The 56837-nt window shown below is 62.9% G+C and carries 57 protein-coding genes and 1 tRNA gene (1 of these 58 running past the window's edge); 28 read left to right on the top strand and 30 right to left on the bottom strand.

The window, feature by feature from the left end; all coding sequences use genetic code 11:
* The 9 genes from D6201_RS00005 to tsaD all read right to left on the bottom strand — a co-directional run.
* A partial coding sequence (locus D6201_RS00005) for a P44/Msp2 family outer membrane protein (protein ID WP_133303910.1) occupies nt 1-910 on the bottom strand: 910 nt, incomplete at its 3' end.
* Between the two features lie 153 nt (nt 911-1063).
* Nucleotides 1064-2239 (bottom strand): acyl-CoA dehydrogenase, encoded by a 1176-nt coding sequence (locus D6201_RS00010; protein ID WP_120046843.1) that lies wholly within the window; start codon nt 2237-2239, stop codon nt 1064-1066.
* A gap of 93 nt (nt 2240-2332) precedes the next feature.
* Nucleotides 2333-2713, bottom strand: coding sequence for a response regulator (locus D6201_RS00015; protein ID WP_120046844.1), 381 nt, complete (start codon nt 2711-2713; stop codon nt 2333-2335).
* Nucleotides 2714-2805: 92 nt separating this feature from the next.
* Nucleotides 2806-3474 carry a helix-hairpin-helix domain-containing protein gene (locus D6201_RS00020; protein ID WP_120046845.1) on the bottom strand — a complete coding sequence of 223 codons (669 nt, stop codon included), beginning with the start codon at nt 3472-3474 and terminating at the stop codon, nt 2806-2808.
* Between the two features lie 167 nt (nt 3475-3641).
* Nucleotides 3642-4394, bottom strand: coding sequence for an OmpA family protein (locus tag D6201_RS00025; RefSeq protein ID WP_242447369.1), 753 nt, complete (start codon nt 4392-4394; stop codon nt 3642-3644).
* Nucleotides 4395-4416: 22 nt separating this feature from the next.
* Entirely contained in the window at nt 4417-5904 is a 1488-nt protein-coding gene (locus D6201_RS00030) for a vWA domain-containing protein (RefSeq protein WP_242447370.1), read from the bottom strand.
* 275 nt (nt 5905-6179) lie between these two features.
* The gene (locus D6201_RS00035; RefSeq protein ID WP_340137513.1) at nt 6180-7754 is read right to left on the bottom strand and encodes a lipopolysaccharide biosynthesis protein; all 1575 of its coding nucleotides are present in this window, start codon (nt 7752-7754) and stop codon (nt 6180-6182) included.
* Complete coding sequence (locus D6201_RS00040; protein WP_120046847.1) at nt 7755-8735, bottom strand: NAD(P)H-dependent glycerol-3-phosphate dehydrogenase; 981 nt, start codon at nt 8733-8735, stop codon at nt 7755-7757.
* On the bottom strand, nt 8732-9769 hold the full coding sequence (tsaD, locus tag D6201_RS00045) for a tRNA (adenosine(37)-N6)-threonylcarbamoyltransferase complex transferase subunit TsaD (protein ID WP_120046848.1): 1038 nt from the start codon (nt 9767-9769) through the stop codon (nt 8732-8734). The genes D6201_RS00040 and tsaD overlap by 4 nt, the downstream gene beginning before the upstream one ends.
* Before the next feature lie 45 nt (nt 9770-9814).
* Between tsaD and hemC the strand changes: the two genes are divergently transcribed.
* From hemC to D6201_RS00060, 3 genes are read left to right on the top strand one after another with little or no spacing between them, the layout of a single operon-like run.
* Nucleotides 9815-10744: a hydroxymethylbilane synthase gene (hemC, locus tag D6201_RS00050; protein ID WP_120046849.1), complete on the top strand. Its 930-nt coding sequence runs from the start codon at nt 9815-9817 to the stop codon at nt 10742-10744.
* Nucleotides 10741-11412: a uroporphyrinogen-III synthase gene (locus D6201_RS00055; RefSeq protein ID WP_120046850.1), complete on the top strand. Its 672-nt coding sequence runs from the start codon at nt 10741-10743 to the stop codon at nt 11410-11412. Before hemC ends, D6201_RS00055 begins: the two co-directional genes overlap by 4 nt.
* A gap of 59 nt (nt 11413-11471) precedes the next feature.
* Nucleotides 11472-12416: a hypothetical protein gene (locus D6201_RS00060; protein WP_120046851.1), complete on the top strand. Its 945-nt coding sequence runs from the start codon at nt 11472-11474 to the stop codon at nt 12414-12416.
* 8 nt (nt 12417-12424) lie between these two features.
* Here D6201_RS00060 and D6201_RS00065 read toward each other — a convergent pair whose 3' ends face one another.
* A complete protein-coding gene (locus D6201_RS00065; protein WP_120046852.1) occupies nt 12425-13639 on the bottom strand; it encodes an FAD-dependent monooxygenase in 1215 nt (404 codons plus the stop codon).
* A 27-nt stretch (nt 13640-13666) separates the two neighbouring features.
* Between D6201_RS00065 and D6201_RS00070 the strand changes: the two genes are divergently transcribed.
* Nucleotides 13667-15655 carry a protein-disulfide reductase DsbD family protein gene (locus tag D6201_RS00070; RefSeq protein ID WP_120046853.1) on the top strand — a complete coding sequence of 663 codons (1989 nt, stop codon included), beginning with the start codon at nt 13667-13669 and terminating at the stop codon, nt 15653-15655.
* Here the strand turns inward: D6201_RS00070 and D6201_RS00075 are convergent.
* The 3 genes from D6201_RS00075 to uvrB all read right to left on the bottom strand — a co-directional run bounded on the left by D6201_RS00075 (nt 15652) and on the right by uvrB (nt 20014).
* On the bottom strand, nt 15652-16218 hold the full coding sequence (locus D6201_RS00075; protein ID WP_206781622.1) for a hypothetical protein: 567 nt from the start codon (nt 16216-16218) through the stop codon (nt 15652-15654). The two genes, D6201_RS00070 and D6201_RS00075, sit on opposite strands and share 4 nt — an antisense overlap.
* An 80-nt stretch (nt 16219-16298) precedes the next feature.
* Entirely contained in the window at nt 16299-17699 is a 1401-nt protein-coding gene (locus D6201_RS00080; RefSeq protein ID WP_165853454.1) for a cadherin repeat domain-containing protein, read from the bottom strand.
* Nucleotides 17700-17827: 128 nt separating this feature from the next.
* Nucleotides 17828-20014, bottom strand: coding sequence for an excinuclease ABC subunit UvrB (gene uvrB / locus D6201_RS00085; protein WP_120046856.1), 2187 nt, complete (start codon nt 20012-20014; stop codon nt 17828-17830).
* 88 nt (nt 20015-20102) lie between these two features.
* Between uvrB and D6201_RS00090 the strand changes: the two genes are divergently transcribed.
* The 9 genes from D6201_RS00090 (at nt 20103) to D6201_RS00130 (ending at nt 27670) form a co-directional block, all read left to right on the top strand.
* Nucleotides 20103-20651 carry a DUF3617 domain-containing protein gene (locus D6201_RS00090; protein WP_120046857.1) on the top strand — a complete coding sequence of 183 codons (549 nt, stop codon included), beginning with the start codon at nt 20103-20105 and terminating at the stop codon, nt 20649-20651.
* Between the two features lie 136 nt (nt 20652-20787).
* Nucleotides 20788-21321: a DUF3617 domain-containing protein gene (locus D6201_RS00095; RefSeq protein WP_120046858.1), complete on the top strand. Its 534-nt coding sequence runs from the start codon at nt 20788-20790 to the stop codon at nt 21319-21321.
* On the top strand, nt 21312-21857 hold the full coding sequence (locus D6201_RS00100; RefSeq protein WP_120046859.1) for a DUF3617 domain-containing protein: 546 nt from the start codon (nt 21312-21314) through the stop codon (nt 21855-21857). Before D6201_RS00095 ends, D6201_RS00100 begins: the two co-directional genes overlap by 10 nt.
* Before the next feature lie 230 nt (nt 21858-22087).
* A complete protein-coding gene (locus D6201_RS00105) occupies nt 22088-22714 on the top strand; it encodes an esterase/lipase family protein (protein ID WP_277949469.1) in 627 nt (208 codons plus the stop codon).
* Between the two features lie 56 nt (nt 22715-22770).
* Nucleotides 22771-24201 carry a circularly permuted type 2 ATP-grasp protein gene (locus D6201_RS00110; RefSeq protein WP_120046860.1) on the top strand — a complete coding sequence of 477 codons (1431 nt, stop codon included), beginning with the start codon at nt 22771-22773 and terminating at the stop codon, nt 24199-24201.
* Nucleotides 24202-24217: 16 nt separating this feature from the next.
* The gene (locus tag D6201_RS00115; protein ID WP_120046861.1) at nt 24218-25162 is read left to right on the top strand and encodes an alpha-E domain-containing protein; all 945 of its coding nucleotides are present in this window, start codon (nt 24218-24220) and stop codon (nt 25160-25162) included.
* Between the two features lie 16 nt (nt 25163-25178).
* Nucleotides 25179-26003, top strand: coding sequence for a transglutaminase family protein (locus tag D6201_RS00120; RefSeq protein ID WP_120046862.1), 825 nt, complete (start codon nt 25179-25181; stop codon nt 26001-26003).
* 30 nt (nt 26004-26033) lie between these two features.
* The gene (locus D6201_RS00125) at nt 26034-26789 is read left to right on the top strand and encodes a proteasome-type protease (RefSeq protein WP_120046863.1); all 756 of its coding nucleotides are present in this window, start codon (nt 26034-26036) and stop codon (nt 26787-26789) included.
* A 182-nt stretch (nt 26790-26971) separates the two neighbouring features.
* A complete protein-coding gene (locus D6201_RS00130; RefSeq protein WP_120046864.1) occupies nt 26972-27670 on the top strand; it encodes a response regulator transcription factor in 699 nt (232 codons plus the stop codon).
* A gap of 12 nt (nt 27671-27682) precedes the next feature.
* Here D6201_RS00130 and D6201_RS00135 read toward each other — a convergent pair whose 3' ends face one another.
* Nucleotides 27683-28387, bottom strand: a complete 705-nt coding sequence (locus D6201_RS00135; protein WP_120049092.1) for an extensin-like domain-containing protein — start codon at nt 28385-28387, stop codon at nt 27683-27685.
* Nucleotides 28388-28626: 239 nt separating this feature from the next.
* Between D6201_RS00135 and D6201_RS00140 the strand changes: the two genes are divergently transcribed.
* From D6201_RS00140 to D6201_RS00150, 3 genes are all read left to right on the top strand, one after another.
* Nucleotides 28627-29787: a phosphoserine transaminase gene (locus D6201_RS00140; RefSeq protein WP_120046865.1), complete on the top strand. Its 1161-nt coding sequence runs from the start codon at nt 28627-28629 to the stop codon at nt 29785-29787.
* Between the two features lie 108 nt (nt 29788-29895).
* Nucleotides 29896-31494: a phosphoglycerate dehydrogenase gene (serA, locus tag D6201_RS00145; protein ID WP_120046866.1), complete on the top strand. Its 1599-nt coding sequence runs from the start codon at nt 29896-29898 to the stop codon at nt 31492-31494.
* Nucleotides 31495-31519: 25 nt separating this feature from the next.
* Nucleotides 31520-32632 carry an ATP phosphoribosyltransferase regulatory subunit gene (locus D6201_RS00150; protein ID WP_120046867.1) on the top strand — a complete coding sequence of 371 codons (1113 nt, stop codon included), beginning with the start codon at nt 31520-31522 and terminating at the stop codon, nt 32630-32632.
* On the opposite strand, the gene D6201_RS00155 is transcribed toward D6201_RS00150, so the two are convergent.
* The 4 genes from D6201_RS00155 to D6201_RS00170 form a co-directional block, all read right to left on the bottom strand.
* Nucleotides 32629-33444, bottom strand: coding sequence for an aldo/keto reductase (locus D6201_RS00155; RefSeq protein ID WP_120046868.1), 816 nt, complete (start codon nt 33442-33444; stop codon nt 32629-32631). The two genes, D6201_RS00150 and D6201_RS00155, sit on opposite strands and share 4 nt — an antisense overlap.
* Before the next feature lie 77 nt (nt 33445-33521).
* Nucleotides 33522-34385, bottom strand: coding sequence for an alpha/beta hydrolase (locus tag D6201_RS00160; protein ID WP_120049093.1), 864 nt, complete (start codon nt 34383-34385; stop codon nt 33522-33524).
* 74 nt (nt 34386-34459) lie between these two features.
* Entirely contained in the window at nt 34460-35878 is a 1419-nt protein-coding gene (locus D6201_RS00165) for a DUF1501 domain-containing protein (RefSeq protein ID WP_120046869.1), read from the bottom strand.
* Between the two features lie 10 nt (nt 35879-35888).
* The gene (locus D6201_RS00170) at nt 35889-37754 is read right to left on the bottom strand and encodes a DUF1800 domain-containing protein (RefSeq protein ID WP_120046870.1); all 1866 of its coding nucleotides are present in this window, start codon (nt 37752-37754) and stop codon (nt 35889-35891) included.
* 200 nt (nt 37755-37954) lie between these two features.
* On the opposite strand from D6201_RS00170, the gene D6201_RS00175 reads away from it, so the two are divergent.
* Complete coding sequence (locus tag D6201_RS00175; RefSeq protein WP_120046871.1) at nt 37955-39244, top strand: adenylosuccinate synthase; 1290 nt, start codon at nt 37955-37957, stop codon at nt 39242-39244.
* Here D6201_RS00175 and D6201_RS00180 read toward each other — a convergent pair whose 3' ends face one another.
* The gene (locus D6201_RS00180) at nt 39245-39619 is read right to left on the bottom strand and encodes a DUF6768 family protein (RefSeq protein WP_120046872.1); all 375 of its coding nucleotides are present in this window, start codon (nt 39617-39619) and stop codon (nt 39245-39247) included.
* On the bottom strand, nt 39616-40164 hold the full coding sequence (locus D6201_RS00185) for an RNA polymerase sigma factor (RefSeq protein ID WP_120046873.1): 549 nt from the start codon (nt 40162-40164) through the stop codon (nt 39616-39618). The genes D6201_RS00180 and D6201_RS00185 overlap by 4 nt, the downstream gene beginning before the upstream one ends.
* A gap of 124 nt (nt 40165-40288) precedes the next feature.
* Between D6201_RS00185 and D6201_RS00190 the strand changes: the two genes are divergently transcribed.
* On the top strand, nt 40289-41263 hold the full coding sequence (locus D6201_RS00190) for a helix-turn-helix domain-containing protein (protein WP_120049094.1): 975 nt from the start codon (nt 40289-40291) through the stop codon (nt 41261-41263).
* Here D6201_RS00190 and D6201_RS00195 read toward each other — a convergent pair.
* Nucleotides 41260-42240 (bottom strand): asparaginase, encoded by a 981-nt coding sequence (locus tag D6201_RS00195; protein WP_120049095.1) that lies wholly within the window; start codon nt 42238-42240, stop codon nt 41260-41262. The two genes, D6201_RS00190 and D6201_RS00195, sit on opposite strands and share 4 nt — an antisense overlap.
* Before the next feature lie 109 nt (nt 42241-42349).
* On the opposite strand from D6201_RS00195, the gene D6201_RS00200 reads away from it, so the two are divergent.
* Nucleotides 42350-42425: transfer RNA gene (locus tag D6201_RS00200), tRNA-Val, on the top strand.
* 19 nt (nt 42426-42444) lie between these two features.
* Entirely contained in the window at nt 42445-43725 is a 1281-nt protein-coding gene (locus D6201_RS00205) for an FAD-dependent oxidoreductase (protein WP_120046874.1), read from the top strand.
* Here the strand turns inward: D6201_RS00205 and D6201_RS00210 are convergent.
* Complete coding sequence (locus D6201_RS00210; protein WP_242447372.1) at nt 43629-44309, bottom strand: TlpA family protein disulfide reductase; 681 nt, start codon at nt 44307-44309, stop codon at nt 43629-43631. The two genes, D6201_RS00205 and D6201_RS00210, sit on opposite strands and share 97 nt — an antisense overlap.
* Between D6201_RS00210 and argH the strand changes: the two genes are divergently transcribed.
* The 7 genes from argH (at nt 44272) to D6201_RS00245 (ending at nt 50076) form a co-directional block, all read left to right on the top strand.
* The gene (argH, locus tag D6201_RS00215) at nt 44272-45645 is read left to right on the top strand and encodes an argininosuccinate lyase (protein WP_120049096.1); all 1374 of its coding nucleotides are present in this window, start codon (nt 44272-44274) and stop codon (nt 45643-45645) included. The genes D6201_RS00210 and argH overlap by 38 nt on opposite strands.
* 2 nt (nt 45646-45647) lie before the next feature.
* Entirely contained in the window at nt 45648-45890 is a 243-nt protein-coding gene (gene lptM / locus D6201_RS00220; protein WP_120049097.1) for an LPS translocon maturation chaperone LptM, read from the top strand.
* Nucleotides 45891-47153 carry a diaminopimelate decarboxylase gene (lysA, locus tag D6201_RS00225; RefSeq protein ID WP_120046876.1) on the top strand — a complete coding sequence of 421 codons (1263 nt, stop codon included), beginning with the start codon at nt 45891-45893 and terminating at the stop codon, nt 47151-47153. It abuts the gene before it with no gap.
* 3 nt (nt 47154-47156) lie between these two features.
* Nucleotides 47157-47936, top strand: coding sequence for a precorrin-2 dehydrogenase/sirohydrochlorin ferrochelatase family protein (locus tag D6201_RS00230; RefSeq protein ID WP_120046877.1), 780 nt, complete (start codon nt 47157-47159; stop codon nt 47934-47936).
* A gap of 98 nt (nt 47937-48034) precedes the next feature.
* Nucleotides 48035-48205, top strand: a complete 171-nt coding sequence (locus tag D6201_RS12865) for a hypothetical protein (RefSeq protein WP_165853460.1) — start codon at nt 48035-48037, stop codon at nt 48203-48205.
* 15 nt (nt 48206-48220) lie between these two features.
* Complete coding sequence (locus D6201_RS00240) at nt 48221-49189, top strand: hypothetical protein (RefSeq protein ID WP_120046879.1); 969 nt, start codon at nt 48221-48223, stop codon at nt 49187-49189.
* Entirely contained in the window at nt 49177-50076 is a 900-nt protein-coding gene (locus D6201_RS00245) for a transposase (RefSeq protein WP_120046880.1), read from the top strand. Before D6201_RS00240 ends, D6201_RS00245 begins: the two co-directional genes overlap by 13 nt.
* On the opposite strand, the gene ruvX is transcribed toward D6201_RS00245, so the two are convergent.
* Genes ruvX through pyrE form a run of 8 tightly spaced genes read right to left on the bottom strand, consistent with a single transcriptional unit; the run spans nt 50073 to nt 56520 of the window.
* Nucleotides 50073-50555, bottom strand: coding sequence for a Holliday junction resolvase RuvX (gene ruvX, locus D6201_RS00250; RefSeq protein WP_120046881.1), 483 nt, complete (start codon nt 50553-50555; stop codon nt 50073-50075). The genes D6201_RS00245 and ruvX overlap by 4 nt on opposite strands.
* Nucleotides 50534-51709, bottom strand: a complete 1176-nt coding sequence (locus tag D6201_RS00255; RefSeq protein ID WP_120046882.1) for a DUF3089 domain-containing protein — start codon at nt 51707-51709, stop codon at nt 50534-50536. The genes ruvX and D6201_RS00255 overlap by 22 nt, the downstream gene beginning before the upstream one ends.
* Complete coding sequence (locus D6201_RS00260; RefSeq protein ID WP_120046883.1) at nt 51702-52820, bottom strand: AI-2E family transporter; 1119 nt, start codon at nt 52818-52820, stop codon at nt 51702-51704. The genes D6201_RS00255 and D6201_RS00260 overlap by 8 nt, the downstream gene beginning before the upstream one ends.
* A complete protein-coding gene (lepB, locus tag D6201_RS00265) occupies nt 52817-53704 on the bottom strand; it encodes a signal peptidase I (RefSeq protein ID WP_120046884.1) in 888 nt (295 codons plus the stop codon). Before lepB ends, D6201_RS00260 begins: the two co-directional genes overlap by 4 nt.
* Nucleotides 53704-54108, bottom strand: coding sequence for a holo-ACP synthase (gene acpS, locus D6201_RS00270; protein ID WP_120046885.1), 405 nt, complete (start codon nt 54106-54108; stop codon nt 53704-53706). Before acpS ends, lepB begins: the two co-directional genes overlap by 1 nt.
* On the bottom strand, nt 54105-54860 hold the full coding sequence (locus tag D6201_RS00275; protein WP_120046886.1) for a pyridoxine 5'-phosphate synthase: 756 nt from the start codon (nt 54858-54860) through the stop codon (nt 54105-54107). The genes acpS and D6201_RS00275 overlap by 4 nt, the downstream gene beginning before the upstream one ends.
* A gap of 26 nt (nt 54861-54886) precedes the next feature.
* The gene (locus D6201_RS00280; protein ID WP_120046887.1) at nt 54887-55945 is read right to left on the bottom strand and encodes a serine hydrolase domain-containing protein; all 1059 of its coding nucleotides are present in this window, start codon (nt 55943-55945) and stop codon (nt 54887-54889) included.
* A complete protein-coding gene (pyrE, locus tag D6201_RS00285) occupies nt 55942-56520 on the bottom strand; it encodes an orotate phosphoribosyltransferase (protein ID WP_120046888.1) in 579 nt (192 codons plus the stop codon). The genes D6201_RS00280 and pyrE overlap by 4 nt, the downstream gene beginning before the upstream one ends.
* 172 nt (nt 56521-56692) lie before the next feature.
* On the opposite strand from pyrE, the gene coxB reads away from it, so the two are divergent.
* Nucleotides 56693-56837 carry the 5' end (the start) of a cytochrome c oxidase subunit II gene (gene coxB, locus D6201_RS00290; RefSeq protein ID WP_242447373.1) on the top strand. The gene runs 1007 nt beyond the window's last position, so 145 of the gene's 1152 nt are visible here — the first part of the coding sequence; the start codon lies at nt 56693-56695; its stop codon lies beyond the right edge, outside the window.

The following is a 56837-nucleotide window of genomic DNA, read 5'->3' on the forward strand; positions in this document are numbered from 1 at the left end:
TGTCGCTCTGATCCCAATCGAAGAACACGATGTAGGGGCCCGTGTTGCACTCAGCCTGCGGCGGCGGAGGCGGCGGGGGCGGAGGCGGCGGCGGGGGAGGCGGTGCCGGCGGGGGCGGCGGAGGCGGCGGGGGAAGCATTACTTCCTCTTCGCCACCAAGCATGAACCGCAGACCCAGCGACGCAATGTGCTGCGTCGCGTCGATTTCGATCGTGCCCGGAAGCAGGAGGTCGGTCACCGAAGCTTCGTCGAAGAGGCGACGATAATTGTACTCGGCGAAGAGCTGCACATTGCGCGACAGGTCACCCGAAATACCGGCGATGCCCTGATAGGCGAAGGTCGTATCGGCGTCGTTGGCGATGTCTACGCCGCCTGGCAGATAGTCTACGTCAATGACATAAATGCCAGCGCCTGCCCCGATGTAAGGCTCGATCGCACCGAGATCGAAGTCATAAAGAATGTTGAGAAAACCACCGTAGCTTTCGACGTCGCCACGACCGTCGTTAAGCAGAGTGACCACCGGGGTTGTGCCGCTCGTGCGAGTCAGAAAATACGCCGGCTGATCCTGCACCAGCGTGTTGCCCACAAAAAGATCGGCATGATAGTCAATATCATGGGTGACATACTCACCTTCGATTTCGACACGAAGGCCGCTGTCGAACTTGTAGCCGATCGCACCGCCCGCGTTCCAACCAATGTCGACATTCGTTTCGAAGTCATAATTGGTGCCAGCTGGTACGGAATCGTAGACGCCCTGCGGATCTTCATCGAGATCTCCGACCAGTGTGCCACTGTTCTCATAGTTTTCGGCGGTGTTAATACCGCCACTGATGGCGATATACGGGTCGGCATGCGCCGCTCCCGGAATTGCCAGCGCCGCAACGGACGCCGAAAGCAGTAGTTTCCTCATATTTTTATCCTTCAATCCACGCGGGACCAGTCCCTCCCGCAATACAAACCGCAATTCCTCTAATGCCTTATCGTTCCGCTACTGCGAAGCGAAAAATTGCGCTGTCCACAACAGTGTTGCGCAATTGCACCATATTCAGCAAGGATTTCGTCGTCAAAAGGCCGGAATACCGGTAATCGCACGTCCCAGAATGAGGGCATGCACATCGTGCGTACCCTCATAGGTGTTTACGGTTTCCAAGTTCAGCATGTGCCGCATGACCTGATATTCTTCCGAGATACCGTTGCCGCCATGCATGTCACGTGCGGTGCGCGCGATGTCGAGCGCTTTGCCGACATTGTTGCGTTTCACCACGCTGATCATTTCGGGCGCATAGTTGCCGTCGTCCAGCAGGCGACCGACGCGAAGCGAACCCTGCAGGCCCAGCGCTATCTCGCTCGCCATGTCGGCTAGCTTCAACTGATAGAGCTGTTTGGAAGCCAGCGGCACGCCGAACTGGTGGCGATCGAGACCGTATTGGCGGGCGGCGTGATAACAGAATTCGGCCGCACCCATGCTGCCCCACGAAATGCCGTAGCGGGCCCGGTTGAGGCAGCCGAAGGGCCCTTTCATGCCTTCGACATCGGGCAACAGGGCCTCTGCCGGGAGCTTCACTTCGTCCATCTGGATCATGCCGGTCGTGCTCGCCCGTAGCGAAAGCTTCCCCTTGATGCGCGGCGCTTCGAGACCTGCCATCCCCTTTTCCAGCACGAAGCCGCGGACCTTGTCGCCATGCGCTTCGGATTTCGCCCAGACCACGAAGACATCGGCGAATGGCGAGTTCGATATCCAGGTCTTCGCGCCGGAGAGCGAATAACCATCGCCATCCTTTTTCGCATAAGTGCGCATGCCCGCGGGATCGGATCCTGCATCGGGTTCGGTCAGGCCGAAACAGCCGATCAGTTCACCACTGGCGAGCCCGGGCAGGTATTTGTGGCGCTGCTCGTCCGAACCGTAGGCATGGATAGGATACATGACGAGGCTCGATTGCACGCTCGCCATTGAGCGATAGCCGCTGTCCACCCGCTCGATTTCGCGCGCGACCAGTCCATAAGCGACATAGCTTGCGCCCGATCCGCCGAATTCTTCGGGAATGGTGACACCCAGCAACCCGGCCTTTCCCATCAGGGGGAACAGCTCGGGCGCGTCGGTTTCCTGCGCGTACGCTTCGATCACGCGTGTCTGCAGTTCGCTCTGCGCGAAAGCGTGGGCGGAATCGCGCACCATGCGCTCTTCGTCGCTCAGCTGGTCGTCGAGATTGAAGGGGTCGGCCCAGTCGAAGGGCACCATATCGGCCACAAATAGTCTCCTTTGAAACCGGCCCTAGATTTTCATCCCGGGCGCGGCAAGGCGGTATCGGTGGCTGGAGGGCCGATCAGGCGATCAGTGTGCCATCTCGCGCGCGGTCTCGATCATTTCGACCAGCTTGGCCGGTGGGCAAGGCTTCGCCGCTGCCATGGCATTCGGATAGCGTTCTTCGATGTCCTTGTCGGTGATGTGTCCGGAGTGGAAGATGATCGGCACGCCCGCTTCGGTCAACGCATCGGCAAGTGGAAAAACTTCGCCATCGGCGGTCATCACATCGAGAATCGCGACGTCTGGCATCTCCTGGTCGATTGCAATAAATGCATGATCCTTGTTCGCATAAGGGCCTTCCACGCGGTGACCGAGATCGCGAACTGTCTCCGAAAGGTCGAGCGCAATGATGAATTCGTCTTCTACCACCAGCACGGTCTGCTGGTCGGTTGTGGGTTGCGTGGCCATCGAAAAGTCCCCCGGGGTGTCGTTGTGTCGTGTACGTAAGACATTCTACGCCGACATGGTGAACACGGTTCCCGAAATCCTTAACGCCGTGGTCACACCTTTCCGAAGCGATCCTCGTACGCGGACATATCACCCTTATCGAGAAGACGCGCCTGTTCGACCCAATCGTCACGGCGAATGCGCCCCTGAAAGCGGCCGAGTTTTTCATCGATCCGATCGATCTGTGCATCGTCCCATGCGGCAATCTGCTTGAAGCTCGTCACGCCCTGCTCGTGCAGGATCGTCACCAGCTTGGGGCCGACCCCCTTGATCCGCTTCAGATCGTCGTGTCCCGCAGCGGGCTTGGCAGGCGCATCCTTCGCCATATCGGCGGGCACCTGCTTCATGGCTTCGCGCGCGGGCACGGCGGCACCGGCTTCGGCGTCCGCTGCTGCGGGAGCGGCGGCAATCTGGTCCGTGTTGGCAGCAGCGGAGATATTGCCGGGGGAAGCTTCGCTTTTCGCCGCCTGCGCATCCTGCTGATCATGAACCAGGTTCTCTGCACTTTCCTCATGCAGTTTCTCGGTAGACATCGAACCGGATTTGGCGGCTGGCGGCGCATCGATCAGCGCCTGATTGCGTTTGGCAGGCGCGCCATCGGCCTTGTCTTCCACTTCCACCTTCGTGGTGCGCGAGGCGTTGAAAACCCACCACGCGACGACGACGCCGATGACCAGCGCGACGACGATCCAGATCCAGTATTCCTGCAGCAATTCGGGCATTTCGCTCGCGCCTTCCTTCTATCCTGTCCTGCCCCAGATGGCCCAGCCGATGCCCAGGCCTATCGCATAGGCGAACATCATGAGCACAAGTATCTCCATCCAGATCGGCATGGCGGGGTCTGTACGTCTCTAGGGGTCCAACGCGCAAGCGATGCGTTCGGCACCCGTCAGCGCGGGGCGGGCGTATCGACAGGCGTCGGCCGAATAGGTTCGGTAGCGATGACGGAAAATTCGATACGGCGATTGGCCGGATCCGTCGGGTCGAGTCCTTCAACCGGCTGGCGCGAACCGACCCCGCGCGCACGCAAGCCGTCTGCAGGAATACCCTCGCGGATGAGAGCGGCGCGAACGGCTGCGGCGCGCTGCGCGGACAAGGCGATATTGCCGGGCTCCGGGCCGGAACTGTCGGTATGGCCCGTAATCTGGATGATAGAGCCAAGGCAGGGGCGCAGCGCGGTCGCCACCTCGTCAAGCAGACCGATACTGGCAATGTCCATCGTGGCGGAGCTTTCTTCAAACCGGATCGTGCGCGCGCGGAGCAGCGCTTGCACATCTTCCTGGCAGTGAAGCGGTCGGAAGACCGGCTCCCCGCTCTGCGCCATCATGTCACCGTCGGACCAGCGAATTCCGCCCACGCCGGGAACGGCACCAACGGCCATCGCAATCTGCGCCCGCGTGCTTTCGTCGAGCGGCTCTCCACCAACCAGAAGGGGATGGCGACTTGGATAGCCGCGCGGCGAGCGGAAGAGGGCGCGGACACTTGGCGTCCCGCCCGCCTCGGCGATGACGCCCGGCGCCTGGCGGGAAAGCTGTGCGGCAAATTCGGGCGCGCTGGCTGCGGCACCGAAGCGGGCGATTAGGAAAACGAGGAAGGCACCGAGCGCGATAGCGATCAGCGGGCGGCGAAGCATGGACATCATCGCCGCCCTCTAGCCAATCACGTCACCGCGCGTCGAGCGATTCCGCCAAGGCGGCGAGCTGCAGGAATTCCTCCCGCCAGTATCCGTCCTGCCTGCCAGCCAGTGCTACGGCATCGTCGTAGTCGAAACCGTTGAGCAGCGCATCGCCGCGAAGAAGCTGGCCGTAAGCCGCAACGGCGCTGGCAAACGCCATGTCCCCGCGCACCCGGTCCGCGCCCGTCAGGAGGCGAGTAGGCAGCGGACGCTGGATGAGGCGGGAGCGATCCTCGCCCGGCAATTTGTAGCGCAGCTGGACGAAGCCCATCTCGTCGGTGCGGGTTGCGGGCACTTCAGGCTGCGCCTCGTAACGCCGCGGGCGCGACCAACCGGGCGTCCCGGCAGGCACGATCTCGTACAAAGCCGTGACCTGATGACCGGCGCCGATCTCTCCAGCATCGACGGCATCGTTGTCGAAGTCTTCTTCGCGCAGCGCTCGGTTCTCATATCCGATCAGCCGGTATTGCGACACGAGCGCAGGGTTGAATTCCACCTGCACCTTCACATCGTGCGCGATGGTGAAAAGTGTGCTCGTCATCTCGTCCGAGAGCACTTTTCGCGCTTCCATCGCGCTGTCGATATATGCGTAATTGCCGTTACCGTGATTGGCGATCTGCTCCATCATGGCATCGTTGAGATTGCCCGTGCCGAAGCCGAGCGTCGTCAGCGTGATGCCACTGTCGCGCTCGCGCTCGATCATCTCGACCAGCGCATCGCGATCGGAAATGCCGACATTGAAATCGCCATCTGTGGCGAGGATGACGCGATTGACGCCGTCCTCGATAAAGGCCGATCGCGCGACATCGTAGGCGAGACGCAATCCCGCGCCGCCCGCGGTAGAACCGCCGGCTTCGAGCGAGTCGATGGCGCGGCGGATCTCGTCCTCGTCATTGGTCGGGTCGAGCACTAGCCCAGCAGCCCCGGCGTAGACGACGATGGACACCCGGTCCTGATCTTCCAGCTCGCCCGCCAGTTGCCGCATTGCGGTCTTGACCAGCGGCAGCTTGTCGGGCGCATTCATGGAACCGGACACGTCCAGCAGGAACACGAAATTGGCTGCTGGCCGCTCTTCGCGCGCAATGTCGTAACCGCGCAGCCCGACGCGCAGCAGGTGGGTGTTCTCATTCCAGGGCGTCACCGCCATATCCGTCGTGACAGAAAATGGCTGCGAGGGGTCTTCCGGCATCGGGTAATCGTAGCGGAAGTAATTGATCATCTCCTCGGTTCGGACTGCGGCGGCAGGCGGCAGCTGACCCATAGAGAGGAAGCGGCGTACATTGGCGTAGGCGCCTGTGTCGACATCGACCGAGAACGTGCTGACGGGTTCGTAAGCGGTCAGCTTGACCGGTGACACTTCTTCGCCGTCATATTGCTCGCGGCCGGGATCGGTCGCGATGCGAATGGGCGGGATGGAAAGATAGCGGCCTTCGTAGCTCTCGGCTTCTGCCGTGGCCACAGGCGAAATGCTCTGCATGTCCGAGCGCGAAACGCGGCTGCCTGTGACCACGATGGATTCTGCGCCAGGCGGTGGTGGCGGAGCGGGAGCTGACGGCGGTGGCGGTGGCGGTGGTGCCTCGGCGACGCGATCGCCGCTTTCAGTTATCGCGGTTTCACATGCCGCCAGCATGCCAATAATAGCCACGGCGGTGAGTTTTCCTGCCCCAATACGCATATCTTGTCCCCTTATCGCGTAGGGCAGAGTTCGATTTGGCGCGGTGAATGTTTTCTGAATTCAGATGAACCTGTCGTTCAGCTTCCAGGTGGCTCCGCAGCATTTTCTTGCGCCCTTGCCTTTCCGTCGCTCTCGGCTACCTTCTTGCTCTTCCTGAAAAGAACGCGGTCTTCGGGCCCGAAGCCCTTGGTCCAGATCACCCAGCCATACGCAGCCAGGATGGCCGGTATGCCGATGGCGAGCTCCAGCCATTCGGGCAGCAGGATAGCGATCTGACCGACAATGACGGCCGCCCCCGTTGCCCAGACCAGCGCCATCCGCAGATTGCCGACAGGCGCGCCGAGAAGCTTTTTCAGCAGCAGTGCTTTCACCACGCTGGAAATGCCGAGCGCAATCAGCAGCGCTGTTGCGGCACCCGCCGCCTTGAATCCGTCATCGAGCCCCAATCTCTCGACCAGCATGATAAGGCCGACTGTCATGGCGATCTGTAAAGCGATGACGCCGGTGGAGATGGCGAGATTGCGCTTCTTGGCGATGTAGACGAGCACGCCCTCTGAAACGACAGCCATGGATGCGACCGCTTCGGCCACCAGCAACAGGGCGAGCGCACCTGTGCCGCCGACGATTGCCGGCCCGCCAAGCCCCATCACAGCTTCCCCTGGAATGGCGAGGGACAGCGCGATGCCCAGTTGTAGTGCGACAATCCAGAACCCGACCTGCCGCACCTGCTTCGCAATCGCGCTGAAATCGCCCGTCTTGAGGTTTTTCGTGATGACGGGGCTCAACACCGGTTCAAAACTGGTCTTGAGCTTCTGCGGCAGGCTGGCGACTTCCTTCGCGAAATAATAGATGCCCACAGCGGTTGGCGATGCCGACAGCCCAAGGATGAAAACGTCGATCAGCCGGGTACCGCGCTCAATAACGTCGGCTCCGGCAAGGGGCAGCGCCTTGCCGATCATCTGGATGAGATAGCGCGGGCGCGGTCGCCATGCGCGGGGCGGGCCGTACGTTCGGAAGAAGGGCCAGGCGGCAGCCGCCAGCGCTGCATAGATCGACACCAGATAAGCCAGTGCCACCCCGCCATCGCGCAAGGTCGGGATGAAAAAGAAGGCCACGACCGCAAAGCTGCGTGTCCACGGCTCCACCACTGCGCGAGCACGCACCGTGGTTGCGATATCGAAGCGGTAGGCTTGCGCGGCGAGAAGGATTTCAGTGAGCGCGAAGGCCGGGATCGCGCCGATGATCAGGATATCGTAGCGGCCGCTCATGCCATTGGGGAAGATGGGGTAGGGGAAGAATGCGAGCAACAGGACGACGATGCTGGAAATAATGAGCGAAGCGAGCATGCCGTCGAAGACGAGATTGACCCGCTTCTGCCCGTCCACCTTCGATCCCAGCGTCAGCCGCTGCGCCAGCCCGCGCTTTTCGCCGAGCGCGCAGATCAGCGCGAACAGTTCCACTACCACGACGGCGGAGGCGAAGCGGCCCATTTCCTCGACGCCGTAAAGCCGATAGCCGATGAACAGAAAGGGAATGCCACCCAGCAGGCGGATGACGAAGCCCAGCGTATTCGTGCGTCCGCCCTTGACGAGGGCGTTCATATCGTCGCTGCCTGGATCGGTCGCGGGGGCCGGCTTGCCGGTCTCAGCCAATTATCTGAGCCCTTCGGCCTTGAGCGGACGGGCAAGCAGATCGGCGACCACATCGCGTGCGCCGCGGCCGGCCAGCAACTCATTCACCGCTTCGACGATGGGCATCTGAACCCCGCGCTCGCGGGCGATATCCCGCAGCACGGGCGCGGTGTGCGCACCCTCGGCCACGGTGCGTTTGTCAGCCAGTGCCTCCGCCGCGCTCTGCCCTTCGCCGAGCGCCTTCCCGAGCGAAAAATTGCGGCTGGAAGTCGAAGAGCAGGTCAGCACCAGATCGCCCAGGCCGCACAGGCCATTGAGCGTTTCCGGTTTGCCACCAAGTGCGACGCCGAAGCGCAGCATCTCGGCAAAACCCCGCGTTATCAAGGCGTTGCGCGCGTTTTGGCCGAGGGCCAACCCCTCGACCACGCCGCAAGCGATTGCCAGCACGTTCTTCACCGCACCGCCGACTTCGGCTCCGATCACATCCTCGGAGAAATACGGGCGGAAATTAGGAGACGCGATGGCTGGGGAGAGCCGGTTCCACTGCGCCTCGCCGCCGCCGCAGGCCAGCGTGACTGCGCATGGCAGGCCAGCGGCCACCTCATGGGCGAAGGTCGGGCCCGAAAGGACGGCGATCTCGCTTTCGGGAGCGGCATCGTGCGCCACATCGTGCATCATGCGGCCGGTCGATGCTTCTATGCCCTTGGAGCACAGAACAAGGTCGCGCGGGAGCGCGCCGAGTTTTTCGAGAGTTCCTCCCATGTGCTGCGCCGGAGTCACCAGCAGCAGGATGTCGCATGATCCCATCGCGGCAAGATCGCCGGTCGCCTCGATGCTCGGTGCCAGATCGGCGGATGGCAGATACAGCGCATTTCTGCGGGTTTCGTTGATAGCTTCGGCAAGGCCATCCTCGAGCGCCCAGAGCTTGACGCTGCGCCCGTCGCTGGCGAGCGCCTGCGCCAGCGCGGTGCCCCAGGCACCTGCTCCGACGACCCCGATCACGCCTTGATCCCTGCGCCGCGGGCCGGTGGCGCATCCGGGTCGAGCGGCCAGCGCGGGCGTGCCTTCAGGTCGAGCGGATCGGCGGAAAAGCCCGCCTTCAGGCGCTCCACACCCGCCCAGGCAATCATCGCGGCATTGTCCGTGCAGAGGGCCAGGGGAGGGGCGATGAAGGGCAGTTGTCTGGCCGAGGCGAGCGCTTCGAGGCCCGAACGCACCGTCCGATTGGCCGCGACGCCGCCAGCGACGACAATTGCGTTCACATCGCCCATTTCATGCAATGCCCGCCCCGTCCTATCGAGAATGCAATCCAGCGCAGCCTGCTGAAAGCTGGCTGCGATATCGGCATCGGCATGTTCTCCGGATTCCTTCGCGCGAAGGACGGCGCTCTTGAGGCCCGCGAAGCTGAAATGCGGCTCTTTGCTGCCCTTGAGAGGCCGCGGCAGCGGCACGGCTTGCGGGTCGCCTTGCATTGCCAGTCGCTCCACCGCCGGGCCGCCGGGATAGCCGAGACCGAGTATCTTCGCGGTCTTGTCGAATGCTTCGCCCAGCGCATCGTCGATCGTGGTGGCCAGACGTTGGTAGCGACCAACCCCTTCGACACGCAGGATCTGGCAATGCCCGCCGCTCACCAGCAGCAGGGCGTAGGGAAAATCAAGCGCCGGATCGGCAAGCCGCGGCGACAATGCGTGCCCTTCGAGGTGATTGATGGCAAGCAGCGGAGTGTCCGTCGCCATCGCCAGTGCCTTTGCCGTCACCAGTCCGACCATCACTCCGCCGATCAGGCCCGGCCCCGCTGTCGCCGCGATGGCGTCGCATTCGGCAAGTCCGATATCGGCCTCGCCCAGCACGCGCTCGATAAGCGGAGCCAACCGCTCGGCATGGGCGCGTGCCGCGATTTCGGGAACGACCCCGCCATAGGGAGCGTGCTCCTCGTCCTGGCTGGCAATCGCCTGCGCGAGAATGACGCGCTCACCGGTCACCAGAGCGGCTGCGGTTTCGTCGCAGGAGCTTTCTATGCCGAGGACCAATGTCATGCGGCTTCCCCTTAGCCTAGTCCCTCGCTAGGGCAAACGCGCTCTATGACCCAATTCCCCCGGATCAGACTTGGAACGCGTCGTTCGCCGCTGGCGATGGCGCAGGCCAAGGAGGCGCGCCGCCGCCTCTGCGAGGCGCATGGATGGGAAATTGATGCAGTCGAACTTGTCCCCGTCATCGCGAGCGGAGACAAGGTGCAGGATCGCCCGCTGGCCGAGATCGGCGGCAAGGCGCTTTGGACGAGGGAACTGGACGCCTGGCTGGCAGAGGAGCGGATCGATGCGGCAGTGCACTCGCTCAAGGATGTCGAGACTTTCAGGCCGGAAAGCCTGACGCTGGCCGCGATACTGCCGCGTGCCGACAAGCGGGACAGATTGATCGGTGCCAACAGCATAAAGGATTTGCCGAAAGGGGCGGTAATCGGGACCAGCGCGCCGCGCCGCGCGGCCCAGCTGCTGCACCACAGGCCCGACTGTAAAGTCGTCACGTTCCGCGGCAATGTCGCCACGCGGCTCGCCAAGCTGGATGCGGGCGAGGCCGACGCGACGTTTCTGGCAGCTGCCGGGCTGGAGCGCCTCGGCCAGGACGATATCGGCATTCCGCTCGATCCGGCAAACTGGCTTCCGGCCCCTGCACAAGGCGCCATCGCGCTGGAGTGCCGGACGCGGGACGATGCGACGCGGCGGGCGCTTGCCCCGCTGGACCACGCACCCAGCCGCGCCGAAGTCATGGCTGAGCGCGTGCTCCTCTCCGGCCTGAACGGCACCTGCCATTCGCCGATTGCCGTATTGTGCGATCACACGGGCGATATGCTGGAGATGCGAGCGGCTATCTTCAGCCATGACGGCGCGGAGCGGGTGGACGGCGAAATGCAATTTTCACCGGGCGACGATGCGGCGGCGCGCGCGCTTGCGGAGGATCTCCTCCGCCGCGCCTCTCCCGCCACTCGGGCGCTTTTCGGGGGGACGCCGTGATTTTCGCGATCCGTCCCGAACCGGGTTTACAGGCGACATTGCAGGCGGCGCGCGAGCTGGGGCTAGCGATTATAGGCAGGCCGTTGTTCGAGGTCGTCCCGCTGCGCTGGACTGCGCCCGATGCAGAGGATTTCGATGCACTGCTGGTCGGGAGCGCGAACGCCTTTCGGCATGGCGGCGGTGCGCTCGAAAGCCTCTCCGGCCTGCCGGTTCACGCTGTCGGAGAGGCCACGGCGCTGGCCGCTCGGGAGGCCGGTTTCATGGTTGGGAGAACCGGGCAAGGCGGCTTGCAGGCGCTGATCGACAGAGCGAAGAAGACCACGCGTTTTCTGCGGCTGGCCGGGTCGGAGCACGTCGCGCTCGATGTCCCGGCAGACATGACCGTCACCACGCGCATTCTCTACGAGGTGCGCGCCCTGCCGCTGACGGGCAGCGACGAGGTCTCGCTGCGCGCCAGCGAGCCGCTGGTGCTGCTCCATTCCGCTGCCGCCGCACGGCATTTTGCCTCCGAATGCGAAAGGCGCGAACTCGACAAGACGCGCATCGCGCTCGCCTGTATCGGGCCGCGCGTTGCGGATGCCGCTGGCGATGGCTGGCGTGCTTGCGAAGCTGCTCCACAACCCAATGACACCGCGCTGTTGGCCTTGGCGCGGGACATGTGCCATTAAGGTCACACGTTGGAAGGCGGAAACGCGCCCCCTATCCGCCATCGTTTAGTAAGGACTTTATGGAGCAGGGCCTCGATTTCACGCCTGCGGGCACGAAACGGCACAAATCCTCGATGCGCCCCGTTTTGATTGCGGTCGGCGGAGCATTTCTGCTGGGCGTCGTCGGCACCTGGTGGCTGACGAGCGACGGCGGTGTCGCCGGTCTGTTTTCGATGCGCAGCGAAAGCGAAGTTCCTGCGGCAGCCATCCCGGATGAAGCGGCCGAGGACGATCTCAATTCGTCGGAACCCAGCGCCGCTGCGTCGCCCGAAGTGGCCGCCGAGGGTGCACGCCAGGCGGCCGAAGTCGAGCGTGTGGTGGAGCAGCAGGGCGGCCTGGACAGTCGCGTCGCTGCTATGGAGCAGCGTCTCACTCGCCTCGACATTCAGGCGCAATCGGCGGCCGGCAATGCCGCGCGCGCCGAAGCTTTGTTGATTGCCTTCGCCAGTCGCCGCGTCATCGAGCGCGGTGAACCGCTCGGCTATCTGGCGGACCAGTTGCGGCTGCGCTTTGGTGAGACTCGCCCGCGCGCGGTGCAGGCCATCGTCGATGCTGCGAAAGACCCCGTGACGCTCGACCAGCTCCTGGCGCGGCTCGAAGGCCTCGCGCCGCAGCTGGATGACGCGCCCGACGGGGAAGGGGTATTCACCCGATTGGGCCGCGAACTTTCCGAAGTCTTCGTCGTTCGCCGTGATGAAACCGCTTCTCCCGTGGCCGAGCGCCGCCTTGAGCGCGCGCGAATGTTCCTCGAGAGCGGTCGCACCGAGGCAGCCGTGTCGGAAATCCGCAACTTGCCAAATGCGGCCATCGCGCAGGACTGGATCGACGATGCCGAACGCTTTGCCGGAGCCCAGCGCGCCTTGGAAGCACTCGAAACTGCCGCTGTGCTCGATCCGCGCGAGTTGCGCGATGGCGAGGGCGCACCGGTCGAGCAGCGCAGTCCGGCGGGCAATACACGGCGCTAGTCCGCGCTTTAGCCTTTCAACAATTCCGGCAGATCGCCGCTCATCCCGCGGGCTTCATCCATGAACCACCGCTTGAGTGACGGCATACGCTGCACGCCCGCCATTCCAAGGCGCCGGACGGCGCTGGGCAATTTGCCCGGAATGCCGAACAGGCGCGTGAGGCCATCGGTTGCAAGCGCGACCATGAAGGCATCCAGCCCGCGCCATTTCTCGTACCGGGCAAGCGATTGCGCATCGCCGGGATCGAGCCCGATACGCTTGCCTTCGGCAATCACCTCCACCAGCGCGCCGACATCGCGCAGACCCAGATTGAGGCCCTGCCCCGCGATCGGATGGATACCGTGCGCCGCATCACCCACAAGCGCGAGGCGATGATCCGCGATCTTTGCCGTGTGGTGGAAGCCGAGCGGATAGGAACTGCGCCCGCCATTGAGTTCGAGCGCGCCGAACAGCCCGTCCATTCGTTTCTCGACTTCGGCAAGAAACGCCCGGTCGGACAGTTTGAGCACGCCATCGGCATCGGCCTCGTCCACCGTCCACACGAGCGCGGAGCGATAACGTCCCGCCTCATCGTCGAGGAGCGGCAGGAGCGCGAATGGCCCGGCAGGATAGAAGATTTCCCATGCAACGCCGTCATGCGGCTTTTCGTGGATCAGCCCGGCAATGATCGCGCGGTGTCTGTAATCCCACTTGGCCAGCGAGATTCCCGCACCATCGCGTGTGGGCGATCCGCGTCCTTCGGCGGCGACCATCAGGCTGGCTTCCAGGCTGGTGCCATCCGCCAGCGTCGCGGACACGCCATGCTCGCCGCGCTGGCGATCGACAATCTCGGCCTCGGAATACCACGCAATCAGTTCTTCCGACTTCGCTGCCTCGAACAGGGCGAGGCGCAGCTGGCGATTGGCGAACATCCGGCCCAGCGTGCCTTCATGCGGTTCGGGCTGGAAATCGATCCGGCCCGGACGCATTGCGTCCGTCACGGCGATATTCTCGATGCGGCAGCCATGCGGCTCGAGCGTTTCGGCAAGGCCGATATTGCGAAAGAGATTCCAGCTCGCGGTCGATATTGCCGAGGCGCGCCCGTCGAATCCCTCCGCTGTCAGATCCGCCGGGTCGGCGCGATCGACGACATGGCTGGAAATGCCCTTGCGCGCCGCGGCCAGCGCCAGCGTCATGCCGACCAGGCCACCGCCGAGAATGAGGAGATCACGCTTGTCCGCCATCGCCCCCGCACCTAGGTGCCTTGCGTAATGCAGGCAAGCCTCTCCATTGTCCGGTATCTGCTGGCCATCGCGCTGCTGTGGGCCAGCCCGCTCGCCGCGCAGCAGGACAGCTACATGACCGTGGACTGGGTTACGGAAAGTGCGCCCCAGCAAGGCGAGACGCTGACGACCGCACTGCGCTTCAGTCCGCGGGAGGGCTGGCACGGTTACTGGTCCAATCCGGGCGAGGCCGGCCTTGGCATGGAGCTCGACTGGCAGCTACCCGCCGGCTGGGAGGCGGGAGATCCGCAATATCCGGTGCCGAGCGTGCTGAGCTATTTCGGCATCGCCAACCACGCCTACAAAGACGACTACACCGTGCTCGTGCCGATCGAAATCGGTTCACAGGCCGATGCGGCGCCGGCGCAGGTCACGGCGCGCTATCTGGTGTGTTCGGACACGCTGTGTGTTCCGCAGGAGGCGACGCTGACGCTGCGATATCCGCAAGCGGGCGCGGCCTTGCGCAGTTCGTTCGACGAGGCGCGGGCGGCCATCCCGCCGCTGATCGACAGCGAAGCGCGCTTTGCATTCACACCGCAATCGCTTCGCGTCACCATTCCGCTGCCGGAAACCGTGGCAATCGGCGATCCGCATCTTTTCATCGAACAGTCGGGCGTGGTCGATTACAACGCGCCGCAGCACTTCTGGCGGAATGGCGACAGCGTGATCGTCGAAATCCCGCGCGGTTTCGAGCGCGAGGAGCCCGGTCGGATCGCGGGGATATTGTCCTTCGGCGATGGCGAGGGCATCCGTTTTGCGGGCGCGCCGGGCGATGTGCCCGTCGGCGGAACGCCACTGGGCGGCGCGATGGCGGATAGCCCGCTTATCCTGCTGCTGAGCGGCGCGCTGCTGGGCGGATTGCTGCTCAATCTGATGCCCTGCGTATTTCCTATTCTGAGCCTGAAGGCACTGACCCTGGCACGCGCGGGAGCCAGCGAGAGCAGCGCGCGGCGGGAGGGACTGGCTTATACGGCAGGCGTGGTGCTTGCATGCGTCGCGCTCGGCGCGGCAATGCTGGCCCTGCGCGCAGCGGGCGAGCAGGTGGGCTGGGCGTTCCAATTGCAACAGCCGCTCGTCGTCGGCGCGCTGCTGGTGCTGGCAACCCTGATCACAGCCAATCTTGCCGGACTGTTCGAATTGCCGAACCTGCCGATCCGCAGCGCGGGCAAGAGTAGCGCGTTTGCCACCGGATTGCTGGCGGCCGTCGTCGCGACACCGTGCACCGGCCCGTTTATGGCTGCAGCGCTCGGTGCTGCCCTGCTGGTGCCCGCGGAGCAGGCGCTGCTCCTGTTCGCCGCTCTCGGCCTAGGTCTTGCCCTGCCGTTCTTGTTGCTGGGATTAATACCGGCGCTGCGGTCTCGCCTGCCGCAGCCGGGGTCGTGGATGGAGAGCTTCCGGCGCTGGATGGCCGTTCCCATGGGCTTGACCGCGCTGGCGCTTGTGTGGCTCGCATGGCGGCTCGGCGGAACGCATTTCGCATTCACCGCGCTCGCGCTCGGCCTGCTGCCGGTCGTTGCGCTTACCGCTTTCCGGCGGGGCAGCCGCACGGTCGGCTGGATCGGCCTTGCCGCGGCGCTCTATTTCGCCGCCTCACTGCCTTTTCGCGTGGACGAGACGGCGTCGGCTACGACTGAGAGCGTGCTCGACCCGATTGCTTATTCCGAACAGACGCTCGCCGATGCGCGGGCATCGGGCGCACCGGTCTTCGTCTGGTTTACCGCCGACTGGTGCGTCACCTGCAAGGTCAATGAGCAAGTCGCGATCGAGCGCGAGGCCACGCGCGCCGCTTTCGAGGAGGCTGGCGTGGTCGCGATGCGCGGCGACTGGACGCGAGGCGATCCGGCGATCACGCGCTATCTGGAGCAATGGGGCGTTGCGGGCGTGCCGCTTTACGTCTGGTATCCGGCAGGCAGCGAAGGCGAGCAATTGCCGCAGGTGCTCACTCCGGACCGGTTGAGGGAATTAGCCGAGAGCTAGACCTCGGAAGGATCCGCCGGCCCTTCCACCTGCGCATTCGCTCCACCCGAACGACACCAGGCGAGAAATTCTCCCGGTATGCGGCTGCCCGAAATCTCCAGCATTCCGCGGCCCGGCAATGTCGCGGTCAGGCGGCGATTGCCTTCGAAGATGTCGAGCTGCGGATCGTCAGCGGGCAGCTTCGCTTCCCAGCGCCACTCGCCATCCGAGAGAACGGCATCGGCGAAGAAGCGGCTGCGCATGCCGTTACCGACGAAGGGAAACAGTGCGCTCTGCCCGGGCAGGGCATCGGCGTGGCGAACAATGGAAAACTGCTGAGGATCGCCGGACAGGTCGCATTTGAGCGAGAGAAGGGGCGCTTCGTCACCGTCGCCGAAGCGGATGCTCTGGCCATCCTCGGCAACGCGCCAGCTCGCATCGGACGTGTCGGGCGAGGCATCCCCGCGAGCAGGCGGCGGCCCCGTGTCGTCCAGCGCCATGCTTTCGGGCTGTGCTTCTGCGCTCTGTTGCTGGCCGCAGGCGGCAAGGAAAACGAGTGCGACGATCGGCAAACAATATTTCACATCGCGCAAGTGTCTCTCGCAGCGCGCCGGATCAAGCCCCGATAACTGGATATAGCCAGCCATGCACCGCACGGGATCAATCAGCGTTGCGTGTCTGCCCTGAACAACCTGCCATCGGCGCGCAGCAGGAATACATGGAAGACATTCTCGGAAGCGCGATCGCCATTGTCGATGGAGACGAATGCGCGTGCACTTGTCGGGTTTGTTATGCCAAAATCGACATTGCGCCGTTCCAGCGGGCCGGAATTCACACTGTCCCACGTCCAGATGTTTCCATTCGCATCGCTGATAATCCAGACGCCTCTCCAGCTATCGCCCTGCAAGCTGTCCCCGGCATCCAGCCAGAGCCCGGCATTGTTTGCGCCGATTTCCTGGACGAGCCTTGGCGGCACGCGCTCGCCCACAACGGTGCCGCTGAACCCGACATCGGTTTCCCCATCCCGTATCGGCCATTCGAAATTGGCGTTTGCCTGGCCAAGATTGAACCTGGCCGCATTCGCTTCATTGGAACGTTCGCCACGGTCGATCAGAATATCGCCCGCGAATCCCGACAGCGCAAAAATCGGATTATGCAAACCCCAGCCCCTGCTGATGGGGGTCCTGACAGCCACCGTCGGCGTCGCCGTATCGCTGGTGAATACGAATCCGATCACATTGCCGCGCGGGTCATCGGGATCTTGCGCCGCAGTTGGTGAGCCGGCGTCGCCGAGCGCAACGACGGGATCATCGCCCAAGAGGCCGAGCGACGCTTCGATCGGGGCTGGGGAGCGATACTCCCAGATGAGTTCGGCTGCCCCTGTGTCATACTGTACATCGAGCAGGCGGACATGCGTGCCATCACTAGCAAGCGCATAGAATTTGCCGCCACGCTGGTTCAGGCTTTCCGTTGCGGTGCCGATGATCGTTCCGGCACCAAAAGCAATGCGCCTTGGAGCGCGCGTGATCGCGCCCGTCGTCGCATCAACTCGCGCCATATTGCCAGCCTGATCGACCACCAGAATGTCTTTGGTGTCTTCAAGGAAGGCGATCTTGCCATTCTGGCCGAGACCAGTCGCAACTTCGGAGAACAGCAAGCCTTCCAGACTGTTGGTCACGGTAATGCGGATAGTCTGCCGCGTGGTGTTTACGCCATCGCTGACAGAGACGTCGATCTCGTACACATTATCGCCGTCGGCATCGCGTGGCGTTTCGAAACTCGGCGCCTGATTGAAGGCGATCCGGCCCGGCCCATTCACGAATGAGAAGAGCGCGGCATCCTTGCCTTGGACGAAACTGAAAACCAGGGAACTGCTGTCGGGATCGGTCGCTGCAAGCTGCACCACGGCACGATCGTCGGTAAAAGTCTGGCTTTCTACGAATGAAATGGCATTCGAGTTGGTAAATCGTGGAGGCAGGTTCGCAGTGCCACCACCGCCACCTCCACCACCGTTTCCGGAACTACCGCCGCCGCAACCGGCCAGCAGCAGTGCAGCGCCGGCCACGCCAGCGCACACCCACGAAATCCTCATTTGCAGGATGTCCAAAAGATCTGCGTCTGGATGAACGCAGCATCGACGCGATATTTACTACCGCTTTTTTGACAGAGCAATACAGATTCGTTGACCGCGAACTATTTCCCGAACTTCCGCTGCGTCTTGCCATACCGCATCTTGCGCGTCCCCGGTCTGCCTTCGTTGCTTCGGCCCACAATCGACGCTTTCTTTTCGGTATCTGGCAGACCGAGTTCGTCGTTTTCCAGCCGGCGGATTTCGTCGCGAAGCCGTCCGGCCTCCTCGAATTCCAGATCGGCGGCGGCGGTGCGCATCCGTTTTTCCAGGTCCTCGATATACGCGCGCAGATTATGGCCGACGAGATTGTTGCGCTCATCGTCTCCGGTGTCGACGGTGACGCCGTCCTGCGCGGCGGTGTGGGCGACGATGTCGGCGATTTCGCGCTTGATGGTGGTGGGGGTAATGCCGTTTTCTTCGTTGAACTGGCGCTGCTTCTCGCGGCGACGCTCTGTCTCCGCCATGGCGCGTTCCATGCTGCCGGTGATCCGGTCTGCATAGAGGATGACCTTGCCATCCACATTGCGCGCCGCGCGGCCGATCGTCTGGATGAGCGAGGTTTCGGAACGCAGGAAGCCTTCCTTGTCTGCGTCCAGGATGCAAACGAGGCCGCATTCGGGGATATCGAGCCCTTCGCGCAGCAGGTTAATGCCGATCAGCACGTCGTAGACGCCAAGCCGAAGGTCGCGGATCAGCTCGATACGCTCGAGCGTCTCAACGTCGGAATGCATGTAGCGCACGCGCACGCCCTGTTCGTGCATGAATTCGGTCAGGTCTTCCGCCATGCGCTTGGTAAGCGTCGTGACGAGCGTGCGGTAGCCTTTTTGCGCGGTGGCCTTGCATTCGGCAATGCAGTCCTGAACTTGGTCTTCCACGGGCTTGATCTCGACGGGCGGGTCGATCAGGCCGGTCGGGCGGATGACCTGTTCGGCGAAGACGCCGCCGGTCTGCTCCATCTCCCAGCTGCCCGGCGTAGCGGACACGGCGAAGGTCTGCGGACGCATCGCGTCCCATTCGTTGAAGCGCAGCGGCCGGTTGTCGATGCAGCTTGGCAGGCGGAAGCCGTATTCGGCCAGCGTGATCTTGCGGCGGTGATCGCCCTTTGCCATCGCGCCGATCTGCGGCACGGTCTGATGGCTTTCATCGACGAAGAGCAGTGCGTTTTCGGGCAGGTATTCGAACAGCGTCGGCGGCGGCTCGCCGGGGAGGCGGCCTGTCAGGAAGCGGCTGTAATTCTCGATGCCGTTGCAGCTGCCGGTGGCGGCGATCATTTCGAGGTCGAAATTCGTACGCTGCTCCAGTCGCTGCGCTTCCAGCAACCGGCCTTCCTCGTGCAGTTCCTTGAGCCGCTCCTGCAGCTCGAACTTGATGGCCTCGCTCGCCTGTTTCATCGTCGGGCCGGGCGTCACATAGTGGCTGTTGGCGTAGACGCGCACCTTGTCGAGCTTGGTGCCTTTCTTGCCGGTCAGCGGATCGAACTCGGCAATCTCCTCGATATCGTCGCCGAAGAAGCTGATGCGCCAGGCGGTGTCTTCGAGGTGGCTCGGGAAAAGCTCCAGATTGTCGCCCCGCACGCGGAAATTGCCGCGCGCGAAGGCGGCGTCGTTGCGCTTGTATTGCAGGGCGACGAGCTTGCGGATGAGTTCGCGCTGATCGACGCTTGTCCCTGCCTTGATGTCGAAGATCATGGCCGAATAGGTCTCGACCGAGCCGATACCGTAAAGACAGGAAACAGAGGCGACGATCAAAACGTCGTCGCGTTCGAGCAGGGCGCGTGTCGCGGAGTGGCGCATCCGGTCGATCGCTTCGTTTACCGAGCTTTCCTTCTCGATATAGGTGTCGGACCGGGGCACATACGCTTCGGGCTGGTAATAGTCGTAATAGCTGACGAAATACTCGACCGCGTTTTCGGGGAAGAAGCTTTTGAACTCGCCGTAAAGCTGTGCGGCGAGGATCTTGTTGGGCGCAAGAACGAGGGCAGGGCGCTGCAATTGTTCCACCACTTTGGCCATGGTGAAGGTCTTGCCGCTGCCGGTAACACCCAGCAGCACCTGCGTCTGTTCGCCATCCTTCGCGCTGTCGACAAGTTCCGCGATAGCGGTCGGCTGGTCGCCGGCGGGTTCGTAATCGGAGACGAGCTTGAATTTCTTGCCGGGCAGCGACTTTTCGGGCCGCGAGGGTTTGTGCGGCGTGAATTCGCCCGTCGTGTCGGGCTCTTCCAGCCCGCGCCTGATTACCAGTTCCGCCATAGCGTCAGCATATGGGCACGGATGAAGGCTTGCTCAAGCGCGCGCTTATCGCCAGCATGTCGGCCGAGTTTCATATCGGAGAATTTCCATGCGCTTTCCCACTATCCTCGCCGCGGCATCGCTGCTGACACTCACTTCCTGTGGTGACAGCGGCACGACCGTCGAGGATCCGAGCGATCCCGACCAGATCGCCGCCGCCGCCGAAAACATCGCGCGGCCGCAGCCCGGCGAATATCGCACCACCGGCGAGCTCGTCGAAGTCGATCTGCCGGGCGCGAGCGAGGAAGAAGCGCAGGCAATGCGCGCAATCATGGAAACCGGCGTCGCCCGCGAGCAGACCTTTTGTGTGACGGAAGAGGACGCGGAAGAGGGCTTCACGCAATTCGTTTCGGCCATGCAGGACATGCCCAAAACCTGCTCCTTCAGCGAATTTGCCATCAATGGCGAAAATCTGAACGCCACCATGGTCTGCGACGACGATGCAGGCAGCACCGGCAATGTCGCATTCGCCGGCACCGTGAGCGAGACAGGCTCCGACATGACCATGACGATGGACATGGAAAATGCCGCGGAAGGTCAGTCCATGCGTATTGTCATGCGCAACACGACCGAGCGCGTCGGCGACTGCGCCGCCTGATCGGCGTTCTTCTTTCTGGTGATGACTTTCGAGCCGCCGCGTCCTGCTCCACAATGGGACGTGGCGGCTTCGTGCTTTGTCGAGGGACATTGCGCGCGATAGTCACGGCGGTCAGATCTATCTTCGAGGACAGACCATGCGCCCCTTTCACGCCCTTCCGATGCTCGCTGCGATTGCACTGGTCGCCTGCAACAACGATGCCGAGACGGAGCTAAACGACGAGGCTCTGGCTGCAGGCGAGGTCGATGGCGTGCTCAACGACAACGGCGTGAAGCCGGGCGCGGGCGAGTATGCGACAAGCGTCGAACTGATAGATTTCGATGCGCCTGGACTAGACGAAGCGACAATCGCCGAAGCGCGCAATGCTTTTGCCGAAGGCGCAGGCGAACCGCATCTGTTCTGCGTCACCGAGGAAACCTCCCGTGAGGATTGGCTTTCCGACATGGTGGAGGCAGACTGCACCCTTTCGCGGCTCACCGCGGATGACAATTCCATCGAAGGGGCAATGCAGTGCAGCGCGCAAGACGGACTGAACGGGCGTATCGAGATCACTGGCACGAGCGGGGACGAGGGTTCGGACCTGCGCCTGACCGTGCCGGTGGAAACTGCAGCGGGCGAAGGCACGGTGCGCATGCGCGTCCAGACCAACCGCGTCGGCGATTGCGGCTGACCCGTGTCGCTCTGATTGCGGCCCCGGTCGCCCTGGCGCTCCCTGTCCTGCCCCTCGTGGCGCAGGATATCCAGGTAATCCCGGCGGACCCGCAAACGTCGCAAGCAGAGGAATTTCCCTGGCCCGACTTTCTTACGGTCGATCCTCTGCCCGGTCGTTATCGCGTAACGATGGTCATCGAGAATTTCGACTTTCCGGACATTCCGGGTGCGAAGCAGAACATGCTGGACGATCCGTCGGGCGAACCGGAAGTCGGCTTCCTTTGCGTGACGGATCCGGCGCATCGTGCAGATATGCTCGCAGAGATCAGCGGAGAGGATTGCACTTCGACGGAGCCGCAGATCGATGGCGAGAATTTCCGTTTCGCTGTCACCTGCCGCGATCCCGGTGGCGGTGTGAGCGAATTTCGCGGTTCAGGCAGTGCGCGAGAAACCGGGTTGGACATGCTTCTGCGTATGCGCATGAGCGATGGCGAGACTGGTAAGATGACGATGGACATGCAGATCACGGCAGAGCGCGAGGGCGACTGCGAGTAGTCCATCCTGTCGTATCGCTACCGCCATTGTTGGATGCATCACGGCTTTCCTATATTCGTCATGCCGTGCCGATAGTCGAAACCTCTCCGAAGCCGTTCCTCGAGCGCTCGCGCCGTAGTCTGATCGGCGTTTCGAACGCAGTACGCTATCGCCTAAGCCTCTTGCGAGGCACCAGCCCTGAAAACGCCCACGCGCCGCCGCTCAGATTATTCCTCGCAGAATTTGGAGCGGTGGGAGAACCGCTCCTCCGCCGGTTTCGCAAGCCTCTCCAAATCGATGCGGCATCCAAGCGCAAAGTCGTAATTCTGCTGCCCGGTTTCGCCACCGGTCCCGCGCGCATGCGCTATCTTGCCACGCAGCTTGAACGAGCGGGGCACACGGTCAAGCGCTGGGGGCTGGGCCATAACCTTGGGCCGGACGCGAATACGCTTGATCTGCTGGCGCAGCGCGTCTGTGAGGTAAGTGAACGTTTTGGCCAGCAGGTGGTGCTCATCGGCTGGAGCCTTGGCGGTGTCATGGCGCGCGAGGTCGCAAAGCTGCAACCGGATTGTGTGGCCAAGGTCGTCACCATGGGCTCGCCCTTCAGCCACACGCCATATTCCAACAATATCTGGCGCACCTACCAGTTGGTTGCAGGCCATTCTGTAGACGATCCTCCGATCCCTAGTGATACCCGGACTAAACCGCCGGTCGAAACAGTGGCGTTCTGGTCCCCGCGCGACGGGGTCATCTCTCGCCGCGCGGCTTGTGGAGAGCCGGGAGAGCGGGACCGCGTCGTGGCCTTGCGTTGCACGCATCTGACATTTCCCACTGCACCCGATTGCATCATGGCCCTTGTTTCGGAACTGGAAAGCTGACTAACCTTTAGTAACAGGACGGCGTGCCTTTCGCGCTGCGCCGACCGAAGGGATCAATGAGCGCTTCCGAGCAGCCCAAATTCGATGAAATGCACGCGCCCGATGGTTCGGTGCGCGAGGCTTATCGTGGCTATCAGGATTGGCTATCGGCCCAGGATAGCGGCTGGATGCGCCGCAAGAATTTCGAGGCGGAAAGCTTTTTCCGCCGCACCGGCATCACCTTCAATGTCTACGGAGAGGACGATGCAGAGGAGCGGCTGATCCCGTTCGACATGGTGCCGCGCATCATTACCGGGGGCGAGTGGCGTCGGCTGAGCCGCGGGATCGAGCAGCGGGTGCGGGCGCTTAACGCCTTCATGCACGATCTTTATCATCGGCAGGAAATCATCCGCTCCGGTCGCTTGCCCGAACGACTGTTCCGCCACAACGCTGCGTGGCTGCCGCAAATGGTCGGCTTCACCCCGCCCGGCGGCGTCTACACCCACATTACCGGTGTGGATCTGGTCCGCACCGGGCCAGACGATTTTCTGGTACTGGAAGACAATGCCCGCACGCCAAGCGGCGTGTCCTACATGCTGGAAAATCGCGAGACGATGATGGCGATGTTCCCCGAGCTGTTCAGCAAGGTGAATGTCCGCGAGGTCTCCGATTATCCGCGCCGCCTGGCCAAGAGCCTCGCCGCCTGCGCACCTCCGGGCACGGTCGGTAAACCGACCATCGCCGTGCTGACGCCAGGCATCTTCAATTCGGCCTATTACGAGCACGCCTTTCTGGCGGACCAGATGGGTGCAGAGCTCGTTGAGGGCAGCGATTTGCGCGTGACGGGCGGCAAGGTACAGATGCGCACCACGGTGGGTTTCAAGCCGGTCGATGTGCTCTATCGCCGCGTGGACGACGATTTCCTCGATCCGCTGACATTCAACCCCGACAGCGTGCTAGGCGTGCCCGGCATCATGGATGTCTATCGGGCGGGCGGCATCACAATCGCCAATGCGCCGGGCACCGGAGTGGCCGACGACAAGGCGATCTATTCCTTCATGCCCGAAATCGTCGAGTTCTATACGGGCGAGAAGCCGTTGCTGCCCAATGTCGATACCTGGCGCTGCGCCGATCCCGACAGTCTGAAATACGTGCTCGACAATCTGTCCGAGCTGGTGGTGAAGGAAGTGCACGGATCGGGTGGATACGGCATGTTGATCGGCCCCACTGCCAGCAAGAAGGAAATCGCGGCCTTCCGGGACAAGCTCAAGGACAATCCGGAGAATTACATCGCCCAGCCGACCTTGTCGCTTTCGACCTGTCCGATCTTCACCAAGCAGGGTCTCGCCCCGCGCCATGTGGACCTGCGGCCCTTCGTGCTTTGTTCGCCCGATGGGGTCGACATCACGCCGGGCGGCCTTACCCGCGTGGCGCTAAAGAAGGGTTCGCTGGTCGTGAATTCCAGCCAGGGCGGCGGCACCAAGGACAGTTGGGTGCTGGACGACTGATGCACGATTGCTTCCCATGTTAGGCCGCGTCGCCAACGGCATCTTCTGGATGTACCGCTATCTCGAGCGGGCTGAGAATACTGCGCGTTTGCTCGCGGCCGGCCAGCGTATGACGCTGACGCGCAGTGCCGAACAGGCGAGCCAGGAATGGATCTCCGTCCTTACCACGCTCGGGCTGAAGCAGGCTTACGAGGCGGGTCACGACGATTACACCGGCGCGAAAGTCTGCGATTTCGTGCTGCGATCGAAAGACAATCCCGAAAGCGTATTTTCGATGATGGAGGGCGCGCGCACCAATGCGCGAGCATGTCGCTCTGCGATCACGGCGGAGGTCTGGGAAGCCATCAACGAAGGGTGGATGACCTTGCGCGATCTGCTTTCGCGCCCGGTCCAGGATGGCAATCTCAACCTCGTGCTCGGCGCAATCCGGCGCGAGAGCACGCTGGCGCGGGGCGCGACCCACGGGTCGATGCTGCGTAACGAAACCTATAGCTTCGCGCGGCTCGGCACATTTCTGGAGCGTGCGGATAATACGGCGCGCATCCTCGACGTGAAATATTACCTCCTGCTCCCGTCGCTCAGCTATGTCGGAACCGCGCTCGACAGCGGGCAATGGGACAGCGTTCTGCGATCGCTCTCGGCTGAGCGCGCCTATCGCTGGCTCAATGCCGGCCAGATGGATGCCCGTTCCATTGCCGATTTCCTCATCCTCGATGCGCGATTCCCGCGCAGCCTGGTCTTTTGTTATGCCGCCATGCGCGAAAATCTCACTGAGCTTGCACAATTGCATGGCGGTGAAAGCAGCTCGCATGAGCATATGAGGGAGGCCGATCTGCGCCTTGCAGACAAGAGCGTGGAGGACATTTTCGAGCAGGGTCTTCACGAATTCCTGCTCGAATTCATCGCCGGAAACCAGGCGATCGCCGCCGCCGTCGCCGAAGATTATCGGTTCGTGTCCTGAGGAGGGACGACGACTTATGCGCCTCTCTATCCGCCATACGACACGCTATCTCTTTGCCGAACCGATCGCGCACGGCATCCAGCGCCTGCGTCTCACTCCGAAGGAAACGCAGGGCCAGAAGATCGTCGAATGGTCGATGGAGTATGAAGGCGCGCGTGAGGAGCTTGTCTTTGACGATCAGAATTTCAATCACGTGACGCTCGTCGCCGTCGACGAAGGTGCGCGCGAAGTCGTAGTGTCGTGCCAGGGCAAGGTGGATACCAAAGACAATGCCGGCGTTATTGGCCAGCATGCCGGGCATCTGCCGCTATGGGCATTTCTCGGGCAAACCAAGCTGACGAAGCCGGGGCCGCGCATTCGTGAGCTGATCGGCAAGGTGGAGCGTAGTCAGGGCGGAATGGTCGACACGCTGCACAACTTGTCCAATGTCATCCGCGACCACATCGAATATCGCACCGGCACGACGCACGTCGCCACCACCGCCGAAGAAGCCGCCGAGAGTGGGCAGGGCGTTTGCCAAGACCACGCGCATGTCTTCATTTCGGCAGCACGCAGCCTCGAAATTCCGGCGCGCTATGTCAGTGGCTATCTGATGATGAACGACCGGATCGAGCAGGAAGCGACCCATGCCTGGGCCGAGGCGCACGTGCAGGGGCTGGGCTGGGTCGGCTTCGACATTTCGAACGGAATCAGCCCCGACCCGCGCTATGTGCGGGTGGCGACGGGCCGCGACTATCGCGATGCAGCGCCGATTACCGGCATCAGTTTCGGCTCACAGACCGAGAATCTCATCGTCAATCTTGCAGTCGAACAGCAAGTGGTCGAACAACAGCAACAGTGAGCGCCAGGCGGCGCGGGAGACATTTTTCGCATGACCTATTGCGTTGGCATGGCGATCGACAAGGGTTTGGTCTTGATGAGCGATACCCGAACCAATTCGGGCGTCGACAACATCTCGGTATTCAAGAAAATGCACAGCTGGTCGACGCCGGGCGATCGCATCATCACCGTGATGACGGCAGGTAATCTCGCCACGACGCAGGCCGTGATCAGCCAATTGGAAGAGCGCACCAAAGCGCCAGAGGATCGGCAGAATTCGTTGATGGAACTGCCGACAATGTTCCAGGTGGCGGTCGAAACCGGGAAGCTGCTGCGTGAAACGATCACGCAGACGCAGCAGGACAACGGCACGCGGGGCAAGGGGCGCTTCACCGCCTCGATCATCCTCGCCGGGCAGATCAAGGGCATGCAGCCCCGCCTTTTTATGATTTACCCGGAAGGCAATTTTATCGAAGCGAGTTTCGACACGCCCTTCTTCCAGATCGGGGAGACTAAATACGGGCGCCCCATCATCCTGCGTGGCTACGACCGCACGATGAGTTTCGAGGACGCGGTCAAGCTGCTGATGGTCAGCTTCGATTCAACGCTGAAGGCCAATCTTTCGGTCGGCCTGCCGCTGGACTTGATGGTGATCGAGCGCGACGGTTTCGAAGCCACGCACGAAAAGCGTATCGAGCAGACCGATCCCTATTTTTCAGCGATTTCGGACAGTTGGAGCGAAGCGCTGCGTAACGCATTTCACTCCCTGCCCGACTACAGTTTTTATCAGGCCAGTAAAACTACGTAGTTTTTGCCGGGATTTTATCCACCCTGCGTCCGAACGACACGCATGGTCGATCAATTATGTCCAGTTTGGTTCTAGCAAGAGCGACGGCTTACGCCAGAATTGTTGTTTTTCCTCAGGCAATAGGTGGACTTCCGTAGTTATACGGAATGTAAAATACGCAGCTTCCCGTCACAATGATGTGCATGGAACAACGTATTACCATGCACATTGTCGGCGGAGACAGCCGCTCCCGCGCCGCGCAGTCGCGGCTCGTCCTGTCGATGGGGCATCACGCCGAAGTCTACTCCGATTTCGTGGAGCTGCTCGACAGGCCGCCGCGCGAAGGCGTGATCGTCGCCTCGGCAGATGTCGTCGAAGCGGGCATAGCGGATCTGCTCGAAAGATTGGCGGACCATGGGATCTGGGTGCCGCTGGTCGCCGCGCGCGAAAATCCGGGGTTGGAAGAAGTGGTCGAGGCGATTCAGGCCGGTGCGCTCGATTTCCTGACATTGCCGCTCACCGATGACGAAGTTCGCCGTATGGTGGCGCATTACCATTCGGACGCGGGCGCTCACGCCGAGGCTCGCCGCCGCCTGATCGATGCGCGGCGCCGTATTTCCGGCCTGTCCAAGCGAGAGCGCGAAGTGCTCGACTGGCTTTCGGAAGGGTGCTCGAACAAGGCAATCGCCCGCGAACTGGAGATCAGCCCCCGCACCGTGGAAATCCACCGCGCGAACATGATGGACAAGCTCGGCGCCTCGCACGCTGCGGAAGCGGTACGGATGCGCATCGAAGCGGGCATCGAAGAAAAAAAAAGAGCGTCGGGTGAAGCGGTAGAGACCCCCAGCGGGCCGCCATCGGTGATGATCGCGGATGTGCCGATGCCGCAGCGTTACGGCTGACGCCGGGCCGGCTCAGCGGCAGTACGAATTGCCGTCGATCACGCCTTCCAGATGCAGATGGTCGCTATGCGCCGAATTGTAGTCGGGGCCAAGAACCGTATCGAACCGACGGCAGGCGCTGCTCTGGACGAGGCGCAGGAATTCCCGCTCTTGCGCCGAGCCGTTCCAGCCATCCTGGACGGAAATGCGACGACCGTTGGCCAGCATGAAGCCGCCGATGTCGATTGCCTCTGCGCTCGCATGCGCGCTGCGCCGCGTTGTTCCCGCGACATTGCGGCAGGCATAGCTACCCATTGTTTCGATGCTCTGCAGCGGCGACCCGAAGACCTGCCTTGCAGCGCGGTCTACGCCATAGCGTGTCCACGCGGCAAAGGCGGCGCCAACCGGGCAGGTCACGGGGCCGATATTGCTAACGCCAAGCTGCCCGCGATCGCTACGCAACGCCTGCAACTGAACCGTGCCCAGCGTGCTGCATCCGGCATCCGTATAGGCATCCGGGACGACGTCGAACCGTGCTCCCTCCGAACCGAGCCTTGTCAGGCACTGCGCCATCGCTGGACTGCGAGGCGGCAGTGCTGCTCTCGCCACGCGCGGTGTCGTATCGGCGCGCGAAGACGACGCCACGCTAGTGTCCGCGGCCTCGCCCGATAAGGACGGCAGGACCGAGCAGCCGGCCAAGGCCAGGCAGATGACGGAGAGGCACAAGACACGCTTCATTGCGGTTTCCAAGGTTTTGTATGAGCCGTGTGATTACCGCATTCATGGTTAACACCCGACAAACGAGTGTCGACAGATAGTCTGCGTCGCTTCTCCGGCAATCTGCTTCCGAACGCGGAACCGGCTGACGGTTTCGCACGTAACCGCAATAGTGTTTGACTCCCCCACCAACGCGCCTAGTGCCGCCCGCGGGCCACGCGGTCCCAACGCCGCGCGTGCTCTCTGCAAGGAGAGAATACATGACTGACCAGCCTGCGCTCAAGCCTGAGCGTCCCTTCTTTTCGTCCGGTCCGACGGCAAAACCGCCGGGATGGGCCGCCGAGAAACTCGACACGAAGAGCCTGGGCCGCTCGCACCGTTCGAAATACGGGAAATCCCGCCTTAAATATGCGATCGACCTGAGCCGTGAGCTGCTCGGCGTACCCGACGATTATCTCGTCGGCATCATGCCCGCATCGGACACGGGCGCGCTCGAATGCGCAATGTGGACGATGCTGGGCGCGGGTCCGGCGACGGTCGCTGCATGGGAAAGCTTCGGCAATATCTGGATCCAAGATGCGGTCAAACAGCTCAAGCTGGCAGATCTGAATACGCTTACTGCCGATTACGGCGAGATTCCGGACCTTACGCAGATCCCGCAGGATCATGACGTGGTCTTCACCTGGAATGGCACGACGTCAGGCGCTAAGATCCCGAATACGGACTGGCTTGCGCCGGGCCGCAAGGGGCTGGCGATCAATGATGCGACCAGCGCCGTCTTCGCGATGGAGATGGACTGGGCCAAGCTCGACGCGACGACCTTCAGCTGGCAGAAGGTGATGGGCGGGGAAGCGCAGCATGGCATGCTGATCCTTAGCCCCAAGGCCGTCGAACGCATCGAAAGCTACGATCCGTCCTGGCCGCTCCCCAAGCTGTTCCGCCTGAAGAAAGGCGACAAGCTTAACACCGCGATTTTTGAAGGCGCGACGATCAACACGCCCAGCCTGCTGGCGACGGAGGACTACATCTTCGCGCTGGAATGGGCCAAGTCGATCGGCGGCCGGAGCGCGATGATCGAGCGTGCGAATGCGAACGCCAAGATCGTCACCGACTGGATCGAGGCAACGCCGTGGCTACGCAACATGGTTGCCGACCCGGCGCTGCGCACCAATACGGGCGTGTGCATGATCTTCCAGGGCGACTGGTATGAAACGTTGTCCGAAGAAGACAAGGCGGCGGTGCCGAAGAAGATTGCCGGAAAGCTGGAAGAGCTGGACGTCGGCTATGACTTCAACGGCTATCGCGACGCGCCACCGGGCCTTCGCATCTGGTGTGGCGGCTCGGTCGAGCAGGAGGACATCGAGCGCCTGCTGCCGTGGATCGAGTGGGCTTATGCCGAGCTGAAGGACGGGCGGCTTTAGGCCGCTCGCATTCCCTTTTTTTCTGTCACCCGGCGATAGCCGGGGTCCAGCCAGAGCTTGAATTTGCTGGATTCCGGGCCTCGCCGGAATGACGCTTGGAGATAAACGATGACCAAACCCAAAGTTCTCATCAGCGACAAGATGGACCCGAACGCTGCGCGCATCTTCGAGGAGCGCGGCTGCGATGTCGATATCATCACCGGTGAAACGCCCGAAGAGCTGAAGGCGCGCATCGGCGAATATGACGGTCTTGCCATTCGCAGCTCCACAAAAGTGACGCGCGACATTCTCGATGCGGCGACCAATCTCAAGGTGATCGGCCGCGCCGGGATCGGTGTCGACAATGTCGATATTGCCTACGCCTCTTCGAAAGGGGTGGTTGTGATGAATACGCCGTTCGGCAATTCGATCACCACTGCCGAACACGCGATCAGCCTGTTGCTCGCCGTGGCGCGGCAGATCCCGCAGGCCGATGCCCGCACGCAAAGGGGTGAATGGCCGAAGAAGGACTTCATGGGCGTTGAAGTGACCGGCAAGACGCTCGGCCTGATCGGCGCGGGCAATATCGGCGCGATTGTCGCCAGCCGGGCGCAGGGCCTTCGCATGAAGGTCATCGCCTATGACCCTTTCCTGACAGCCGATCGCGCGATGGAACTGGGTGTGGAGAAGGTCGATCTCGGCACCCTATTGAAGCGCGCGGACTTCATTACGCTGCACACGCCATTGACCGACGAAACCCGCAACATTCTAAGCCGCGAACGGCTGGAGGCGGCCAAGCCCGGCGTGCGCATCGTCAATTGCGCGCGTGGCGGCCTGATCGACGAGGCGGCGCTCAAGGATCTGCTCGATAGCGGGCAAATCGCCGGGGCAGCGCTCGACGTATTTGAGACCGAGCCGCCGGCCGACGACCATCCCTTATTCGGCACGCCGGGTTTCATCTGCACGCCGCATCTGGGCGCGTCCACCACCGAAGCGCAGGTCAATGTTGCGCTGCAGGTTGCGGAGCAAATGGCCGATTACCTGGTCAATGGCGGGGTCACCAACGCCCTCAACGTTCCCAGCCTAAGCGCAGAAGAAGCACCGCGCCTGAAGCCGTACATCACATTGGGTGAGAAGCTCGGCTCGCTCGTCGGCCAGCTCGAAGGTGCCGACGTCACTTCGCTGACGGTGGAGGTCGAAGGTGCGGCGGCAGAGCTCAATATCACCCCCATCGCTTCGGCCGTTCTGGCGGGACTGATGCGGACGTTCTCGGACACGATCAACATGGTCAATGCGCCGATCCTCGCAAAGGAGCGTGGCCTCGACGTGCGCGAAACGCGCCATGCGCGCGAGGGCGATTATCACACTCTGCTGCGCGTGATTGCGACGACGCCGGAACGCCGCCGCGAAGTTGCGGGCAGCCTGTTTGGAGATTCGCAGGCGCGGCTGGTCGAGATCGCCGGAACGCGGATTGAGACCGAGCTGGAAGGCGAGATGATCTATATCGTCAACGAAGATGCCCCCGGCTTCATCGGCCGCCTTGGCTCGACGCTCGGCGAAGCCGGCGTCAATATCGGCAACTTCCACCTCGGCCGCCGCTTGCCGGACAAGCATCGCGGCGGCGATGCCGTGCTGATGCTCACGCTTGACCAGCGGCCCACCAGGGAAGTGCAGGACGCAGTCTGCGCGCTCGATGGCGTAAAGAAAGTGCGCGCGCTTTCGTTCTGACGTGAGCGCGGCTAGGGGCGGCCACATGACCGATCCGACACAGGACCTGCTGCCCGAAGGGCTGGAAGATCGCTTGCCGCAAAGCGCGGCGGCGGCGGCGCGCATCCAGCGCGCCATGCTCGATACGCTCCACGCGTATGGCTATGACCGGGTGCGCCCTCCGCTGATCGAGTTCGAGCAGTCCATGGCCAGGCGCATGGAAGGTGTGCGCACGCGCGGCTGTTTCCGCTTTGTCGATCCCAAGAGCTTGCGGACGCTCGCATTGCGCGCGGATATGACCGTTCAGGTCGGACGGATCGCTGCGACTGGACTGGCGGATGCGCCGCGTCCTCTTCGGCTCTGCTATGCAGGACAGGTGGCGCGCATAGCTGGCGATATGCTCGATCCGCGGCGCGAATATCAGCAAATCGGCGCGGAGCTTATCGGAAGCGATACGGTTGCTGCGGCGAGTGAAATGGTCGAGCTGGCGATTGCTGCGCTCGAAGCCGCCGGCGCGCAGGGTATCTCTGTCGATTTCACGCTGCCCGACCTCGTCGATACGCTCGCCGATGGGCCTTTCCCGCTTGCGCCGCAGCAGCGCGTCGCCGTGCGACGAGAGCTCGACGCGAAGGATGCAGGCGCGCTGGTCGAAGCCGGGGGCGAGGCTTTCCTCCCCTTGATCCATGCTGCCGGAGAATTCGAGGAGGCTGCGGGCAAGCTCTCGTCAATCGACGGTGCAGGCGTGCTGAACACGCGGATTTCCGCCTTGCGCCAGATCGCCGAGCGAGTGGATTCGCGCGCGCGCCTGACACTCGATCCCAGCGAGCGTCACGGGTTCGAATATCAGAGCTGGTTCGGCTTCACACTCTACGCCGATGGGGTTCGCGGGGCGCTCGGTCGCGGCGGCACCTACTGTATCGGCGGTTCGGACGAGGCCGCCACCGGCTTCTCGCTCTATCCGGACGGGCTGGTCGAAGCCGTGAAGGCGGGCGAGGATATGGGGCGGCGGCTATTTCTGCCCGTCGATCACGATCCTGCCGCGCCGGCACGGATGCGTGCAGAAGGCTGGCGCACGGTTGCCGCACTATCCGCTGCGGACGACCCGGCAGCGCTCGGCTGTACACACACGCTAGAGAACGACGGGCCGCGCCCACTTTAATTCACTTCGTCCGGATGCTCACCCATGCGGCCGCTCGGATCATCTAGCGCGTCGATCGTGGCCACCTGATCGGGCGTCAGCGTCATATCCTTTGCACGCAGATTGTCCGCGATATGATTCGGCTTGGTGGAACGCGGAATGGGTGCGAGGCCGTGATGCATGTGCCAGGCAAGCACGACGGTCGAAACCGGAGCGCCGACTTCTTCGGCGACCGTTTTAAGCGCATCGCTTTCCATCACTTCACCTTGGCCGAGCGGCGACCAGCACTGCGTGACGATGCCCATTTCTTGATGGAAGGCCCTTAGCTCGCGCTGCTGGAATGTCGGGTGCAGTTCGATCTGGTTTATGGCCGGGGTCACACCGGTTTCGTCGACGATGAGTTGGAGGTCCTGCTCGCGGAAATTCGAAACGCCGATGCTCTTGGCCAATCCGTCCTCTCGCAGCTGGATAAGCGCCTTCCAAGTCTCGACGGTCTTGCCTTTCTCGGGGCAGGGCCAGTGGATCAGCAACATGTCGACATAGTCGCGCCCCAGCCGCCCGAGCGCCTCCCGCGCCGCTTCCTGTGCGCGCTCATATCCCTGATCGTCGTTCCAGACCTTGGTCTGGAGGAAGATATCGGCCCAGTCGCCGATGGCCTCGCCGACATTCCTCTCGTTCTTGTATATCTCGGCCGTGTCGATCAGCCAGTAGCCGGCATCCAAGGCGGCGGAGACGCTGTCCCGCGCCTCGTCGCCTTCGAGCTTCCACGTGCCGAAGCCGATCTGCGGGATCTGGCGATCGTCATTTAGGGTTAGAGTAGGATAATCGGCCATATTCGCTCCTGATACCGGCATGTTCGGCAATCAACGCGCGATGGCCGTTCCTGTATCCTCACGCTTTATGACGAAAGTCAGCGCAGGACGCGCGCCAGCCATTCATCGACGACAGGTGTTGCTGGATAGTCCGGCTCGCCCATCCGCCGATTGATCTCCATATGCCCGCGCATGCCGCGCCCGGGTATTGGCTCAACCCGAACCTGAGTGCCCGCATCGCCCAGCGCATCGGCCAGCGCCTCCGACTGCCGCTGCGCAACGCGTCGCTCTACATGCAGGATCAGGAAGTCGCTCACGTTCGGCTGTGCTGCGTGAGCTACTGGAGAGAGTGCCCTGTGGCGGCCCGGATTGTTGCCGAAAACGTTTCTGTAAAGCGCCAAGCGCCGCGGGCCTGCGCCTTCGAGAGCGAGGGCGATGTCGTATACCGCACCGTCCAAGGCGAGCACGCCGCGAACGGCATCATGCGCCAGGCCCTGATTGCGAAAATAGACCGGATCCGTGCCGACGAGCGCCGCCAGATGCGCGCCAGCGCTGTGCCCGGCGAGCACGATCCGGCTGTCATCGATTCCAAACTCGCCGTTTCGTTGGATGAGCATGGCTACCGCTTCGGCAACATCACCGGCTTGTCTCTCGACAATTACGTCCGGCACGAGGCGATAATTGATTGAAGCGACGGCGTAGCCCTGCGCGTGCCAGTGCGCGATGGTATGATCCTCCAATCCCGTGCGCATGTCGCCGCGCGACCATCCGCCGCCGTGCACGAAGGCGATGAGCGGTGCATCGCGATGCTGGGTGTTTGGCCAGAAAAGCATTTCCTGCAGAGGCTCTTCGCCATACCGCAAGAGCTGCGGCGAGGGCAGCTCTTCGCGGCTCGACACAGCGCTGGGAAAAGCAAGGGCGAGAGCGCAAAGGCTCAGCAATCCGGCGATCAGTCTGTTCATGCGAAAGGGATAGCGCGAGCCTGCCACCGCACGCCAGTCGCATTGCGTGGCAAATTGTCGCAGCGCCGGGACGGCTAGCTTTGCATAAAGCCGAGATCCGGCGCGGCGAACCGACCGATATTTGGCGAGATGCCGGGCATTTCGCTGGCCGACACGCCGAACCATTTGGCGAGCGTGGCAGAATACTCGTCCACCGATGTGGTGGGCAGCAAGCGCCCCCGGCCGACCTGATCGTTGCCTTCGACCGAGATTTCCGGCGCGCGACCGTAAAACCGGCCGCCATTGACGGCACCGCCGAGGATCATGTGGTGGCTGCCCCAGCCATGGTCCGATCCGTCACCGTTGGAAGCGAGCGTGCGACCGAAATCCGATGCGGTGAAGGTCGTCACCTGGTCGGCGACGCCGAGCTCCACCGTCGCGCGATAGAATGCGTCCATGGCATGGTCGAGCGCGCCGAGAAGAGCTTCATGCGATCCGATCAGGCCGTCATGATGATCGAAGCCGCCCATGCCGACCATGAAGACCTGGCGATTGACGCCAAGCGCGCCCCTTGCGCCGATCAATCGGGCGACCGCTTTCAGCTGGCCCGCAAGGCTGTTGCCCTCGTCGAAATCGGTCGAGAGGCTCACACCGCCAATCGCGTCATTCACGAAATCGCCATACGATATCGAGCGAGCGACCGTCTGTGCGTGATCCTGCTGAAAGACATGCCCGTGATGTGTCGTCATCAGCGAATTGATCGCCGCGCTCGTTGCGCTCGATCCGTAGACGCGCCGCCCAAGCCCGTTGATCGTCACCGCGCCACTGCTCGAAACCTGATAGGGCAGGGCCGTCTCACCTGACAGAAAAACCGCGTTGCCGCTGGCATTAATGGCAGTGAACATCGTGTTGCGATTGCTCGACAAGGCGAGGTCGCCCATGCGCCCGCCCCATCCGGTGACGGAGCCTTCTGGCGCGCTGCTCTGCCACGTCGACTGTTGATCGTTGTGTGAGAACAGCTTCGCCGGACGTGGATAGGACGAGTTGTTGTCGCTCTCATACTGCGCTTTCGTCAGCGGGACGATCAGCGGCCCGACATTCAGAAGGGGTGCCATCCGGCCCTCTGTGAAGCGCGCCGCGAGGCGCGGCATGGTTGGCGCGAGGGCGAGGCGCATATTGTCGGTTAGCGTCTGGCTGTCGGGCTGGCGCAGTACGGTGCTCGACAAGCTCGATTGCGACAGGCCGATGCCGCCGTCGCTCGCCCGGCCGCGGATGGCAGCGTATCGGGCATAATTGGCATCGTCGAAGGGAATGAGCAGGTTTGCGTGATCGTTGCCGCCGTAAAGAAAGACGCAGACCAGCGCCTTGTATCCGCCCGCCGAACTAAATGCCGCCGCTTCGCTCAGCCCGGCAAGGCCAAGCGCGTAGGATGAAGCAGCGCCCGCCACCGCGAGCTGGCTGGAGCGGCGCAGGAAAGCGCGGCGCGAAATTTCGATGCTTTTGCCGATATGCATTGCGCCGCTCCTACCGCTGAACCGAATAGTCGTTGGAAATCATCGTCAGCAGCACGCCTGTGTGGATGCGCTGCAGCTTCACCTCGTCGCTATCGCTTTGAGAAACCGTGATGGCTTCCATCGCTTCGAGGATCGTCGTGCGGGTGGCCTCCGCCATCTGCTTTCCTGTCAGCAGGAGATCGAGCCGGTCGAGCAGGGCCGGTGCATCGTGCGCTATTGCGATCTCGTCCTGATAGCGCGCCTTGACATCGCGCGCCCAATATCCGCGACCCTCGACCATCCGCTCCATGAAATTGACGAAGCCTGCCACGCTGGTTTCATTCACCAGCTGCATTTCCGGGGCGACCAGCCCTGCATCGGCGCTTTCGGAATTGAGCGGGACATAGCCGGGGCGGAAGAAATTGAAGACGGAAGGCGAACGCAGCGGCGCCTGGCCCAGGCGGGTTGCGGGGTCCGACAGGTTGCCGATCTCCCAATTGCTACTGTCGGAGCGCGCGCCGAAGGTCCGGCCCCACTGCGCCATTTTCAGCATGGGTTCGCGCAGCTTGCCGAAGGTCTGGCTGGAAAGACCGCCCGGCGACATGGCCTCGTCATCGAGCAGGATTGCCTTGAATACCGCGCGAAGATCGCCGCGAGTGCCGCCGCCATTGTTGTCGAAGACATCCGCCACCCGGCGAACGTATCCGCTGCTGGGATTGCTGGTGACGAGGCGCTGGATCATCTGGCGCGCGAAGAACGGGCCGACATTGGGGTGGTTGAACAGCGCATCCAGTGCCATCCGCAGCGTTTGCCGAGCATTCGTGCCCGCCGGAATGACGGTGCCGAGAAAGCGTTTTTCCTCATCCGAATGAAAATCGCGTCCGCTCAGCCATGTCTGCCGCCAGCGCGTCGTGTCCGCAGTCATCGGTTTGTAGGCGTAAGCGGCATCTTCGACCCGGCGCGTTCCGCCGATCTCGGTGGTGTAATTGATGCCGTCGAAATCGAAATCATAGCCGGTGAAGGCCTTCGCGATGCCGGTCACATCGTCATTGTCGTAGGTTTCGACAGGCTGCCCGTCCGACCCTGTCTTGGGCGTGCCGTCGCGATTGAGTTCGTAGAGACCGATCGAAAACAGCTGCATGATCTCGCGGCCGAAATTCTCGTCCGGCACGCGTCCGCTAGCGGGGTCGGCCTTCCTATTGCCCCGCGTATTCAGGAAGACGCCCATGGCCGGATTCAGTGTGATGTCTTCCATGAGGCCGCGGAAATTGCCGAAGGCATGCGCATTCAGCGTATCCCAATATGCCGCAATGGCAGAGCTTCGCCACGACATGTCGATCGTGTTGAGCGAGACGACGAAGAATTCCGATAGCGCTATCGCAGCGCGTTTGCGCACGCTGTTTCCGCCGCGCATCAGCTGCGCCCAGATCATCGAGTCGCCCGGGCCGGACTGGTTGTACCACTGATTGGTGTCGACCTTCTCGAAACCGCGCGATTGCAGGAATTGCGCGCCGCTCTGATCGTTCGGCGCATCCATCCGCGCATCGAGCCAAGGCTCGTAACCGCGGTCTTTCACATTGACGATATCCTGCGTGGACACCGACAGTGCCGCGTGGAGGACAAAGCGCGCGGCCTCCGCATCGGTCTGCGGTTTGACCACCACGGGATCGGGCGTGCCGCCGCTGCTGCCACCTCCGCCACCACTTCCATCACCGGGCGTGGGCGAGCCACCGGAGTCGCCGCCACCACATGCTGCAACAGCGCCTGCGAGTGCGGCGACCGCTGCGGTCTTTGCGGGCGAGAGCCCCGTTGCGGCTTCTTCGATGTCTCCATCGGGCGCAAGCGCGTCCTGCGCGCAGGGCTTTTCGTCCAGCATCATGACCCCTCGGTCTCCCATCGATCCGCAGCCCCTTGTCCGGGCATTTGGTAAACCTGTCCTATCGAAACAGGGTTAAGCATTCTTCACGTCTGGGAGTGAGGTCCGGCGATCCCTGCCATTCCTGTGTGCGACCCATCCGATTGCTATGCTAACCCATTGCTCCCCATCGCACGAGCGCCTACGGCGCGGCTGGTCTTGGAACAGGCAGGGTTCACCGCATGGCAAACGTCACCGTAATCGGCGCTCAGTGGGGCGATGAAGGCAAGGGCAAGATTGTCGACTGGCTCGCGACACGCGCCGATGCGGTGGTGCGTTTTCAGGGCGGACACAATGCCGGCCATACGCTGGTAGTGAGGGACCAGACCTACAAGCTCAGCCTGCTGCCAAGCGGCATCGTCACGGGCACGCTTTCGCTGATCGGCAATGGTGTGGTTCTCGATCCTTGGGCGCTGCGCGACGAGATGGCGCGGCTAGAAGGGCAGGGCGTTTCGATCACGGCGGACAATTTCGGTATCGCGGACAACTGTCCGCTGATCCTGCCGCTCCACCGTGACCTCGACGGATTGCGAGAGGCCGCGGCGGGCAAGGGCAAGATCGGCACGACCGGGCGCGGAATAGGCCCGGCTTACGAAGACAAGGTAGGGCGCCGCGCCATTCGCGTCTGCGACCTCGCGCATCTCGACGCCATCGAACCGCAGCTCGATCGCCTGTGTGCCCATCACGACGCGCTGCGGGCAGGTTTCGGACAGGAAAAGGTCGATCGCGCCGCGCTGCTGGACGAGCTGCGCGAGATCGCGCCCTTCGTCGGGCAATTCGCGCAGCCGGTCTGGAAGCGCCTGAACGAGGTGCGCAAGTCCGGCGCAAAGATCCTGTTCGAAGGCGCGCAGGGCGTCCTGCTCGACGTCGATCACGGCACTTATCCCTTCGTCACCAGCTCCAACACGGTCAGCGGCACGGTCGCCTCAGGCAGTGGCCTCGGCCCAAACGCGGCAGGCTTCGTGCTCGGTATCGTCAAGGCCTACACCACGCGCGTTGGCAGCGGCCCCTTCCCGACGGAACTGGAGGACGAAACCGGTCAGCGCCTGGGTGAACGCGGCCATGAATTCGGCACGGTCACCGCGCGCAAGCGTCGTTGCGGCTGGTTCGACGCCGTGCTGGTGCGCCAGACCTGTGCACTCTCCGGCGTCACCGGCATCGCGCTCACCAAGATCGACGTGCTCGACGGGTTCGAGACAATCCGCATCTGCACAGGCTATCGGCTTGGCGACGAGGTGCTCGACTACCTGCCCGCCCATGCCGCCGACCAGGTGCGCGTCGAGCCGATCTACGAGGAGATCGAGGGCTGGGAAGGCACAACGGTCGGCGCACGCAGCTGGGCGGACCTGCCGGCGCAGGCGATCAAGTATATCCGCCGGATCGAGGAACTGATCGAATGCCCGGTGGCGAGCGTCTCGACCAGCCCGGAACGTGACGATACGATCCTTGTGCGCGATCCTTTCGCCGACTGATCACTTTCGCTCTTCGCTCAGCAGCGCGACCTGCACCTGCAGGCGCTTCACCTCGCGCAGTATGCTCAGCATGTTCATGCGCTGGAACAGCCAGTTCTTGGTGAAACCCTGGATCACCAGCACGGCAAGCGCCGCGATAGCCCACATCAGGTGCTCCCACGGCTCGTGCGATGTGAACACCATGTAGAAACAGAAGATCAGCAGCAGTCCGAACACGACGCTCATCGCGAAGACGAGCTTGGTCCACCCGCCCATCGGCCCGGCCATGCTGTCTCCGATCTGGCGGAACATGCCGCGGTCGGATTCCAGTTCATTGAGAAATGCCTTGTCGTCGGCGTCGAGAATGTCGCGGATGCCATTGTCGGTGTCAGTCATGGAGTGTCTCCTGAAAGAGCCGTTTTCAATTTGCGGCGGGCATGAAAGAGGCGCGACTTGGCTGTGCCTTCGGGGATGTTCTGCACCTCGGCGATTTCAGCGAGGGTCAGGCCTTCGCGAAAGAAGAGGTGTGCGGCGAGGCGCTGGTCTGGCGGCAGTGCGGCGAAGGCTTCGCGAAGCGCCAGCGCCTCGCCTTGGCGAGCTGGATCGGCGGCTTCGATGTCGTCCTCGCCATCGAACACGCTGCGCCCGCGCTGCGCGCTGCGGATTGCATCGACACAGCGTCGGCGCAGGATACCGAAGTCGAACGGCGCGAAGCGTGACGGATCGCGCAGACGTGCGATGCGGGGCAGGATCGAAAGCCATGCTTCCTGCACGGCCCCGGCAGCAAGGTCCGTATCGCCAAGTATTCGGCGTGCCGTGCGCAACATGCGCGTCTGGAAACGCTGGGCTAGTCGCTGGGCGGCTCGTCGATCGCCCGCCATTGTAGCGGTGACAAGATATTCCTCGAAGAGCTGCGCGCTGTGAGGTGGTTTTCCCGCCATACCCCGTAAGTCGCGCGAGAGCGGGGAAAGGTTCAAGTGCCGACCGAAGGTTAATTCGGTTTCTTGACATGATCCGCTTTTGTTCGCATCCTGTTCCAAGGAAACGACTCATGAGGAACAGGGAATGCAGCAGTCCGATTTCGCGTATGAGCTGGCGGCAGACAGCGCCGGTCTGCCGCTCGCGGTCTCCATTTTTGCAGACGGCGACGCTTTGCGTGCCGACATGGAAGAAGATGTTAGGTCGGCTGGGCTGAACGTGCGCGAATGCGGCGATCTTTCGCAATTGCTTGCTGGCGACGCGCGCGCCCTTGGAGAGCTGGTGCTCGTCGATTGCCCGCATCCCGACGCCGCCGCGATGGCGACTCTTTCCCGGCTGGACAGTCGATCGGCGCGATCTGGCGCGCGTCTGGTGATTTCTACGACGCTGGACGCTCTCGATGCCGTGTTCGGCTGCTGCGCGCAATCGGCACCGCAGATCCTTATCGAGCCGCTACGGGCGGAGCGCGTGATCGCATTAGGCCGGGTGCTTGCCGGCATTCCGAAGATGCGGCTTCGTGAGCTGTCGGAAGATGACAGGCTCACCCTGCTCCGCCTGACCGAGCAGGTCGGTCATATCGCGGAACGGCTGGACAAGCTCGACAAGGCGAATGGCGGCTGGGGCCAGAAGGCAGGCGGTGGTGCGTTTCGATTCGAAAGTCCGAAAGAAGGCTACCGCGCCGAAGACAAACTGATCCGGAAGCCGCGCCCGCCACTGCCCGATGCCCGGCTGGTGCGCGAAATCATCGCCCGGCGAAAGGCGCGAGCGGAATATTTCGATCCGGAATTGTTCGCGGACCCGGCCTGGGACATGCTGCTCGATCTTACAGCCGCGCGTGTGGAACATCAGCGCGTATCGGTGACCTCGCTCTGCATCGCATCAGGCGTGCCGCCGACCACGGCCCTGCGATGGATCGGGCAAATGGTCGATTCGGGTCTTTTCCTGCGTGTGGAGGACGACGCCGATCGCCGGCGTGCCTTTATCGAACTTTCCGACAGCGCGGCCGATGCGATGGCGCGCTATTTTGCGGAAATCGGTACGGAGGCGATGGCTCTGGCCTAGCGGCGGTCGAACGCGGCTTGCGCTTCGGCTCGTTCGGTAACACCGCTCGCGACGAGCAATTGCAGCAGGATCCGGGCCCTGGCAGGTCCGAGAGCGCGGGCCGCGATGAAGCCGCTTTCGACGTCATCGGGTTCGGTATCGACGAGCCCTTCATCCACCCGTGTCGCGCGCACCACTGGCACGCCAGCGCGAACTGCTTCGCTCAACGCATCTCGCACGCAGTCCGGAGCGTTGCCCTCGCCGAAGCCCGCCAGCACGATCCCGCGCGCGCCGCCACTTATCGCTCGCGTGACGCTGCCTTCATCCATGCCCGCAAACGCGTGCAGGATCGGGACCATTGGAAACGCATCGGGAAAGGGGAAGCGCGCCTTCTCGGCAGGTCGCCATGGCGGGGAGAGCCAGTCGAGCGTGGATGGCGTAGCCAGCGCAACCGGGCCGCGGGGATAACCTCGAAATGCATTGGTGCCACCGGTGCGTGCCTTTCGCGCATCGCGTGCGGAAAGAACATTGTCGCCCATCACCAGCAGCACGCCGCGCCCTGCGCTTTCGTCACTTGCGGCAACGCGGACGGCATTGGCGAAATTGCGCAACCCGTCGCTGCCTACCGCGTCTGCTGGCCGCATTGCGCCAACGAGCACGACAGGCTTTTCCGTGGGCAAGGTCTGATCGAGCAGAAAGGCGGTTTCTTCCGCAGTGTCTGTGCCGTGGGTAACGATCACACCCTTGCATTTGGGATCGACCATGGCCGACACACAGGCCGCGTGAAGCTCACCCCAGATTGCGGGGCCGATATTTGCCGAGTCGATGTTGGCAACTTGCCGGCCTTCCAATTCCGTTTCGACACCTAGTGCACCGAATTCGGCGAGGAAATCCGCGATATCGATTTGACCCGGCCGATAGTCCCGCCGCGTGGCGGAGCCCGCCTGTCCGGCGATCGTGCCTCCGGTGGCGAGGACGAGGATGGACTGGCCGCTCATGCCGGCGGCGGTTAGCGCGGGCATGGCCGCATTGCCAGCGTCGATGAAAAAACGACACTTTAACCTCACCGCGCTATTCGCTACAGGCGCGACAGCGCAAGCGAAACAGGGGCGGTTAGCTCAGTTGGTAGAGCATCTCGTTTACACCGAGAGGGTCGGCGGTTCGAGACCGTCACCGCCCACCAGTCTCGCACGGCGCGCATCATGAGATCGCTGGATATCGGAATTGCGGGTTGCGGCATGGCCGGGCTCTCCGCTGCGCTGTTGCTGCATCGTCAGGGCCATCGGATCACCCTCTACGAACGTTTCGACGAAGCGCGCCCGATCGGCAGCGGCCTCATGATCCAGCCCACCGGCATGGCGGTGCTGAGCAGACTTGGTCTTGCACAGGCAGTAATGGCGCATGGTGCTCAAATCGATGGCCTGCTCGGGCTTAACAATGAGGGCGAGACGGTGTTGGAGGCCGCTTACGCACATCTCGGCCTGCTCGGCGCATTCGGTCTCGGTATCCATCGGGCGAGCTTGTTCGAAACGCTTTTTGGCGCAGTGCAAGAGCAGGACATCGTCACCCGTGCTGGCCGCGAGGTGAAAGGCACTTCGCTCGCGAAAGGCGGGCGCACCCTCGATTTCGACGATGGCGGGACATCGCCACCGCATGAGCTGATTGTCGATGCGCTTGGCGTAGGTTCGCCATTGGTCCCCCCTACCGATGCGGTTCTGCCTTTCGGCGCTCTTTGGGCGACGGTCGACTGGCCCACAGGAGATGTGTTCGATGGCCGACTGCTCGAACAGCGTTATCGCCGGGCCGATCGGATGGTCGGTCTGCTTCCTGTGGGTGAGGGCAAGGCGGCGTTTTTCTGGTCGCTACGCGGTGATGAACATGCCGATTGGCAAGCGGAGGGGATGGCAGCCTTTCGCGCAGAGGTTTGCAGGCTCTGGCCGGAATGTGAAGCGATCGAGCCACAGCTGACCGAATCCGAACAGCTGACTTTCGCTCGCTATGCCCATCGCACCAGCGCAGCGGCGACGGGCGAGCGGATCGTGCATGTCGGCGATAGCTGGCATGCAGCAAGCCCGCAGCTCGGCCAAGGCGCAAATATGGCTTTGCTCGACGCTTGGGGCCTCGCCCAAGCGATTCGGGAGAGCGACGATCTCGAAGCTGCGCTGCGTCGCTATCTCGCTCTGCGTGCATCGCATGTCCGCTTGTATCAATGGCTGACCCGGGCGTTCACGCCGCCATTCCAATCGAACTCGATCTGGCCCGCGGTCTTTCGTGACCTTTTCATGGCGCCCGCATCGCGCATCCCGCCTGGCCCACGACTGAAAGCGCATCTCGTCGCGGGCCTGGTTGGTGCACAGCTCGATCGAATGGATCTGCCGCTACCCGATTACGAAACGCTGGGGTTAGTATCCGGCGCATCGCCGGCTTCAACCGAAAGGGCCTCGCGCACTTCCTCTCGTGCAGAGGCGCTCGCCCAGTCATAAGCGCCGGTGATGCGCCACACTTCGCGACCCTCGGCATCGTAGAGAACCGTCAGCGGAAGAAGGGGGCCACCATCGAAGGCGTTGGCAAGATCGTTTCCGGAGTCCATCCAGCGTGGCAGGTTCGGCAATTCGTACCTATCGAAAAATGGCTGCACCACTTCGGCACCCTTGAGATCGGCGCTGACCGTCAGAACGCGGACCTCGCCCTCAAGATCGGCAGCCAATTCGTCCAGCAGCGGCATTTCCACCACGCATGGCCTGCACCAGGTCGCCCAGAGGTTCATCAGCACCGGCCCGTCGACATCGCGCAGGTCCAGCCTGGCACCATCCGGGTCGATTACGGTCACGGCCGGGATGCGCTCACCCGCGAAATCGCGCAGCAAAGTCCCGGTGAGGTCGATAGCTTCGCTTTCGTCCGCGGCAGCGACGGTTTCTTGCGCCTCTTCCTCCGCCCCGGTATCGCACGCCGCCAGCATGCCGACGCCGAGCGCGGCAAAGGCGAAACGGGAAAGGCACGATTTGGCCACGGAAAAATCCTCCAATGCGATGTGGGGCGGCAGGTTTGCCGGGGGCCCCTCTGCCATAATGCGCGAGATCAATGCTTCTATCCCGTTCGATAGGCGATTGTGGCAGCAGGACCTGGAAGCCAGCCGCGCCCATGTCGCCATGCTGGCGGCTTGCGACATCGTTTCGGACGACGACGCGGACACGATCCTGGGCGGGCTCGACACGATCGAGAGAGAATATGAGCGCGATGGCGTGCCCGAGGATTGGGATCTCGAAGACATTCACATGACCGTGGAAGCGCGATTGGCAGAATTGGTCGGGCCGGTGGCAGGCCGGTTGCATACCGCGCGTAGCCGCAACGACCAGGTGGCGACGGATTTTCGCCTCTGGGTGCGCGATACGATCGACACGCTGTCAGAAGCGCTGCACGACCTGCAGTGCGCCCTGGTTTCGCGCGCTGGTGATCATGCCGACACCATCATGCCCGGCTTCACCCATTTGCAGACCGCGCAGCCCGTCACGCTGGGCCACCACCTGATGGCGTATTACGAAATGATCGGGCGCGATGTGGACCGTTTCCGCACCGCTCGTGAACGCCTGAACGATTGCCCGCTGGGCAGCGCGGCGCTTGCCGGCACGGGCTTCGCCATAGATCGCGAAATGACGGCGCAGGCGCTGGGTTTCGACGCGCCGACGGCCAACAGCCTCGATGCGGTGTCGGATCGCGACTTTGCGCTCGATTTCCTGTCGGCCGCCAGCCAATGCGCGTTGCACCTGTCGCGGCTGGCGGAAGAGTTCGTCATCTGGGCGAGCCAGCCTTTCAGTTTCGTTCGCATGCCCGATGCGCTGAGCACCGGGTCATCCATCATGCCGCAGAAGAAGAACCCGGACGCCGCAGAGCTCGTGCGCGGCCATGCGGGGCGGATAGTCGGGTGCTTGGTCGCGCTGATGATGACGATGAAAGGGCTTCCGCTCGCCTATTCGAAGGACATGCAGGACGACAAGCCGCCCGTTTTCGAGGCAGCGGACCTTCTGGCGCTCAGCGTGGCGGCGATGACAGGCATGGTGGCCGATGCGGATTTCAAGGTCAAACGGATGCGAGAGGCCGCGGAACTCGGTTTCGCCACCGCCACCGACCTTGCCGACTGGCTGGTGCGCGAGGCGGGAATTCCTTTTCGCGAAGCGCATCACATCACCGGCGCCGCGGTAAAGCTTGCGGAGACGAAGGGCGTCGCACTCAGCGAACTGGCATTGGAGGATTTTCAAGGTGTGGATGCGCGTATCGACAGCAGCGTGTACGAAGCGCTGACAGTCGAGGAATCGGTCGCGGCGCGAGCATCCTATGGCGGCACCGCACCCGATGAAGTGCGTGATCGGGTGAATGAAGCGCGAAACAGGCTGGGAATGACATGACGATGCGGAAAACTCTCGCAATCACGGCGATTTGTGTGGCGCTCTCCGCTTGTGGACAGAAGGCCGATCTGGAACCCGTTGCCGGTCAGTCGCTTCCGCCCGCCCCCTATGGTGCAGAGCAGCCGCTGGAGGCCGAGGAATTGCTCGCGCTGCCGCCACAGGCCGCGCCGGAGCGCAGCATCGAATTGCGGCGCGAGAGCGAGGAACGCGAGGACGACCCCTTCGATCTCCCGCCGGAGGACTGATTGGACCACTTCACGCTCAAGGACGGCGAGCTGCACGCCGAGGACGTGCCGCTTGCCCGTATTTCGAAAGACGTGGGCACGCCCGTCTATGTCTACTCGCGCGCTACCTTTGCGCGGCACGCACGTGTTTTCCGCGATGCGCTCTCCGGTTTGCGGCGGCCGCCGCATCTTGCCTTTGCCGTCAAGGCCAATCCCAATCTGGCCGTGCTGCGATTGCTGGCCAATGAGGGTTATGGCGCAGATGTCGTGTCCGGCGGAGAGCTGGCGCGCGCGCTTTCCGCAGGCATGGCGGCGAAGGATATCGTGTTTTCCGGTGTCGGAAAGACGGACGCCGAATTGGTGCAGGGCCTCGATGCGGGCATAGGTCAATTCAACATCGAGTCGGGAGAGGAAGGCCGCGAGCTGGCGGCGCTCGCCGCATCGCGCGGCCAGGTCGCGCGATGCGCGCTGCGGGTCAATCCCGATGTCGATGCGGGAACGCATGACAAGATTTCGACTGGACGCGCAGACAATAAGTTCGGCGTTCCCATCGGCCATGCGCCCGCGCTGTTCGCAGAACTTTCGCGCCTGCCGGGGATCGAGCTGCGCGGACTGGCGGTGCATATCGGCAGCCAGCTATCCGATCTTACTCCGCTCGAAACGGCGTTTGCGAAACTGGGTGACATGCTGGCGCGCCTGCGCAGCGAAGGTCACACGATCACGCATATGGACTTGGGGGGCGGTCTCGGCGTGCCCTACCGTCGTGGAGAGCACTTTCCCGAACCGGCCGAATACGGCGCAATGGTCGCGCGCATAACTGCAGACTGGGACGTGACGCTCATGTTCGAGCCGGGTCGGGTGATTGCCGGAAATGCCGGCGTCCTGTTGACAAAAGTCATCCGCGTGAAGCGTGGCCTCAACCATCCCTTCGTCATCGTCGACGCGGCAATGAACGACCTCGCGCGGCCTGCGCTTTACGGGGCCTGGCACGATTTCGATGCGGTCGCCCCGTCCGGTGAACGAATGACAGCCAACATCGTCGGCCCCATTTGCGAGACGGGCGATACATTCGCTCTCGACCGGGAGACGGATGCGCTGGTCTCCGGCGATCTAGCCGTATTCCGCACGGCGGGCGCCTATGGCGCAACGATGGCGAGCAGCTACAATTCCCGCGGCTTCGTTGCCGAGGTGATGGTGGACGGATCGGAATTTGCCGTCGTTGCCGATCGCATCCTGCCCGGCGCCATTGCCGATGCCGAGCGCGTGCCGGACTTTCTGGGCTAAGCCATGCGCCAATTGCCGCTCTTCCATACGATCGCCGGACAGCCGGTGATCGTGCTTGGCGCGGGCGAGATGGCGGAACCCAAGCGCCGACTGGTCGAGCGCGCGGGCGGGCGCGTCGTCGCGGAGCTGCAGGAGGGCCTGGACGAAGGCGCGCGCCTGGCCTTCGTCGCTCACGATGATGCCGCCATGTGCGAAGCCGATGCCATCCGCCTGCGCTGTGCAGGCCTGCTCGTCAACGTCGTGGACCGACCCGAATTGTGCGATTTCACGACCCCCAGCATCCTCGATCGCACGCCTGTGCTCGTCGCAGTGGGCACGGGCGGCGCGTCCGCCGGTCTGGCCAAGCAGTTGCGCTTGCGACTGGAGCGTCTGCTACCGGCTTCGCTCGGCACGCTGGCCGACAAGCTGTTTGCTGCACGCGATGCGATCCGAAATCGATTTCCCACAATGCCGGAGCGTCGCCGGGCGCTGGATGCGGCACTCACCGAAGGGGGCTCGCTCGATCCCTTCGACGCAGATAGCGCAAACAGGATCGACGCCTGGCTCGCGGACGGGCAGACCACGCCCGAACAGGCGTTCGAATTCGTCCTTACCAGCGACGATCCTGACGACCTCACTCTGCGACAGGCCCGCTTGCTGGGAATTGCCGACACGGTCGTGAGCGATCCGGATATACCCGCCGCGATCATCGCCAGAGCACGGGCGGATGCCGAGCGCCTGACGCTGCCTGTGCCAGCGCCGCTGCCCCCAGGCGTCACGGTCATTCTGCAACGAAAATTGTAATTAACGCAACAATTACAGTGTTTTAATTTCCACCGTTATGTCGGTGAAGGCAGTCTTCATACGTCCGGAATTCTCCGGGCGGGACTATGGAGACGATTATGAAACTTCCGAAGATCGATCTGGCGAGCCTGCCGGACCTTGGCAATCTGACCGGCATGTTCGGCAGCGGCCCGACCACGAGCAATCCGGGTCCCGGCCATGACGACACGATCATCATGCTCGCGACGCTCGTCTACGACAGCGCGCCGCCATCCCCCGGCCTGTTCTGATCGCAGGGGCCATCGATGGACGTACATCCCTTCATCGCGGCGCTGCGGAGCGACAGGGCTCCGCAGCGCCAGGCCCAGGCCGCGATGGATGCCGCGCGCCTCGCATGGCGCGAGGAACCCGGCGCGAGCGAGGCGATGGAGGATTTGCGTCGATATGGCGCAGGTGCGCCCATCGAGGCTTGCGCCACTCTCGAAAGCATATTCACTGCCGGAGATGAAGCTTCGCGATTGATGGGGCTGCTTTCGGAGCATTTCTGCGCCGCGATCGTAGCGAACCCTATCGGTCATCCGCCCTTTCGGAACGGGTTCGATGGCAATGCCGCTTCAATCCTGCTGGCGCGGTCCGGTCGGGCGCAACTGATGATACAGTCGCGCGATCCGGGCAGGTTCGACATTGCGACCTACGCTTTCTCCGATGCCGTGCGCTACGATGCCGTCCTGGCTGGAAAGGCGACCGCGCGCCTCGTGCATGCCAGCCAGCTAACCGGACGGGCGCTGCGGTTCTCCACGCAGAAGCTCGATCTGGCTGGCGGGGGGCGCTTTGCCGTCGATCTCGCCACCGAGGCGCTGGTGGTGGATGAAGTGGAGCGGCGCCTCGTGACCCTTCGATTGCTGCGCGAAGACGCGGAGCCGCAGCCGAGCCGAGTGCACGATGCGGATACCGGCGCGCTGTTGCATCGCAGTGCCGCGCGCATTGCCAGCAGTCGGCGAGAAGCGATCGTGGCCCTGCTCGGGCGCATGGGGAGAGCTGACGCCGCTCCGCAAATGGCGCAAATTGCACTTGGCGGGGAAGACTCGTCGCTGCGCTGGCAGGCCCTGCGCGAGTGTATCGCGCTGGACACATCCTGCGGCTTCACCGCGCTCACGACAATCGCGCGGCGGGGCGACGATCCTCTTTGCGCCAATGCCGGAGCGCTGCGCGCGCAGCTGCTTGAAACGCACCCCGAACTGCTTGAGCTGGAGGCCAGCCAATGCCCCGTGTGATCCCAAACATCGATGATACAAGTTGCGAACTCGGCGACTGCATCGCCGCGCTCCATGAATTCGGTTTCCGCCCGGACGAGGAAGAGAGCCTGCTCCATGGCGCGAAGTGGTTGCGCAAGCTCGGCAACAATCGCGACTTTCTGGGCGACATTTTGGTCGAGGAATTGAAGCACGGCGTGTGCGCCGCCGAAGAGGCGAGCGATTACGGTCCGCAGGTCGTGATGCTGTCGACCCTCGGCAGCGAATTCTACATGCGCGCCAATTTCTGGCCGAGCGTGGACGAGCATATGTTTCGCGCAAGTGGTCAGGCCGCGTTTTCCTACGAAGTGCCGCATGATCACAATTTCGATTTTTTAACGCTCGGCTATTTCGGCCCAGGCTATGCGAGCGACTATTACGAATACGATTTCGAGGCGGTCGCAGGCGCAGTCGGTGAAAAGGCCGGATTGCGTTTCATCGAGCGATCCACGCTCGATCCGGGCAAGCTGATGCATTACCGCGCGCATCTGGATGTGCACTCGCAGATGCCCCCGGACAGCCTCTCGGTCTCTATCAACATCATGCACGCAGGCGGTGCGCAAGGGTGGCTCGACCAATATCGCTTCGATATCGAGCGGGACGAGATTGCCGGCGTGATCAGCGCGGGCGGCACGGAGACTTTCCTGCGCATCGCCACGGGGCTCGGCGGGCCGGAAGCGCTGGATCTAGCGGAGCATTTCGCCAAGGCGCATCCCAGCGATCGCATGCGCCTGGTGGCGCTGGAAGCGCAGGCGGGCGTGCTCGACCCGGCGGAGCGTGACGCGCTGTGGCGGCGTGCGGAGAGTTCGGGCAGCAGGCTTGTGGCACGGGAAGCGACGCGAATGCGCCGCGAATTGGTCCACGCCTAAAGGATGCCGCCTGCCAGCCGATCGATCGCGCCCTGCAGAATGACGGCGGCCGCATGGCTGTCTATCCGCTCGGCACGTTTGGCCCGGCTCACATCCTGTGCGATCAGATCCCGCTCTGCGCTGGTGGTGGACCAGCGTTCATCCCACAGCAGCACCGGCAGGCCAAGCGCAAGAAGATTGCGTGCAAAGCTGCGGCTGGCCTGAGCGCGCGGACCGGCGCTGCCATCCATGTTGAGCGGCAGGCCGATGACGATGCCCGCCACATTGCGAGCCGCTGCGATCTCTTCCAGTGCTGCCTTGTCGCGCGCAAATTTGCCCTTCGGGAGAGTCTTGCCCGCCGTTGCAAAGCTCCACCCGGCATCGCACAGCGCCATGCCGATGGTCTTGCTGCCAAGGTCGAGGCCCAGCAACACGCCGCCATTCGGAAGCGCGTCGCGAAAAGCTACGGCGTTTTCGGTCAGGACTGGTCGGCCGTCCACGCGTTCACTCGCCGCACCACGTCTTCCTGAAGGTTCCGCCAGAAAAGCGGGATGTCGTAGACGTGGTAATTGTTGCCGGGCAGGACATATTGGCCCAGTTCCGGCGGATCGCCGATCAGGAGGATTCCGCTGTCCGAACAACGTGCGGGCACGGCATTCGGGACGAGCTCGCCCGTGCTGAGATCGGCTTCGGGAACCAATGTCCCAAGATTCTCCTCCATGCCGGCGTCTCCATTCAGCGTGCCGTTCAGCGGATTGACGCACAGGATCGGGCTTTCGCCGCGCGGCTGTCCGTCATTGCCGGGGATGGACGAGTAACGGCGCAGGAGCTGGCCGGGTTCGGCGGGCTCTGCAAAGCTGACGTAACTCATGATGCAGCTTGCCTGGTCCGCCGCTGCACAAGCGGGCAGGCCGAGGCTTGGCAGGTCATGCTCCACGCTGATCGGCCAGCCGATGGGATAGGCCATGGCGATGCGCGCTTGCAGTGGCTTTGCGTTCACGCGCTCCTGAAGCAGGCGGGTGACATGATAACCGCCCTGGCTGTGCCCAGCGATGACGATGGGCATGTCTTCGGGGATGGAGTCCAGGAAGAAATCGAAGGCCATTTCGATGTCGCGATAGGCCGCATCGATAGCCTGCGAGGCTTCGGGAGCGTCGGTGATGAAGGAGCCGAACGTTGCCTGGCGGTAACGCGGAACCCAGATCTCGCTCGCCCGGTTAAACGCGCTGGCCAGTCCGCGAACCATCAGCCTTGCGCGGTTCTGCGATTCCGCATCGTCCAGCGTGGCGTTCCAGCTGTTGCGATCGTAGAAGCTTGTGGGGTGAACGAAGAAGACCGCAAAGCGCGCGTCTTCCTCACCACCATCGGTGACCGCAGTCTGATTGGCGGGCGGGACGCCTTCTCCCTGCGCACCGGCTTCTTCCGCAAAGTCCGGCTGCCATCGCGCCGGATCGTTCTGCGCGCCTTTGCCCGGGCGGCTGAACCACATATCCGGGTCCTGATAGGCGTTCGACGCTAGCGGATCCTGCTCGACAAATTCGGCATCGGGGACGAAGGTGATCTCGGTCAGCTCGTCGCCATAGACGCGCAGGGCGAACAGCGCGCCGATCACGATCACCACGAGGATCGTGATGATATAGAGAAACTTACGCAATCTTGGTCTCCGGTCGGTTGGTCACGCCATTTGCCTCGTCTTCTGCGTCCTTGGCTCGGGCGCGATGCTCCAGCGCCACCTTGATCATGGCGAGCAGCGGATCGGCGAGGAACAGGCCGAGAATGCCGAACAATATGCCCATGATCAGCTGGAATGCGAGCACGAGGGCGGGGGCCAGATCTACCGTCTTCTTTGCGATCATGGGAATGACGAGATAGCCATCGATATTCTGGACGAGGAAATAGACGACGATCGTGTAGATGCCCATCTGCGTGCCGCCGGAGAAGCCAACGAGCACCATTAGCACGCCGGAAATGATCGCTCCGATATTGGGGACGAAGGCAAGAAGGCCGGTCAGTATGGCCAGCAGCGCGGCCATCGGGATCACGTCTCCCGTCACCCACCCATAGGCCATCAGCATGATGTAGGTGAAAATGCCCTCGAAGGTCATGCCCACCAGCCGACCGGCCATCAGCCGCCGCATCGCCGTGCCCATCCGTGCGAGCAACTCATTGAGGTCGCCGCGGCGCGTGCGCGGGACCATCCAGCGAACACCGCGCTCGTAGAGACGTGGCTCCGCTGCCAGATAGATGCCGATGATTACGATGAGCGCCACCGTGGTGAGGCCACCGATGGCGCCGCCGATTGCACGGCTGATCGCGCCCGCGCCGCTTGCCAGCTGGCTTGCCAATCCCTGCACGTCCGCCTGGCTGATCGCGAAGCCCTGTTCGCGCAGCCAGCCGATGGTTTGACCGATCTGACGATTGATGATGTCGGGAAATTCGGCGGCCTGCTGCGATATCTGCGAACCGGCGAAGAAGCCCAGCCAGACAAGAAAGGCGGCAACGGCGAGCAAGACGATGGAGACGCGCCATCCCCGCGCGATAGGCAAGGCCCGTCCAAGCAGTCGCGCCCCCCCATCGACCATGGCGGCGAACACCATCGCACCGAAAATGACGAGCAGGCTTTCCGAAATATAGACCGCCAGCGCGACCGCGCCGATCACGCAAACCCAGACGAATGCGCGCGCCGCTTCGAACCGCAATTCGGGCGTGGAAATCCGTGCCGGGCTGGCACCGATGTTTTCGTCGTCTTCCGCCGCGTCGCTCATTCGGAACCCTCTCCCCTGCGCTCGGGGCGCAAGCTGTCCCATGCGCGGCCCTCGCGCAAGGCTCCCCACCAGCTGAGGGGGTTGTAAGTCGCCGATCCGTCGAGCGAGAAGGTGACGAATTCCGCTCGCCCGCCGATATCGGTAATCGGCACTGGGCCGCCAAGTCCGTTGCTGAACGGTGTTTCGGCGGACCATGCGGGCGCGCGGCTGTCGGACGAATGATCGCGATTGTCGCCCATCAGGAAAACGTGGCCGTCCGGCACGGTAACGGGCGGCATGTTGTCCAGTCGCTGCTCCATGTGGTCGATGATGAGATAGCTCGCGCCATTGGGCAGAGTTTCGCGATAGGTAGGTGGCTCATAGACGCGTGCCCCGTTCTCCAGCACGACCGCGTAGGGTTCGAATTCCGCGAGGCATTCGACAGGCTCGCCGAAAGCTCCCGAACAGATGTTGTCATGTTCGCTCGGCAATCGCACTGCGGGCTCCATGTCCTGCGGGACCGGCTCTCCGTTCAGGATGATCTGGCCGTCGACCAAAGCGATGGTATCGCCGGGCAGGGCGACGACGCGCTTGATGTAATCCTCATCGCTGCTGGGCGGCACCGCGATCACGATATCGCCATATTCGGGCGTTGCTGGCGCTATGCGCCAGTCGCCGCGCGGCAGCACATGGAAGCTCGCCGAGACCCAGCTCCAGCCATAGGGATATTTGCTGACCACCAGCCGGTCCCCCACCATCATGTTCGGCACCATGCTGGCGCTGGGGATGTAAAACGGCTTGGCGATGAAGGTGTGGAAGGCGAGCACGGCGAGCAGCATCAGTGCCAGCCAGCGTATCTCCGCCCACCAGTCGATCGGCTTCCTGTCTGCATCGCCCTTCGCCATCAGCGGACCGGCTTCGCTTCCAGGATCACGAAGGCCTGCGCCCAGGGATGGTCGTCGGTAAGCGTGAGATGCACGACCACTTCGTGTCCATCGGGTGTGAGTTCCGCCAGCCTTGCCGCCGCACCGCCCGTCAAGGCAAGCGTAGGCGCGCCCGATGGCGCGTTGACCACGCCGATATCCTTCATGAAAACGCCGCGCTTGAACCCGGTGCCGACCGCCTTGGAGAAGGCTTCCTTGGCGGCGAAGCGCTTGGCGTAAGTGCCTGCCTGCGTGTGCGGACGGCGCGCGGCCTTGGCGTTCTCGATATCGGTGAAGCTGCGCTGGCGAAAGCGATCGCCCCATCGCTCCAGCGAATTCTGGATCCGCTCGATATTGCAGAGGTCAGAGCCGAGGCCGATGATCACCGCGCCAGATCCATCAGTTCGCGCATCTTCAGCACGGCGGGCTCCAGCCCGTCGAAGATCGCCTCGCCGATCAGGTAATGCCCGATATTCAGCTCGGCGAGCTGCGGGATGGCGGCAATGGGCTGGACGTTGTCATAGGTGAGGCCATGTCCCGCATGCGGCTCGACCCCGTTCTTCGCGGCGAGCGCGGCCATGTCGGCGATGCGCTTCAACTCGCTGGCGACCCGCTCGGCATCGCCATCGAGCCCGGCATGCGCATACTCCCCTGTGTGAAATTCCACCACCGGTACGCCCAGGCGCAAGGCGGCATCGAGCTGTCGGTCGGCAGCCTCGATGAATAGCGAAACGCGGATACCTGCGTCTTGCAACGGGCCAACGATGGACGTTAGTGTGTTGTGCAATCCGGCTGCATCGAGCCCACCTTCAGTGGTCCGCTCCTCGCGCTTTTCCGGCACGATGCAGGCGGCGTGCGGCCTGTGGCGCAGTGCTATTGCGAGCATTTCCTCGGTCGCTGCCATTTCGAGATTCAGCGGCAGATCGGTCGCATCCTGGATACGCTTGAGGTCGTCGTCGCGAATGTGGCGCCGGTCCTCGCGAAGGTGAGCCGTGATCCCGTCCCCGCCGCATTCGGCGACGATCTGCGCCGCGCGGACCGGATCGGGATGATCGCCACCACGGGCATTCCTGATCGTCGCAACGTGATCGATGTTCACACCCAGCCGGAGCGGATTTTTACGAGGTTGGTTCGCCATGCCCGCGCCTCTATTCGCTTGGCCGTTCAGCCGCAAGCGACGGCGGACAGCACGTCATGCGATGGGCCGGAGCCTCTCCAGATTTCTCCGAACTCCCATTCCGACTGCCGGGTCGCCAGGGCAATCGCGATGCCGCGATCCGGCAGGATGAGGTTGCGCACCTGATAATCGCCGATAGCGCCGCGCCGCTCGACCACGCGAACCGGCGTGTCGCATCCGGCGAGCGGTGCTTCGAACACCCACTGGCCGAGAGCCATGAACCCCTGCGCCGGATCTCCTTCCCACAATATGGCCAGCGATGCATCGCTGAGAAGTTCGCCGCGCAGCAATGCGCCATCGAAGGCGATCATGTCGTCGAGCGGACCGACAAGCCCCGCCGAAGCGCCATAACCCGCAATGCGCTTGGCCGTTTGCGGGGTCGCGCCGGCAAATTCGCGCAAATCGTCCGCGTCGAGCAATCGCGTGTTGATCCAACCCGAAGCCAGGCCGACGCTTTGCGCGATCTGCAGATCGAGGCTTGCGCCGGACACCATCTCCAGCACCGCGCCGAGCACGATGTAATCGCAATTGTTGTAGGACCACGCCTGATCGGATGGCCGCTCGACTGCCGTGCCGGTGCAAAAAGCCAGCGGCTCGGCCTCGGTGGTGTAGAACGACGGAACACCCGCCGTATCTGGTGAAGTATCGTCCGGATTCGGCAGGTCGCTTCGGTGTCGCAGCAGGTCTTCGACAGTCAGGCCGCGCCCGGCCAGTCGGGGCATGATCGCGCCGACATCGCTGTCCAATGCCAGGCGACCTTCCTCGACATTCTGCATCACCAGCACCGCGATCACCTGTTTGGTTACCGATGCCCACGGCCAGCCCTCGATCGCGCGGCTATCGATATCCCCGCCCGCATGCCCGAACACCACCTGGTCGACTTCGCCCGGCAGCATGATGGCGAAATCACCAGCGAAACCGGCGGCATCCAGCGTGTCGAGTGCATCGGCGAAGGGGCCCCGATCCATGTCCGCGCGAGCGTTTTCCAACGATGCGCAACTGGTGAGCGACAGCACGGCCGTCAGCGCGAGAAGCGATCGCTTCACTTCCGGCTGCCCGGTTTGGTTATGGGGATGGCTGCAAGATCTTCCGGCACGTCGCCTTCCGCATAGGTCGGGAAATCGATGTCGATCAGAGGAAAGAATGGCACGCCCAGATCGGCAGAACCATTGCTGCGATCGACCAACGCGACTTCCGCCAGCACCTCGCCCCCCTCGCTACCCACGGCGGCGATGGCCTCGCGGCTGGAAAGGCCCGTGGTGACGACATCCTCCACCATCAGCACTTTCGCACCGGGTGCCAGAGAAAAGCCGCGGCGCAGATGAAACTTGCCTTCGGGCCTTTCGAGGAACATCGCATCCAGATGCAGCGCCCGACCCATTTCATGGCCGATTATGATGCCGCCCATTGCCGGGCTGACCACGGCGTCCAGCGAATCGACGATGTCGCCGGGAATGCGCTCGGCAAGGGCTTCCGCCAGCAGTGCGGCGCGGTGCGGGTGCATCAACACACGCGCGCATTGCAGGTAATGCCCGCTATGGCGCCCGCTGCTGAGCTTGAAATGCCCTTCCAGCAGCGCGCCGCTCTTGCGGAATTCGGCAAGCACCTCGTCTTGTGTCATGGGAAGCGCGCATTACCTCTCTGATTATACGGCAACAGGGGACGAAGGACTGCATGGCAGCTTCTGGAAAAAATCCCTAGATGCGCTTGAGGCATCGGGCAACCGCGCGTATAGGCGCGCGCAATGCGACCCACTGCCTGAGGCCGCGCGGGCCCTGTGTCCGGTACGACAAATGGAAAGCATCGACGCAATGAATTTCGGCGATATCGTCCGCAAGAAGCTGTCTCTCCTCGCCATGCTGCTGGCGGCCTTTGCCTTTACGGCAATGCCGCAAGGCGCGATGGCGCAGATCGACGAGAACCTCTCCCCGGTCGAAA

The sequence above is a fragment of the Aurantiacibacter aquimixticola genome, assembly GCF_003605475.1.
Lineage (GTDB): Bacteria > Pseudomonadota > Alphaproteobacteria > Sphingomonadales > Sphingomonadaceae > Alteraurantiacibacter > Alteraurantiacibacter aquimixticola_B.

What these genes read in the sequence shown, in the direction of transcription:
- D6201_RS00010 (WP_120046843.1), bottom strand. Translation starts at nt 2,239, where the DNA reads ATGGTGCCCTTCGACTGGGCCGACCCCTTCAATCTCGACGACCAGCTG.
- D6201_RS00015 (WP_120046844.1), bottom strand. Translation starts at nt 2,713, where the DNA reads ATGGCCACGCAACCCACAACCGACCAGCAGACCGTGCTGGTGGTAGAA.
- D6201_RS00020 (WP_120046845.1), bottom strand. Translation starts at nt 3,474, where the DNA reads ATGCCCGAATTGCTGCAGGAATACTGGATCTGGATCGTCGTCGCGCTG.
- D6201_RS00025 (WP_242447369.1), bottom strand. Translation starts at nt 4,394, where the DNA reads ATGATGTCCATGCTTCGCCGCCCGCTGATCGCTATCGCGCTCGGTGCC.
- D6201_RS00030 (WP_242447370.1), bottom strand. Translation starts at nt 5,904, where the DNA reads ATGCAGAGCATTTCGCCTGTGGCCACGGCAGAAGCCGAGAGCTACGAA.
- tsaD (WP_120046848.1), bottom strand. Translation starts at nt 9,769, where the DNA reads ATGACATTGGTCCTCGGCATAGAAAGCTCCTGCGACGAAACCGCAGCC.
- hemC (WP_120046849.1), top strand. Translation starts at nt 9,815, where the DNA reads ATGACCCAATTCCCCCGGATCAGACTTGGAACGCGTCGTTCGCCGCTG.
- D6201_RS00060 (WP_120046851.1), top strand. Translation starts at nt 11,472, where the DNA reads ATGGAGCAGGGCCTCGATTTCACGCCTGCGGGCACGAAACGGCACAAA.
- D6201_RS00065 (WP_120046852.1), bottom strand. Translation starts at nt 13,639, where the DNA reads ATGGCGGACAAGCGTGATCTCCTCATTCTCGGCGGTGGCCTGGTCGGC.
- D6201_RS00070 (WP_120046853.1), top strand. Translation starts at nt 13,667, where the DNA reads ATGCAGGCAAGCCTCTCCATTGTCCGGTATCTGCTGGCCATCGCGCTG.
- uvrB (WP_120046856.1), bottom strand. Translation starts at nt 20,014, where the DNA reads ATGGCGGAACTGGTAATCAGGCGCGGGCTGGAAGAGCCCGACACGACG.
- D6201_RS00090 (WP_120046857.1), top strand. Translation starts at nt 20,103, where the DNA reads ATGCGCTTTCCCACTATCCTCGCCGCGGCATCGCTGCTGACACTCACT.
- D6201_RS00095 (WP_120046858.1), top strand. Translation starts at nt 20,788, where the DNA reads ATGCGCCCCTTTCACGCCCTTCCGATGCTCGCTGCGATTGCACTGGTC.
- D6201_RS00110 (WP_120046860.1), top strand. Translation starts at nt 22,771, where the DNA reads ATGAGCGCTTCCGAGCAGCCCAAATTCGATGAAATGCACGCGCCCGAT.
- D6201_RS00115 (WP_120046861.1), top strand. Translation starts at nt 24,218, where the DNA reads ATGTTAGGCCGCGTCGCCAACGGCATCTTCTGGATGTACCGCTATCTC.
- D6201_RS00120 (WP_120046862.1), top strand. Translation starts at nt 25,179, where the DNA reads ATGCGCCTCTCTATCCGCCATACGACACGCTATCTCTTTGCCGAACCG.
- D6201_RS00125 (WP_120046863.1), top strand. Translation starts at nt 26,034, where the DNA reads ATGACCTATTGCGTTGGCATGGCGATCGACAAGGGTTTGGTCTTGATG.
- D6201_RS00130 (WP_120046864.1), top strand. Translation starts at nt 26,972, where the DNA reads ATGGAACAACGTATTACCATGCACATTGTCGGCGGAGACAGCCGCTCC.
- D6201_RS00135 (WP_120049092.1), bottom strand. Translation starts at nt 28,387, where the DNA reads ATGAAGCGTGTCTTGTGCCTCTCCGTCATCTGCCTGGCCTTGGCCGGC.
- D6201_RS00140 (WP_120046865.1), top strand. Translation starts at nt 28,627, where the DNA reads ATGACTGACCAGCCTGCGCTCAAGCCTGAGCGTCCCTTCTTTTCGTCC.
- serA (WP_120046866.1), top strand. Translation starts at nt 29,896, where the DNA reads ATGACCAAACCCAAAGTTCTCATCAGCGACAAGATGGACCCGAACGCT.
- D6201_RS00150 (WP_120046867.1), top strand. Translation starts at nt 31,520, where the DNA reads ATGACCGATCCGACACAGGACCTGCTGCCCGAAGGGCTGGAAGATCGC.
- D6201_RS00155 (WP_120046868.1), bottom strand. Translation starts at nt 33,444, where the DNA reads ATGGCCGATTATCCTACTCTAACCCTAAATGACGATCGCCAGATCCCG.
- D6201_RS00160 (WP_120049093.1), bottom strand. Translation starts at nt 34,385, where the DNA reads ATGAACAGACTGATCGCCGGATTGCTGAGCCTTTGCGCTCTCGCCCTT.
- D6201_RS00165 (WP_120046869.1), bottom strand. Translation starts at nt 35,878, where the DNA reads ATGCATATCGGCAAAAGCATCGAAATTTCGCGCCGCGCTTTCCTGCGC.
- D6201_RS00170 (WP_120046870.1), bottom strand. Translation starts at nt 37,754, where the DNA reads ATGGGAGACCGAGGGGTCATGATGCTGGACGAAAAGCCCTGCGCGCAG.
- D6201_RS00175 (WP_120046871.1), top strand. Translation starts at nt 37,955, where the DNA reads ATGGCAAACGTCACCGTAATCGGCGCTCAGTGGGGCGATGAAGGCAAG.
- D6201_RS00180 (WP_120046872.1), bottom strand. Translation starts at nt 39,619, where the DNA reads ATGACTGACACCGACAATGGCATCCGCGACATTCTCGACGCCGACGAC.
- D6201_RS00185 (WP_120046873.1), bottom strand. Translation starts at nt 40,164, where the DNA reads ATGGCGGGAAAACCACCTCACAGCGCGCAGCTCTTCGAGGAATATCTT.
- D6201_RS00190 (WP_120049094.1), top strand. Translation starts at nt 40,289, where the DNA reads ATGCAGCAGTCCGATTTCGCGTATGAGCTGGCGGCAGACAGCGCCGGT.
- D6201_RS00195 (WP_120049095.1), bottom strand. Translation starts at nt 42,240, where the DNA reads ATGAGCGGCCAGTCCATCCTCGTCCTCGCCACCGGAGGCACGATCGCC.
- D6201_RS00205 (WP_120046874.1), top strand. Translation starts at nt 42,445, where the DNA reads ATGAGATCGCTGGATATCGGAATTGCGGGTTGCGGCATGGCCGGGCTC.
- argH (WP_120049096.1), top strand. Translation starts at nt 44,272, where the DNA reads ATGTGGGGCGGCAGGTTTGCCGGGGGCCCCTCTGCCATAATGCGCGAG.
- D6201_RS00210 (WP_242447372.1), bottom strand. Translation starts at nt 44,309, where the DNA reads ATGGCAGAGGGGCCCCCGGCAAACCTGCCGCCCCACATCGCATTGGAG.
- lptM (WP_120049097.1), top strand. Translation starts at nt 45,648, where the DNA reads ATGCGGAAAACTCTCGCAATCACGGCGATTTGTGTGGCGCTCTCCGCT.
- D6201_RS00230 (WP_120046877.1), top strand. Translation starts at nt 47,157, where the DNA reads ATGCGCCAATTGCCGCTCTTCCATACGATCGCCGGACAGCCGGTGATC.
- D6201_RS12865 (WP_165853460.1), top strand. Translation starts at nt 48,035, where the DNA reads ATGAAACTTCCGAAGATCGATCTGGCGAGCCTGCCGGACCTTGGCAAT.
- D6201_RS00240 (WP_120046879.1), top strand. Translation starts at nt 48,221, where the DNA reads ATGGACGTACATCCCTTCATCGCGGCGCTGCGGAGCGACAGGGCTCCG.
- D6201_RS00245 (WP_120046880.1), top strand. Translation starts at nt 49,177, where the DNA reads ATGCCCCGTGTGATCCCAAACATCGATGATACAAGTTGCGAACTCGGC.
- D6201_RS00260 (WP_120046883.1), bottom strand. Translation starts at nt 52,820, where the DNA reads ATGAGCGACGCGGCGGAAGACGACGAAAACATCGGTGCCAGCCCGGCA.
- lepB (WP_120046884.1), bottom strand. Translation starts at nt 53,704, where the DNA reads ATGGCGAAGGGCGATGCAGACAGGAAGCCGATCGACTGGTGGGCGGAG.
- D6201_RS00275 (WP_120046886.1), bottom strand. Translation starts at nt 54,860, where the DNA reads ATGGCGAACCAACCTCGTAAAAATCCGCTCCGGCTGGGTGTGAACATC.
- pyrE (WP_120046888.1), bottom strand. Translation starts at nt 56,520, where the DNA reads ATGACACAAGACGAGGTGCTTGCCGAATTCCGCAAGAGCGGCGCGCTG.